Annotated in this window: 55 protein-coding genes and 4 pseudogenes (1 of these 59 cut by a window edge); 23 read left to right on the top strand and 36 right to left on the bottom strand. The window is 69.7% G+C overall.

What is annotated here, in order from left to right; all coding sequences use genetic code 11:
• Positions 1-1,389: the start of a tetratricopeptide repeat protein gene (locus ACFU53_RS10020; protein WP_383988493.1), read on the bottom strand. 1,575 nt of this gene lie to the left of the window's left edge; only the first 1,389 of its 2,964 coding nucleotides appear in the window; its start codon is at positions 1,387-1,389; its stop codon lies beyond the left edge, outside the window.
• On the bottom strand, positions 1,386-1,859 hold the full coding sequence (locus ACFU53_RS10015; protein ID WP_383988490.1) for a hypothetical protein: 474 nt from the start codon (positions 1,857-1,859) through the stop codon (positions 1,386-1,388). The genes ACFU53_RS10020 and ACFU53_RS10015 overlap by 4 nt, the downstream gene beginning before the upstream one ends.
• Before the next feature lie 251 nt (positions 1,860-2,110).
• On the opposite strand from ACFU53_RS10015, the gene ACFU53_RS10010 reads away from it, so the two are divergent.
• Positions 2,111-2,563 carry a hypothetical protein gene (locus ACFU53_RS10010; RefSeq protein ID WP_383988487.1) on the top strand — a complete coding sequence of 151 codons (453 nt, stop codon included), beginning with the start codon at positions 2,111-2,113 and terminating at the stop codon, positions 2,561-2,563.
• 200 nt (positions 2,564-2,763) lie between these two features.
• Here the strand turns inward: ACFU53_RS10010 and ACFU53_RS10005 are convergent.
• Positions 2,764-3,300 (bottom strand): annotated as a pseudogene (locus ACFU53_RS10005) (GNAT family N-acetyltransferase); the annotation flags it as partial.
• Between ACFU53_RS10005 and ACFU53_RS10000 the strand changes: the two are divergent.
• Positions 3,298-4,077, top strand: a pseudogene (locus ACFU53_RS10000) (tyrosine-type recombinase/integrase); the annotation flags it as partial. The pseudogenes ACFU53_RS10005 and ACFU53_RS10000 sit on opposite strands and share 3 nt — an antisense overlap.
• Before the next feature lie 78 nt (positions 4,078-4,155).
• On the opposite strand, the gene ACFU53_RS09995 reads toward ACFU53_RS10000, so the two are convergent.
• Positions 4,156-4,917: a phosphoglyceromutase gene (locus tag ACFU53_RS09995; protein ID WP_383988484.1), complete on the bottom strand. Its 762-nt coding sequence runs from the start codon at positions 4,915-4,917 to the stop codon at positions 4,156-4,158.
• 196 nt (positions 4,918-5,113) lie between these two features.
• On the opposite strand from ACFU53_RS09995, the gene ACFU53_RS09990 reads away from it, so the two are divergent.
• Complete coding sequence (locus ACFU53_RS09990; RefSeq protein WP_383988481.1) at positions 5,114-6,442, top strand: MDR family MFS transporter; 1,329 nt, start codon at positions 5,114-5,116, stop codon at positions 6,440-6,442.
• A gap of 30 nt (positions 6,443-6,472) precedes the next feature.
• On the opposite strand, the gene ACFU53_RS09985 is transcribed toward ACFU53_RS09990, so the two are convergent.
• The gene (locus ACFU53_RS09985; RefSeq protein ID WP_383988478.1) at positions 6,473-6,931 is read right to left on the bottom strand and encodes a DUF2000 family protein; all 459 of its coding nucleotides are present in this window, start codon (positions 6,929-6,931) and stop codon (positions 6,473-6,475) included.
• Positions 6,932-6,980: 49 nt separating this feature from the next.
• Between ACFU53_RS09985 and ACFU53_RS09980 the strand changes: the two genes are divergently transcribed.
• On the top strand, positions 6,981-7,889 hold the full coding sequence (locus ACFU53_RS09980; protein WP_383988475.1) for an AraC family transcriptional regulator: 909 nt from the start codon (positions 6,981-6,983) through the stop codon (positions 7,887-7,889).
• On the opposite strand, the gene ACFU53_RS09975 is transcribed toward ACFU53_RS09980, so the two are convergent.
• Positions 7,828-8,349 (bottom strand): YbjN domain-containing protein, encoded by a 522-nt coding sequence (locus ACFU53_RS09975; RefSeq protein WP_383988472.1) that lies wholly within the window; start codon positions 8,347-8,349, stop codon positions 7,828-7,830. The genes ACFU53_RS09980 and ACFU53_RS09975 overlap by 62 nt on opposite strands.
• Before the next feature lie 73 nt (positions 8,350-8,422).
• Complete coding sequence (mshA, locus tag ACFU53_RS09970) at positions 8,423-9,763, bottom strand: D-inositol-3-phosphate glycosyltransferase (RefSeq protein ID WP_383988469.1); 1,341 nt, start codon at positions 9,761-9,763, stop codon at positions 8,423-8,425.
• Between the two features lie 221 nt (positions 9,764-9,984).
• On the opposite strand from mshA, the gene ACFU53_RS09965 reads away from it, so the two are divergent.
• The 3 genes from ACFU53_RS09965 to ACFU53_RS09955 all read left to right on the top strand — a co-directional run bounded on the left by ACFU53_RS09965 (position 9,985) and on the right by ACFU53_RS09955 (position 14,365).
• On the top strand, positions 9,985-10,782 hold the full coding sequence (locus tag ACFU53_RS09965; RefSeq protein WP_383988466.1) for a class I SAM-dependent methyltransferase: 798 nt from the start codon (positions 9,985-9,987) through the stop codon (positions 10,780-10,782).
• 257 nt (positions 10,783-11,039) lie between these two features.
• Positions 11,040-12,203 carry an NlpC/P60 family protein gene (locus ACFU53_RS09960; protein WP_383988463.1) on the top strand — a complete coding sequence of 388 codons (1,164 nt, stop codon included), beginning with the start codon at positions 11,040-11,042 and terminating at the stop codon, positions 12,201-12,203.
• Positions 12,204-12,925: 722 nt separating this feature from the next.
• On the top strand, positions 12,926-14,365 hold the full coding sequence (locus ACFU53_RS09955; protein ID WP_383988460.1) for a SpoIIE family protein phosphatase: 1,440 nt from the start codon (positions 12,926-12,928) through the stop codon (positions 14,363-14,365).
• 69 nt (positions 14,366-14,434) lie between these two features.
• Here the strand turns inward: ACFU53_RS09955 and ACFU53_RS09950 are convergent, their stop codons facing one another.
• The 3 genes from ACFU53_RS09950 to ACFU53_RS09940 form a co-directional block, all read right to left on the bottom strand.
• Entirely contained in the window at positions 14,435-14,776 is a 342-nt protein-coding gene (locus ACFU53_RS09950; protein WP_383988457.1) for a DUF2516 family protein, read from the bottom strand.
• Between the two features lie 217 nt (positions 14,777-14,993).
• Positions 14,994-15,605 carry a hypothetical protein gene (locus tag ACFU53_RS09945; RefSeq protein WP_383988454.1) on the bottom strand — a complete coding sequence of 204 codons (612 nt, stop codon included), beginning with the start codon at positions 15,603-15,605 and terminating at the stop codon, positions 14,994-14,996.
• Positions 15,606-15,735: 130 nt separating this feature from the next.
• On the bottom strand, positions 15,736-16,191 hold the full coding sequence (locus ACFU53_RS09940) for a helix-turn-helix domain-containing protein (protein WP_383988451.1): 456 nt from the start codon (positions 16,189-16,191) through the stop codon (positions 15,736-15,738).
• Between the two features lie 264 nt (positions 16,192-16,455).
• On the opposite strand from ACFU53_RS09940, the gene ACFU53_RS09935 reads away from it, so the two are divergent.
• Genes ACFU53_RS09935 through ACFU53_RS09915 form a run of 5 tightly spaced genes read left to right on the top strand, consistent with a single transcriptional unit; the run spans position 16,456 to position 22,097 of the window.
• Complete coding sequence (locus ACFU53_RS09935; RefSeq protein ID WP_383988448.1) at positions 16,456-17,238, top strand: TnsA-like heteromeric transposase endonuclease subunit; 783 nt, start codon at positions 16,456-16,458, stop codon at positions 17,236-17,238.
• The gene (locus tag ACFU53_RS09930; protein ID WP_383988445.1) at positions 17,204-19,279 is read left to right on the top strand and encodes a Mu transposase C-terminal domain-containing protein; all 2,076 of its coding nucleotides are present in this window, start codon (positions 17,204-17,206) and stop codon (positions 19,277-19,279) included. The genes ACFU53_RS09935 and ACFU53_RS09930 overlap by 35 nt, the downstream gene beginning before the upstream one ends.
• Positions 19,270-20,325: a TniB family NTP-binding protein gene (locus ACFU53_RS09925; protein WP_383988442.1), complete on the top strand. Its 1,056-nt coding sequence runs from the start codon at positions 19,270-19,272 to the stop codon at positions 20,323-20,325. The genes ACFU53_RS09930 and ACFU53_RS09925 overlap by 10 nt, the downstream gene beginning before the upstream one ends.
• 2 nt (positions 20,326-20,327) lie before the next feature.
• Positions 20,328-21,206, top strand: a complete 879-nt coding sequence (locus ACFU53_RS09920; RefSeq protein WP_383988439.1) for a hypothetical protein — start codon at positions 20,328-20,330, stop codon at positions 21,204-21,206.
• Between the two features lie 36 nt (positions 21,207-21,242).
• Positions 21,243-22,097: an alpha/beta fold hydrolase gene (locus tag ACFU53_RS09915; protein WP_383988436.1), complete on the top strand. Its 855-nt coding sequence runs from the start codon at positions 21,243-21,245 to the stop codon at positions 22,095-22,097.
• 127 nt (positions 22,098-22,224) lie between these two features.
• Here ACFU53_RS09915 and ACFU53_RS09910 read toward each other — a convergent pair whose 3' ends face one another.
• Positions 22,225-22,605: a hypothetical protein gene (locus tag ACFU53_RS09910; RefSeq protein ID WP_383988433.1), complete on the bottom strand. Its 381-nt coding sequence runs from the start codon at positions 22,603-22,605 to the stop codon at positions 22,225-22,227.
• A gap of 46 nt (positions 22,606-22,651) precedes the next feature.
• Complete coding sequence (locus ACFU53_RS09905; RefSeq protein ID WP_371661552.1) at positions 22,652-23,029, bottom strand: winged helix-turn-helix transcriptional regulator; 378 nt, start codon at positions 23,027-23,029, stop codon at positions 22,652-22,654.
• 279 nt (positions 23,030-23,308) lie between these two features.
• Between ACFU53_RS09905 and ACFU53_RS09900 the strand changes: the two genes are divergently transcribed.
• Positions 23,309-24,214, top strand: coding sequence for an NADP-dependent oxidoreductase (locus ACFU53_RS09900; RefSeq protein WP_383988430.1), 906 nt, complete (start codon positions 23,309-23,311; stop codon positions 24,212-24,214).
• Between the two features lie 36 nt (positions 24,215-24,250).
• A pseudogene (locus ACFU53_RS09895) lies at positions 24,251-24,400 on the top strand (phosphotransferase); the annotation flags it as partial.
• A gap of 90 nt (positions 24,401-24,490) precedes the next feature.
• Here the strand turns inward: ACFU53_RS09895 and ACFU53_RS09890 are convergent.
• The gene (locus tag ACFU53_RS09890) at positions 24,491-25,495 is read right to left on the bottom strand and encodes an ArsR/SmtB family transcription factor (RefSeq protein ID WP_383988428.1); all 1,005 of its coding nucleotides are present in this window, start codon (positions 25,493-25,495) and stop codon (positions 24,491-24,493) included.
• Positions 25,496-25,562: 67 nt separating this feature from the next.
• On the opposite strand from ACFU53_RS09890, the gene ACFU53_RS09885 reads away from it, so the two are divergent.
• The 3 genes from ACFU53_RS09885 (at position 25,563) to ACFU53_RS09875 (ending at position 29,285) form a co-directional block, all read left to right on the top strand.
• A complete protein-coding gene (locus ACFU53_RS09885) occupies positions 25,563-26,786 on the top strand; it encodes an MFS transporter (protein WP_383988425.1) in 1,224 nt (407 codons plus the stop codon).
• 577 nt (positions 26,787-27,363) lie between these two features.
• The gene (locus ACFU53_RS09880; RefSeq protein WP_383988422.1) at positions 27,364-27,963 is read left to right on the top strand and encodes a DinB family protein; all 600 of its coding nucleotides are present in this window, start codon (positions 27,364-27,366) and stop codon (positions 27,961-27,963) included.
• Between the two features lie 458 nt (positions 27,964-28,421).
• A complete protein-coding gene (locus tag ACFU53_RS09875; protein ID WP_383988419.1) occupies positions 28,422-29,285 on the top strand; it encodes a nitroreductase/quinone reductase family protein in 864 nt (287 codons plus the stop codon).
• A 267-nt stretch (positions 29,286-29,552) separates the two neighbouring features.
• Here the strand turns inward: ACFU53_RS09875 and ACFU53_RS09870 are convergent, their stop codons facing one another.
• From ACFU53_RS09870 to ACFU53_RS09850, 5 genes are all read right to left on the bottom strand, one after another.
• The gene (locus tag ACFU53_RS09870; RefSeq protein WP_383988416.1) at positions 29,553-31,682 is read right to left on the bottom strand and encodes a HelD family protein; all 2,130 of its coding nucleotides are present in this window, start codon (positions 31,680-31,682) and stop codon (positions 29,553-29,555) included.
• A gap of 83 nt (positions 31,683-31,765) precedes the next feature.
• Positions 31,766-32,383, bottom strand: coding sequence for a TetR family transcriptional regulator (locus ACFU53_RS09865; protein ID WP_383988414.1), 618 nt, complete (start codon positions 32,381-32,383; stop codon positions 31,766-31,768).
• A 196-nt stretch (positions 32,384-32,579) separates the two neighbouring features.
• The gene (locus tag ACFU53_RS09860; protein WP_383988411.1) at positions 32,580-33,308 is read right to left on the bottom strand and encodes an HAD family hydrolase; all 729 of its coding nucleotides are present in this window, start codon (positions 33,306-33,308) and stop codon (positions 32,580-32,582) included.
• A complete protein-coding gene (locus tag ACFU53_RS09855) occupies positions 33,301-34,488 on the bottom strand; it encodes a phosphotransferase family protein (RefSeq protein WP_383988408.1) in 1,188 nt (395 codons plus the stop codon). The genes ACFU53_RS09860 and ACFU53_RS09855 overlap by 8 nt, the downstream gene beginning before the upstream one ends.
• Before the next feature lie 63 nt (positions 34,489-34,551).
• The gene (locus ACFU53_RS09850) at positions 34,552-35,418 is read right to left on the bottom strand and encodes a GntR family transcriptional regulator (RefSeq protein WP_383988404.1); all 867 of its coding nucleotides are present in this window, start codon (positions 35,416-35,418) and stop codon (positions 34,552-34,554) included.
• A 169-nt stretch (positions 35,419-35,587) separates the two neighbouring features.
• Here ACFU53_RS09850 and ACFU53_RS09845 point away from each other — a divergent pair, with 169 nt between their 5' ends.
• Positions 35,588-35,770 carry a hypothetical protein gene (locus ACFU53_RS09845; RefSeq protein ID WP_383988401.1) on the top strand — a complete coding sequence of 61 codons (183 nt, stop codon included), beginning with the start codon at positions 35,588-35,590 and terminating at the stop codon, positions 35,768-35,770.
• 31 nt (positions 35,771-35,801) lie between these two features.
• Here ACFU53_RS09845 and ACFU53_RS09840 read toward each other — a convergent pair whose 3' ends face one another.
• From ACFU53_RS09840 to ACFU53_RS09820, 5 genes and pseudogenes are all read right to left on the bottom strand, one after another.
• Positions 35,802-36,665, bottom strand: coding sequence for a winged helix-turn-helix domain-containing protein (locus tag ACFU53_RS09840; protein WP_383988398.1), 864 nt, complete (start codon positions 36,663-36,665; stop codon positions 35,802-35,804).
• Positions 36,666-36,745: 80 nt separating this feature from the next.
• Positions 36,746-37,453, bottom strand: a complete 708-nt coding sequence (locus tag ACFU53_RS09835; protein ID WP_383988395.1) for an HAD family hydrolase — start codon at positions 37,451-37,453, stop codon at positions 36,746-36,748.
• A 29-nt stretch (positions 37,454-37,482) separates the two neighbouring features.
• Positions 37,483-37,633 (bottom strand): annotated as a pseudogene (locus ACFU53_RS09830) (GntR family transcriptional regulator); the annotation flags it as partial.
• A gap of 141 nt (positions 37,634-37,774) precedes the next feature.
• Entirely contained in the window at positions 37,775-38,536 is a 762-nt protein-coding gene (locus ACFU53_RS09825; RefSeq protein WP_383988392.1) for an HAD family hydrolase, read from the bottom strand.
• A complete protein-coding gene (locus ACFU53_RS09820; protein WP_383988389.1) occupies positions 38,536-39,399 on the bottom strand; it encodes a GntR family transcriptional regulator in 864 nt (287 codons plus the stop codon). Before ACFU53_RS09820 ends, ACFU53_RS09825 begins: the two co-directional genes overlap by 1 nt.
• Before the next feature lie 192 nt (positions 39,400-39,591).
• Here ACFU53_RS09820 and ACFU53_RS09815 point away from each other — a divergent pair, with 192 nt between their 5' ends.
• Positions 39,592-39,783: a hypothetical protein gene (locus ACFU53_RS09815; protein ID WP_383988386.1), complete on the top strand. Its 192-nt coding sequence runs from the start codon at positions 39,592-39,594 to the stop codon at positions 39,781-39,783.
• A 38-nt stretch (positions 39,784-39,821) separates the two neighbouring features.
• On the opposite strand, the gene ACFU53_RS09810 is transcribed toward ACFU53_RS09815, so the two are convergent.
• The 3 genes from ACFU53_RS09810 to ACFU53_RS09800 form a co-directional block, all read right to left on the bottom strand.
• Positions 39,822-40,739: a winged helix-turn-helix domain-containing protein gene (locus ACFU53_RS09810; RefSeq protein WP_383988383.1), complete on the bottom strand. Its 918-nt coding sequence runs from the start codon at positions 40,737-40,739 to the stop codon at positions 39,822-39,824.
• A 308-nt stretch (positions 40,740-41,047) separates the two neighbouring features.
• Complete coding sequence (locus ACFU53_RS09805; RefSeq protein WP_383988380.1) at positions 41,048-42,337, bottom strand: GNAT family N-acetyltransferase; 1,290 nt, start codon at positions 42,335-42,337, stop codon at positions 41,048-41,050.
• Positions 42,338-42,524: 187 nt separating this feature from the next.
• A complete protein-coding gene (locus tag ACFU53_RS09800) occupies positions 42,525-43,160 on the bottom strand; it encodes an AmfC protein (RefSeq protein WP_383988377.1) in 636 nt (211 codons plus the stop codon).
• A gap of 215 nt (positions 43,161-43,375) precedes the next feature.
• Between ACFU53_RS09800 and dtd the strand changes: the two genes are divergently transcribed.
• A complete protein-coding gene (gene dtd, locus ACFU53_RS09795; protein WP_383988374.1) occupies positions 43,376-43,801 on the top strand; it encodes a D-aminoacyl-tRNA deacylase in 426 nt (141 codons plus the stop codon).
• A 139-nt stretch (positions 43,802-43,940) separates the two neighbouring features.
• On the opposite strand, the gene ACFU53_RS09790 is transcribed toward dtd, so the two are convergent.
• From ACFU53_RS09790 to ACFU53_RS09780, 3 genes are all read right to left on the bottom strand, one after another.
• Complete coding sequence (locus ACFU53_RS09790; protein WP_383988371.1) at positions 43,941-44,906, bottom strand: YgfZ/GcvT domain-containing protein; 966 nt, start codon at positions 44,904-44,906, stop codon at positions 43,941-43,943.
• 10 nt (positions 44,907-44,916) lie between these two features.
• Positions 44,917-45,384: a Fur family transcriptional regulator gene (locus tag ACFU53_RS09785; RefSeq protein ID WP_383988368.1), complete on the bottom strand. Its 468-nt coding sequence runs from the start codon at positions 45,382-45,384 to the stop codon at positions 44,917-44,919.
• Positions 45,385-45,494: 110 nt separating this feature from the next.
• Positions 45,495-46,070, bottom strand: coding sequence for an FABP family protein (locus ACFU53_RS09780; RefSeq protein ID WP_383988365.1), 576 nt, complete (start codon positions 46,068-46,070; stop codon positions 45,495-45,497).
• A gap of 274 nt (positions 46,071-46,344) precedes the next feature.
• Between ACFU53_RS09780 and ACFU53_RS09775 the strand changes: the two genes are divergently transcribed.
• Entirely contained in the window at positions 46,345-46,707 is a 363-nt protein-coding gene (locus ACFU53_RS09775) for a DsrE family protein (protein WP_383988362.1), read from the top strand.
• A gap of 19 nt (positions 46,708-46,726) precedes the next feature.
• Here ACFU53_RS09775 and ACFU53_RS09770 read toward each other — a convergent pair whose 3' ends face one another.
• The 7 genes from ACFU53_RS09770 to ACFU53_RS09740 all read right to left on the bottom strand — a co-directional run bounded on the left by ACFU53_RS09770 (position 46,727) and on the right by ACFU53_RS09740 (position 52,373).
• The gene (locus tag ACFU53_RS09770; RefSeq protein WP_383988359.1) at positions 46,727-46,993 is read right to left on the bottom strand and encodes a DUF3099 domain-containing protein; all 267 of its coding nucleotides are present in this window, start codon (positions 46,991-46,993) and stop codon (positions 46,727-46,729) included.
• Between the two features lie 196 nt (positions 46,994-47,189).
• On the bottom strand, positions 47,190-47,477 hold the full coding sequence (locus tag ACFU53_RS09765) for a DUF1416 domain-containing protein (RefSeq protein WP_019755963.1): 288 nt from the start codon (positions 47,475-47,477) through the stop codon (positions 47,190-47,192).
• 74 nt (positions 47,478-47,551) lie between these two features.
• The gene (locus ACFU53_RS09760; protein WP_383988355.1) at positions 47,552-48,391 is read right to left on the bottom strand and encodes a sulfurtransferase; all 840 of its coding nucleotides are present in this window, start codon (positions 48,389-48,391) and stop codon (positions 47,552-47,554) included.
• Positions 48,392-48,817: 426 nt separating this feature from the next.
• Positions 48,818-49,552, bottom strand: coding sequence for a DUF2993 domain-containing protein (locus ACFU53_RS09755; protein ID WP_383988352.1), 735 nt, complete (start codon positions 49,550-49,552; stop codon positions 48,818-48,820).
• Positions 49,553-49,891: 339 nt separating this feature from the next.
• On the bottom strand, positions 49,892-51,085 hold the full coding sequence (locus ACFU53_RS09750) for a hypothetical protein (protein ID WP_383988349.1): 1,194 nt from the start codon (positions 51,083-51,085) through the stop codon (positions 49,892-49,894).
• A 10-nt stretch (positions 51,086-51,095) separates the two neighbouring features.
• Entirely contained in the window at positions 51,096-51,350 is a 255-nt protein-coding gene (locus ACFU53_RS09745; protein WP_383988346.1) for a MoaD/ThiS family protein, read from the bottom strand.
• Positions 51,351-51,491: 141 nt separating this feature from the next.
• Complete coding sequence (locus ACFU53_RS09740) at positions 51,492-52,373, bottom strand: alpha/beta hydrolase (RefSeq protein WP_383988344.1); 882 nt, start codon at positions 52,371-52,373, stop codon at positions 51,492-51,494.
• Positions 52,374-52,586: 213 nt separating this feature from the next.
• On the opposite strand from ACFU53_RS09740, the gene ACFU53_RS09735 reads away from it, so the two are divergent.
• Both ACFU53_RS09735 and ACFU53_RS09730 read left to right on the top strand, forming a co-directional pair.
• Positions 52,587-53,366: a winged-helix domain-containing protein gene (locus ACFU53_RS09735; RefSeq protein ID WP_383988341.1), complete on the top strand. Its 780-nt coding sequence runs from the start codon at positions 52,587-52,589 to the stop codon at positions 53,364-53,366.
• A 106-nt stretch (positions 53,367-53,472) separates the two neighbouring features.
• On the top strand, positions 53,473-54,495 hold the full coding sequence (locus ACFU53_RS09730; protein WP_383988338.1) for a LacI family DNA-binding transcriptional regulator: 1,023 nt from the start codon (positions 53,473-53,475) through the stop codon (positions 54,493-54,495).
• Positions 54,496-54,596 lie beyond the last annotated feature (101 nt).

The following is a 54,596-nucleotide window of genomic DNA, read 5'->3' as shown; positions in this document are numbered from 1 at the left end:
GTGGGCATCGCGGCCCTGCCGGTCCAGGTATTGGGCGGCGGCGTGATAGGCGTAGGCGGTCGTGCGGGAGGCACGGTTGTTCGATGGCGTGGATTCGGCCAGAGCGATGACATGGGGGAGCAGTCGTTCCCACTGCACGGTGTGCTCCGTTGCAGGAACATCCTCATTGGGGAGAGCCACCCATACGGCTTTTTCGGCTTCTTGCCGACCGGGGGGATAGGCGTCGGGCTCCAAGGTGGTTCGAGTACGCAGGACGGTCTGCACCAGACGGTGAACGTTAATGCCCTGCCGGTCGGCGGTGAAGGCGATCATGTTGTAGGCGTGCAGGATGCCCAGTGAGTCGTCCACGGCGACGGGATCAGGGGCGAGCGAGGCCAGGAGGGCGCGGGGGATGTCGTCCGGGGCTGTCCACGCCATGGTGTCCAGCAGGGTGACGGCCAGCGGTTCGCGTCTTGCGATCACGGTGAGGGTCTGGTCCCAGATACGGGCGATGGTGCGCTCGGAGTTGATCCCGTCGGCCCCCTTGGCCAGCATTAAGCCCAGGGTGTGGCGGTAGGCGTCGATGTCGCTGCCGGTCTGGTACAGGTAGGCGCCGGCTTGTTCCAGGGCCAGCGGCAGATACCCCAGGTCTCCTGCCAGCGCTTCAACATAGCGGCGCTGGGTGGGAGTGGGCGGCTGCCCGTCGAAGATGATGGCGCACAGCAGGTCGGCGGCTGCGTCAGGCGCGAGCAGGCCCAGAGGCATGGTCGGGGCGATGGCGTGCCAACCGGTGGCCCGGCGGCTGGTGGCGAGATGGTGACCGTCGGGGAGAGTCCCGAAGTAGTGCCGCAGGACGTCGGGGTCTTCGACGTTGTCGAAGATGAGCAGCCAGCCCGTGTGCCACTGCAGCCACAGCATCGCCCACGCCGCCCGCTGCTCCACGTCCGCCGAGGCCGCCCAGTCCTGGCACAGCCTCACGGTTAGGGAGGCGAGGTCCGCGACGATTTGTTCCGCCGAGGTGGCATTGATCCACCACACCAGCGTGTACGAGTTGCGGTACCGGTGAGCGTAGTGCAGCGCCAGCGTGCTCTTGCCGATACCGCCCAGCCCGTGGATCGCCCGCGCGCCCGAGGCGGCCTGGGTGACCGCGGCCTCGCCTTCGCGGGCGAGCACTTGCCGGAGTCGCTTGACGTCTGCGTCCCTGCCGACGAACAGCCCAGACGCAGATCCGGACAGATTCGTCAGACCCGGTGGCGCGCACACTTCCTGCGCCCGTTGCGCCGCTTGCGCCGACACCATGATCACGCGGGCGTGGTCCCCGGTGATGGCCACGCCGATGCTGTCGGCTGCCACCGACCGTCCGCCCGCGGCATGCGGGCCGCCGTGCCCGGACATGGGCTCGCTGTTCACCACCGCAGCCTGACGTTGTCACCGGTGACGGCCGTGCCGATGGTCTGCGCCGCGATGGCACGCTCACCGGACGCCGTCACGTTCACCGACCCGGCACCGGCGGTCGACAGCATCCCCGTCAGCTCGTCCCGCAACTCCGCGTCCTCCCGCAGGGCACGCTTGATCTGCTGGCACAGTGTCGCCTCCGCGTCGCCGCCTTCCGGATCATCAGCGGCGTCCCGCACCGCGGCCTCCAGTTCCACCCGGCGCTGCTCGCCGCGACGGTGCCACACCTCCTGCAGGATCCGTCGCCCCGGATTCGCCCTCGCGTCTACAGCGGCATCCTCGGCCCGGGTAAGCACACCCACCCCGTACGCGCTCACCGCCGTCGACAGATTTGGCCCCGCCAGCTCCACCAACTGCACGATCTCGGAACCCACATGATCCCCCGAGGCCTGCTCGACTCCGAACAACTCAGCGTAGGAAGTCATCAGCCATCATGTAACCCAAAACGTCCAAAATACCCGTGGCCGTTCCAGAACAGGCCGCAATCGCACAGGAAGACCCGCTGCGACGAGGGCGGCACACCAGCTCACACCCGCCCACAAGGCCCCGGAGTCCTGGCCCGGACACCAGGGAACAAGTAACCCGACGGTAGGTTTGGTTCGCGCTGGCCACAGCCTGCGTCGCGGCGCCGGGCAAGGACCGCCCGCCCGTCACCGAGAGACGAGGGATAACGCTGATGGTCGCCTTTCACGGAAGGCCGTCGCACGTGGTGGGCGCCGCATTGGTTCTCGCGCTGGCCACGGCCTGCGGCCCGGCGGACGACGAGGACCTCCCGCCCGTCACCAGGGACCAGGTCATCGGCCACTGGAAGGGGGACTGCGCGGGGACGGGGGCCACGCTCGACCTCGCCGCGGACGGCACCGTCAGTGCCACGAAGTTCCTTGTCCACACCGACGGCATAGAAAATGAGCCACGGCGGGTCGACGGCACTGGCGAGTGGTACCTCTTCGAGGGCGTCGAGGGTGTCACCCCGCAGACCCTCGAGCTGAAGCTGGGCAACCGCATCCAGTCACTGGATTACGTCCCCGACGGGAGCGAGCTACGCCTGCGGCTCATCGTCGACCCTGACGCCGGGCTCGACTGCAACTTCGAGAAGACGGGCCGGCGCCCGGCTCAGCCGACGTCGTAGAACTCCGGGGCCAGGCAGACCCGCTGTGACACCCGCGTCACATCACCTCTCACCTGCCCGTCACGCCCGCCTACCGGTCAGCGCCACACTTCGGGCAGACCAGCGAAAGCGCGCGACGGAGCTCAGCGGCTAGAGCGGCCGTCGCGCGCGAGCGGAGCGCGCTGCCAAGAGTCACGCGGCCGTAGGCCGCCCCTTCTTTCTCATTCCACAGCGGGCGTTTCGTCCACGAAGACGTGGCCGGCTGGGTGTGCGGCTCTTTGAGCGAGCCATCCCGAGACACGCGGCCCGCCGTTCACCGCGACCCCTTCCCGGACGGTGCGCACGTGCTCAAAGCCCTGACGCCGGTACACGTGCTCAAAGCCCTGACGCCGGTTATAGCGCTGTAGTGCCTCGTTCGTCGTCCAGGCATCAAGCCTCAGCCACTTCACGGAGGACCGCAACGCCTTGTCTCCCGCCCAGTCGAGCAGTCGGCCGCCGAGGTTCCGACCGGCATACGTCCGGGCAACCGTCAGCTTGTTGATGAACAGAGACGGCTCGCTCAGTTCCTGCTCAGACCACAATCCCTCTTCCGCATCCGGCGTCAGGGTGATGGTCGCTGAGGTCACCTCTCCGTCCCGCACCATGAACACGGTGCCAGATTCGATCGTCGCCAAGAGACGGTCGGCCGGATAAGGACGGCTCCACTGGTCAGACCCCAACTCGCTGAGCCATCCGGCCGCTTCCTGCCGAAAGGCAACGTGCGTGCCGTGCTCTCGGCCGCCGTAGAGGACGGGTGCCTACGCCGGGACCCCTGCCACTCGCACACGGTGACCCCGCCGGCCATCGGTGCACGCCGCGTCGTCCCCTGGGAGCCTGAGCGCGTCTTCGCCATGCGCGCCGCCATGGTCGACCGCTTCCGACCGATGGTCGACGTGGGCGCCGGATGCGGCCTGCGGCAAGGGGAAATCCTCGGGCTGTCCGTCAATGACATCGACTTCGACAGCGGCACCGTGCACATGGTGCAGCAACTCAAGCTGAGCCTGAGCAAGGCAGTGTTCGCGCCCCCGAAGGGCGGCAAGCTCCGAGACGTGCCGCTGCCCGATCCCGTGGCAGAGGCGCTACAGGAGCACATCGAGCGGTTCCCGCCTGTGGAGATCAAGCTCCCCTGGATGCGGGCGAACGGCCAGCCGGTGACGCGGCGGCTCATCTTCACGGGCCCCAACGGTGGGCACGTCTGGCGTACGTCGCTGAACGAAGACCACTGGAAGCCCGCTCTCGCCAAGGCGGGTGTCATCCCGAAGGCCAAGAGCCGCGAGCACGCCGCCGCCCGCGAGCACGGCATGCACGCGCTACGGCACTTCTACGCGTCCGTGCTCCTGGACGCCGGGGAGAGCATCAAGGCCCTCGCGGAGTACCTCGGTCACTCGGACCCAGGGCTGACGCTGAAGGTGTACGCGCACCTCATGCCGAGCAGCCGGGAGCGGGCCCGGAAGGCTCTCGGGCAGGCTCTCCGGCCGCAAGATCACACGGGCTGAGGTTCCAGAGAGGTTCCACGGCATGAAAATGCCCCTGAGTCGCGCCGTATGCGCAGCTCAGGGGCATGATCACCAAACCTACTTCTTCTTGCCCTGGTTCTTGACCGCCTCGATCGCGGCTGCGGCGGCGTCGGGGTCGAGGTAGGTGCCGCCGGGGTTCAGCGGCTTGAAGTTGGCGTCCAGTTCGTACGACAGCGGGATGCCCGTCGGGATGTTGAGGCCCGCGATGTCGGCGTCCGAGACGTCGTCGAGGTGCTTGACGAGGGCGCGGAGGGAGTTGCCGTGGGCGGCGACGAGGACCGTGCGGCCGGCGAGGAGGTCGGGGACGATGCCGTCGTACCAGTAGGGGAGCATGCGGGTGACGACGTCCTTGAGGCACTCCGTGCGGGGGCGGAGCTCCGGGGGGATGGTCGCGTAGCGCGCGTCCGAGGACTGGGAGAACTCCGAGTCGTCCGCGAGCGGGGGCGGCGGGGTGTCGTACGAGCGGCGCCACAGCATGAACTGCTCCTCGCCGAACTCGGCGAGGGTCTGGGCCTTGTCCTTGCCCTGGAGGGCGCCGTAGTGGCGCTCGTTCAGGCGCCAGCTGCGGTGGACCGGGATCCAGTGGCGGTCGGCGGAGTCGAGGGCCAGCTGCGCGGTGCGGATGGCGCGCCTCTGGAGGGAGGTGTGGAGCACGTCCGGGAGCAGGCCGGCGTCCTTCAGCAGCTCACCGCCGCGCGTCGCCTCCTTCTCTCCCTTCGGCGTGAGGTTGACGTCCACCCAGCCGGTGAACAGGTTCTTCTCGTTCCACTCGCTCTCGCCGTGGCGGAGGAGGATCAGCTTGTACGGTGCGTCGGCCATGGCTCCGAGCGTAATCGACGGCCGGGAATCGTCGCCCACCTGGCCGATAGGCGGACAGCCGGGCAGCTTCCCACACTGTGCGTCACACCGTTCGTCTTCGACGGTTGACTGGGGTTGCTAATTGGGTGGCCCGGTCCCCTGGCGCGTTCGTAAGTTGTGTTACCGCGTTAGCCACTTACGTCCGTGGGGGATCTCCATGCCACTCGTCGCTGCCAGACGTGCCGTCCGGGAGTCCGTCTCGGGGCTGCCCCGGGAGTTCTGGTGGCTGTGGACCAGCACGCTCGTGAACCGACTGGGCGCGTTCGTCGCCACGTTCATGGCGCTGTATCTGACGCTGGACCGCGGGTACTCCGCCTCGTACGCCGGGCTCGTCGCCTCGCTGCACGGCCTCGGCGGGGTCATTTCGTCGCTCGGCGGCGGAGTCATGGCCGACCGGCTCGGGCGGCGGCCCACGCTGCTCATCGCGCAGGCGTCCACGGCCGTGTCGGTCGCGCTCCTCGGCTTCGTACAGGATCCCGTCTCGATCGCCGCCGTCGCCTTCCTCGTCGGCGCGACCAGCAACGCGTCCCGCCCGGCCGTGCAGGCGATGATGGCGGACATCGTCCGGCCCGAGGACCGCGTTCGCGCGTTCTCCCTCAACTATTGGGCCATCAACCTCGGTTTCGCCATCTCCTCCATGGCCGCCGGGTTCATCGCCGAGGTCAGTTATCGCGCCGGCTTCCTGATCGAAGGAGGGATGACGCTGGCCTGCGCCGTCCTCGTCTTCCTGAAGCTGCCGGAGTCGCGGCCGGAGCGTACGGCGGTGGAGAAGGCCGGAGCGGAGGAAGTCGGGCTGGGGACCGTGGTCCGCGACGGGCGGTTCATGGGCGTCGTAGGGCTTTCCTTTCTTGTTGCGCTGATCTTCCAGCAGGGGTCGGTGGGACTGCCGGTCGCGATGGGGGAGGCCGGCTTCACGCCTGCCGACTACGGCCTCGCCATCGCCGTCAACGGGGTGCTGATCGTGGCCCTGCAGATCCCGGTCACCCGTTTCATCGAGCACCGGGACCCGGGACGGCTCCTCGTCATCTCGTCCGTGCTCGCCGGGTACGGCTTCGGCCTCACCGCCTTCGCCGGGTCGATCGGGGTCTTCGCCCTCACCGTCTGCGTCTGGACCCTCGCCGAGATCGTCAACGCGCCCACCCAGACCGGCGTCGTCGTCCGCCTCTCGCCCGTGCAGGGGCGCGGCCGCTACCAGGGCATGTACACGATGTCGTGGTCCGTGGCCGCGCTCGTCGCCCCGCTGATGTCCGGCGTCGTCATCGACCGCTGGGGCGCCGAGTGGCTGTGGGGGCTGTGCGCGGTGATCGGGACCGTGGCGGGGGTGGGGTACTGGGCGTTGATGCGGTGGATGCCGGAGCCGGAGGGGGCGGCTGCCGCCGGGCAGGAACCGGAGCGGGCGGCTGCCGCCAAGCCGGCGGAGAAGGCGGTCCCGGAGGCCGAGGCGCGTACGGTCCCGGAGGCCGAGGCCCGTACCAGCTCGGTCTGAGCACACGCTCGCGGATGCTTCCGCCCGCCCTCACGGGTGCATCCGCGCCCCCTTCACCACCTTGTCCACCCCGTTGCGCGGCCCGTACACCGCCAGTCCCACCAGGTCCAACTCCCCCGTCCCCACGGCTCGTACGGCCGCGCGGTTGTCGCGGTCGTTGCCCGTGGAGAAGAGGTCGGACGTGAAGACGGCGCGGGGAAGGGCCCGGGCCAGCGCCCGCGCATGGGCCGCCTTCAGCACCTCCTTCGTGCCCTCGAAGACGAGGACCGGCTGGCGGAACATCGGGAGGTAGGCCGTACCGTCGGCGTCCTCGTACAGGTCGCCGATCACCTCCGGAATGGTCGGGCCGAGGCCGCTGACCAGGAAGGACGTGACGTTGAGGCGCTGCCAGGTCTCCAGGTCGTCGCGGAGGAGGACGGCGATCTTGGTGTCGAAGCGGACAGGGGAGAGCACGTCCACAGGGGTTTCGCCAGAGGTCTCGCTGTTCATGGGATGAGACTGCCGACCGGCGTACGACCCCGTCTTGTACGTTCTTTGCATGCGCCCCCAGCGGCAGCGGTCTCCCCAACCACAGCCGTCCCCCCAACGGCAGCCGTCCCCTCAGCGGCAGCCGTCCCCCCGGCGCGAAGTCTCCGCCTGGCGGCCGCACGTGCCCGGCATCGTCGAGGTGTTCCACGCGCACTACACGGAGTACGCGTACCCGATGCACGTGCACGACGTCTGGACGCTGCTGATCGTCGACGACGGGGCCGTGCGGTACGAGTTGGACCGGCATGAGCACGGGACGCCGAACGACACGGTCTCGTTGTTGCCGCCGTATGTGCCGCACAACGGGGCGCCGGTCACTGAAGAGGGTTTCCGCAAGCGGGTGTTGTACCTGGACCTGGATTCGAGCGCGCTGGACGAGAGTCTCATCGGGGCGGCGGTGGACGAGCCGGACGTCCGGGATCCGCTGCTCCGGCTGCGGGTGGGGCAGTTGCACGCGGCGCTCGCGCGGCCCGGGGACGAGTTGGAGGCGGAGAGCCGGCTGGCTCTCGTCGGGGAGCGGTTGCGAGGGCATCTGCGCAAGCCGGCGGCGGCTTCACCCTTCCAGGCACCCGGCGGTCGTACCGTCGCCCATCGGCTGCGTGAGCTGCTCGACGAGCGGGTCGCGGACGGGGTGACGCTGGCGGAGGCCGCGGGGACGGTGCATGCCCACCCCGCGCATCTCGTACGGGCGTTCGGGGCGGCCTTCGGGATCGCGCCGCATCAGTATCTGATGTCGCGGCGGGTGGAGCGGGCCAGGCGGCTGCTGCTGGACGGGATTCGGCCCAGTGAGGCCGCGGCGGTGGCCGGGTTCTACGACCAGGCGCATCTGACGCGGCACTTCAGGCGGTGGGTGGGTGTCACCCCTGGCCGCTATCGGACGGGCCGGACGGGCGGGCCGCCTCGCGCGTCAGGTGGCTGAACGCGTCCAGATTGCGGGTCGACTCCCCCCGGGACACGCGCCAGGCGTACTCCTTGCGGATCGCGGAGGCGAAGCCCAGTTCGAGGAGGGTGTTGAAGGCTCCGTCGGCCGCTTCCAGGACCTGGCCGAGGAGGCCGTCGATGCCGTCGGGGGTGACCGCGGAGAGGGGCAGCCGGGCCGCGACGTAGACGTCGCCGAGCGGGTCGACGGCGTAACTCACGCCGTACAGCTTGAGGTTGCGCTCCAGGAGCCAGCGGTGGACGCCCGCCTCGTTCTCGTCGGGGTGGCGGATCACGAAGGCGTTGAGGGAGAGGGAGTGCCGGCCGACGATCAGGGAGACGGTCGTCGAGAGTTTGCGGGTGCCGGGGAGCTTCACGACGAAGTTGCCCGGTGCCGGGCTCTCCCACTCCAGCTCGGCCTCGTTGAGGACCTGCTCGATGATCGACGCTTCGTCAGCCATGGGGCGAGCGTACCCGCCGGTACGAGCGGGGCGACGGGTCACCCATGCCGGGTCCGTCCGGGCTTCCGACGGCTCACCCGTAGTGGCCCCGCACCCGGTGGCGTCGGTGATCCTGCATGGCGGCCGTGTACACGTCCGCGGTGGCGGCGGCCGAGGTGTCCCAGCCGAAGGACTCGGCGTGGCGGGCGGCGGCGGCGCCCATGCGGGCGGGCAGGTCGGGAGTGTCGGCGAAATCGCGCAGCACGCGCGCGTAGGCGACGGGATCGTGGCCCTGGACCAGGAAACCGGTCTGCCCGTCCCGCACGGCGACCGGGAGGCCGCCGACCGAGGCCGCCAGCACCGGCGTACCGGCCGCCTGCGCCTCTATGGCGACGAGCCCGAAGGACTCGCTGTACGACGGCATGACCAGCACGGACGCCGCGCGGAACCAGTCCGCGAGCTGCTCCTGCCCGACGGGCGGCCGGAACCGTACGACATCGGCGATCCCGAGCCGCGCGGCCAGCTTCTGCAGGCCCTCCGGCTTGGCGAGGCCGCTGCCGCTCGGCCCGCCGACCACCGGCACGACCATCGTCGACCGCAGCTCGGGGCGCTCGTCGAGGAGGACGGCGACGGCGCGGAGCAGGACGTCGGGGGCCTTGAGGGGCTGGATGCGGCCGGCGAAGAGGGGGATCAGGGCGTCCTGGGGCAGGCCGAGGCGGGCCCTCGCCGCCGCGCGGCCGTCTGCCGGACGGAAGCGGTCGAGGTTCACGCCCGGGTGGACGACGGCGACCTTGGCGGGGTCGGCCTCGTAGTGACGTACGAGTTCGTCGGCCTCCTCGGCCGTGTTGGCGATGAGACGGTCGGCGGCGCGGACGATCTGGGTCTCGCCGATGACGCGGGCGGCGGGCTCGGGGGTGTCGTCGGCGGCGAGCGCCGCGTTCTTGACCTTGGCCATCGTGTGCATGGCGTGCACCAGGGGGACGCCCCAACGTTCGGCGGCGAGCCAGCCGACGTGGCCGGAGAGCCAGTAGTGCGAGTGGACCAGGTCGTAGTAGCCGGGGCGGTGGCCCGCCCACGCCTGCATCACACCGTGCGTGAAGGCGCACAGCTGGGCCGGGAGTTCCTCCTTCGCCAGCCCCTCGTACGGGCCCGCGTCGACGTGCCGGACCAGAACCCCCGGGGCCAGCTCGACCGTCGGGGGCAGGGCGCCGGTCGTGGCCCGGGTGAAGATCTCCACCTCGATGTTCTGCGCGGCCAGCCGCTGCGCCAGCTCCACGATGTAGACGTTCATCCCGCCCGCGTCACCCGTACCGGGCTGATGCAGCGGCGACGTGTGCACCGACAGCATCGCGACCCGACGCGGCTTCCGGTGCAGCCTCAGCCGCGCCGCGCCCGCCGGGGAGCGTCGCCCGAGCCTGCTGACGTAGTGGCTCACGTGGCGTTCCTCCTAGCTCCGGGCATGCCGTTAGGAGGGCATGGGGTCCCTCTAGGCAGGAGGAACACCGGAGGATGCAGTTCCATTTCCCCTTTGCAGAATTATTACCTAATCTCGCTCAACCGTTCGATCGCTTTGCGGTGGGCCGACGCGCCGGACTTTCAGGGGTGCGGGGAACTGCGCGATCAACCACATACGACCTGTAGGAATACGCTCACTACATGGCAAGACCAGTCGGCACCGTGACACGCGGCACCACCAACCCCAACCGCCTACGCCGCATGGACCGCTGGATCGCCGCCACCCACGGCGCCGAACTCCGCCGCGCCGCCACCCCCCTCGCCGTCGACCTCGGCTACGGCGCCACCCCCTGGACCGCTGTCGAGCTGCTGCGACGCCTTCGCACGACAGCGCCCGGCACCCAGGTGGTCGGCATCGAGATCGACCCCGCCAGGGTCGCGGCGGCGCAACCGTACGAGTGCGAGGGCCTGACCTTCCGGCACGGCGGTTTCGAGGTGCCGGTACCGGGCCGCCCGACCCTCATCCGGGCGGCGAACGTACTGCGCCAGTACGACGAGGAGGAGGTCGCCACCGTCTGGGAGCGCCTGTGCGCCCGACTCGAACGGGCCACGCCCTCTTCCTCCGGAGGCCTGCTCGTCGAGGGCACCTGCGACGAGATCGGCCGTCGGCACGTCTGGGTCGCGCTCGGTCCTGAGGGCCCCCGCACGCTCACCTTCGCCACCCGGCTCGGCTCCCTGGACCGCCCCTCCGACCTCGCCGAACGCCTCCCCAAGGCACTCATCCACCGCAACGTCCCCGGCGAACCGGTGCACGCCTTCCTCCGCGACTTCGACCGCGCCTGGGCCGCCGCGGCCCCGTACGCCTCGTACGGCGCCCGCCAGCGCTGGATCCGCACGGTCCGCACCCTGAGCGCGGACTGGCCGGTACGGGACGGGTCGCCGCGCTGGCGGCAGGGCGAAGTCACGGTGGCGTGGGAGGCGTTGGCGCCGAGGGGGTGAGCACTCGCTCCAGCCCGACTGGTGACACAGGGCAACATTCGCGTGACGCACGGGAACGATCCCCTCGGGCCGTTCGTCACACAGACGGGAGCGATGTCACGCAGGTGAGAGCAAGGGGGAAACAAGAGGGAACGGGGAGAAGTGAGTTGTTGCCCGCCTCTGTCGTATTGCGCGACGCCGTGACACGATCACCCGGGCACCGGCAAGTTACTGACGGTTAACCACTTCTGTTTCTATTGGGGTTGGGGGCAAGGGGTATGGGAGCCGGCAAGCGGAGTCTGACCATGGTGGCCGTGTCCGTGGTCTGCGCGATGACCGTGCTGGGCGCACCGGTCACCGCGTACGCGAGCCAGACGAAACCGACCGAGCCGTCCCCGAGCCCGACACCATCCCCTTCGAACACTGCGGGTGCTTCAGGCAGTTCAGGCGCTTCGGGTGGTTCAGGTAGCTCCAGCAGCCCGGACACGGACCCGACCCCCGTGACGAACGAGGAGCTGGAGGCCGTACGCCAAAAGCTGGAGGGCCTCTACCACGATGCGGCGGTCGCCACGGACGCGTACAACGCGGCCGAGGAGAAGGCCGACAGGCAGTCCGACGAAATCGTCGATCTGGCCCACGAGGTCGTCAAGGGCCACGCGAAGCTGGACAAGTTGCAGGATCTCATCGGCGCCGCGGCCCGCGCCCAGTACCGCGGCGGCGGCCTCCCGCCCGAGGTGCAGCTGTGGCTGAGCGAGAACCCCCAGGACTTCCTGGAGGGCGCGGACCGCCTGCGCCAGGGCCAGCTGGCGACCAAGGGCCTGCTCGCCGAAATGAACCAGACCCAGCAGGACTTGGAGCAGTACTCCAAGGACGCCTCCGCCCGCTGGGAGAAGCTCGAGGCCAACCGCAAGGCCAAGGAAAAGGCCAAGCAGAAGATCAAGAAGCAGATCGCCGCCGCCCAGGAGCTGGAAGCGCAGCTGGAGGACGGCGAGCGGGAGCGGCTGGCGCAGTTGGAGGAGGCGGCCGCGCAGGAGTCACAGGCCGCGTGGCTGGACTCCGGCATCCTCGACGAGATCAACGGCAAGGCGTCCCCGCAGGGCAAGAAGGCCGTGAAGTTCGCGACGGACCAGATAGGCAAGTGGTACGAATGGGGCGCCGAGGGCCCCAACACCTACGACTGCTCCGGCCTCACCAGCCAGGCCTGGGCCGCCGCCGGCCTGACGATCCCCCGCACCTCCCAGGAGCAGTGGCGCCAGCTCGAGCACATCGACATCCAGGACATGCGCCCCGGAGACCTCATCATCTACAACTCCGACGCCAGCCACGTGGCCATGTACCTCGGAGACGGCTCCATAGTCCACGCCCCCCGCCCGAACCGTAAGGTGACGATCGCGGGCGCGGGGACGATGCAGATTCTGGGGGTCGTACGACCGGACGCGTGAGCCGGACGCGTGAGCCGGACGCGAGCCGGAGTCGTTTGCCGGAGGGGAGCCGGGGACGCGAGCCGGGGGCGTGAGCCGAGGACGCGAGCCGCTCGCACGAGCAAGACACGTGAGCCGAGGACGTGAGCCGGGGGCTGAGGGTCGCCACCAAGCTGCGCGAGCCTCACCAACTGCGCGAGCCTCACCAGGACTGCGGGTGCCTTACCAAAACTGCGGGGTCCAGGGGGCGCAGCGCCCCTGGCGGGGTCCGGGGCGGAGCCCGGCGGACCCGGGCGCGAGTGGGCAGGGTCGAAGGGGCGGCAGCCCCTGGGGATGGGAAGGGTAAGGGCGGCGGGGGCGAAATCCACCTGGGCCAGCCGAACGAGGACCGCAACCCACCCCCAGGCCCGGCTTCACCCCGGCCTCACCCCAGCCTCCGGCCCGGCACCCGGCACCCGGCACCCGGCACCCGGCACCCGGCAGAACCCGCGTGACCCACCCCACGTGACTCTGACCACCTTCCCCATCGGGCTCAACCTCAGCCGCGTGACATTCGTCATCTCAGGAGAAAGCCCTGCCATGTCCAAGTGCGGTACAGGATGCGGCATATGACGTCGGCCGATTGCCGCCCGGCGCCCCGCCCACCATTCCGTTGCGGCGGCGCCTGACGCTAAGGTCCCCGTCGGTGGGTCGAGGTCCCTCGCCCCGTCGTGCCCTCGGGGGGAGGGAAGGAACCCAAGACGATGCCCGTACCCGTACCGCGGCAGAGAGCGATCCCGGCCGTGGAGAGTGGTCAGGCGCACGCCGTGTCCGCGCCCAGCGGCCCGTCCGGAGAGGGGGCGGCCCTGAACGCCTCGGCCCTGGCCCCTGCAGACAACCGCACAAACCCGGCCGGCCAGACGGGCCCCACCGGCCCCGGCACCATGAGCCCGGCAGGCCTCACCGGACCGGCCGCCCAGCCGGGCCCCACCAACCTGACGGTGCTCCTCATCGAGGACGACCCGGCGGGTTCCCTCAACGTGCCCGAGTTGCTCGACTCCACGGGCAAGCCGATCCGCGTCCGCACCGCCCGCAACCTCACCGAGGCCCAGCGGCTGCTGACCGACGACGTCAACTGCATCCTCCTGGACCTGGCCCTTCCGGCCCCCGCCCGCCCCACCGACGCGGACACCGAAGCGGCCGACCGGCCCGACGACGAACTCTCCGTCCTCAAACACGTCCTGGAACTGGCTCCCCGCCACGCCGTACTGGCCCTCACCGACTCGGGAGACACAGAACGCGGCACGGAGGCGGTACGGGTCGGCGCACAGGACTACCTCTTCCGGGACGAACTGGACGGCCGCCTCCTGAGCCGCGCGATCCGCTACGCGGTGGAGCGGAAGCGTTCGGACACGGCCGAGCGCCGGCTCACGGAGTCCAAGCTGCGCGCCCAGGAGAACGCCCGCCTGGAGCGCGGCCTGCTGCCGACGCCCCTCCTGGAGGGCTCGTCCCTGAGGTTCGCCGCCCGCTACCGCCCGGGCCGTTCCCGCGCTCTGCTCGGCGGCGACTTCTACGACACCGTCCGCACCCCAGACGGCACCGTGCATGTCATGATCGGCGATGTCTGCGGGCACGGCCCCGACGAGGCGGCGCTCGGTGTGGAGCTGCGGATCGCCTGGCGGGCCCTGACGTTCGCGGGGCTGTGCGGCGACGAACTGCTGTCCACGCTCCAGCGCGTCCTGGAGCACGAGCGCGAGAGCGACGAGATCTTCGCGACGCTCTGCACGGTCGACATCGCTCCCGACGGCCGCCGCGCGGGACTCTGCCTCGCCGGTCACCCGTCACCGCTGATCGCCCGCCACGGCCGCGGCGGCCGGATCACCCCGCCGGCCGAGCTGCTGCCGTACGACAACGGCGGCCCGGCCCTCGGGCTGCTCCCGAACGCCCGCTGGCCGCGCACCCAGATCGAACTGGGCGCCGCCTGGAGTCTGATGCTCTACACCGACGGCCTGATAGAGGGCCGGATCGGCCAGGGCAAGGAACGGCTGGGCCAGGACGGCATGGTGGAGATGGTCCGCCGCCAGCTCGCCGAGGGCCTGCGCGGCGAGGACCTGCTGCGCGCCGCCGTGAACGAGGTCCGCGACCTCAACGGCGGCGAACTGACCGACGACGTGGCCGTCCTCCTGCTGGACCGAGAAGGCTGACACCTCACCGAGGGGACTGACCGGGGAGCCGGGCCCCGGCTCACTCCACCCGTTCGGCCTCGGTCGAGGTCACCGACCGCCGTTGTACGGCCCGTACGGACCGTCGCTGCTGGAGCCGCGGCGGCCGCCACCCCCACCGCCGGAGACCTGCTTGACCGCGGGCCGCACATCCACGATGTACACGATGCTGGCGATGGCGCCGATGATCGGCAGGAACGACAGGAAATGGAACAGATAGCTCACGACGAGGGCGATCCCGAGGATGACCAGCCAGAACACCTTGGACTGCTTGTCCGCCGCGCGGAACGCGTCCTCACGCCGGAACGCCGCGTCGAACAGCCCGAACGCGGCGAGAGCCATCAGGACGATCTTCAGAAGTCCCAGGAACCCCGCGAAGCCCGTCATCAGCATGCCGCCCACACCGCCCGTTCCGTTCGCTCTTCCGACTGCCGGCCGGTGTCCCGCACCGATACCGACTCCTACGCGGCCACCGTACCCGTAGAACGGGCCGGCCACCCCAAAGGTGCCCGGCCCGTCTCCGTACCACGAGGTACCACACGGGTACCTCTCGCTCTGTCGCCGACTTCTCCGTCGGCTATGTCGCCCACTCGGCAGCGCGCCCTGCCGCTTACTTGGCGGGCGGGGTGGTCTTCTTCGCGGCCGTCGGCTTCCGCACCGGAGCCTTCTTCGGCTCGGTCTTCTTGGCGGCGGGGGCGGGGGCGGGCGCGGCCTGGGTCGGGACCGGCTTCGCGGCCGCCGGCTCGTCCTTGACGTCGACCGGCTGGGACTTCGGCTCGACGGCGATCGCGAGCTCCTCGATCTCCTCCGCGGCCTCGCCACGCCAGGTCTTCACGGCCTGCTCACCGTGCTCGGCGACCTTCTCGTAGGTCTCCCGGGCCTTCACCGCGTACTCGGCGGCGACGCCGACGCTGCGCAGCGCGAGGTCCTGAGCGGTCTCACCGAGCTTCTTCAGGTCGGTGTCGAGGGTGCCGATGAGCTCGGTGACCTTGGTCTGAAGGTTCTCCTGGGTCTCCTTGACCCGGGCGGTCGCCTTCTCCTGGACGGCCTTCGGGTCGGCCTGGCGTACGGCGTCGATCCTGGCCGGCGCCTCGGCGCGCAGCTGTTCGACGATGCCGGGGACCTTCTTGGCCTGCTGGAGGGCGAGGTCGGCGGTGCCGGCGGCGAAGTAGAACGGCGTCGGGTCGGTGACGGCCTTGCGGATGTCGTCGGTGATGGCCATGGTGATGGTCCTCCGGGTTGCTTTCAGCTGAGGGTTTGTGTCGTTCCGGTCCGCGTGCGAAGGCTCCGTCGAATCGCCCGAGCCGGCCGCGTCATCGAGATCGTGCAGGTCGTCGAAGCCGTCGAAGTCATCAACTCGCCGTCTGCCGCGGACCGGCATCGCCGTCGTCGGCCGTACGAGGGCCGGGGGCCGAGGGTTCCTCGGCTTCCGTCGCCACGCCGACGCCGAAGTCGATCTCGAACCCGTTCTCCTTGCGGAAGGACTCGTAGATCTGGAGCAGCACCTGCTTCTGCCGCTCGTTCAGCGTGGGATCGGCGAGGATGACGGCGCGCGTCTCCACCTCGTCGCGATCCCGCTCGGCGTCGAGAATGCCGGCTCGCACATACAGCGTCTCGGCGGAGATACGCAGCGCCTTGGCGACCTGCTGCAGCACCTCCGCGCTCGGCTTGCGCAGCCCGCGCTCGATCTGGCTCAGATACGGATTGGACACCCCGGCGGCGTCGGCGAGCTGCCTGAGCGACAGCTGCGCGTTTCGCCGCTGTTCACGCAGGTACTCACCGAGATTGCCGACGTTGAGCGTTGCCATGCCTCCACCATGCCCCACCCCCGCTAACTTTTGCAAGCACCCGCTTGCAAAAGTGCGCTAGACCACTTGTGACTGAGATGTGACTCGCAGCGATAACTGTCCTGTCTCTGCGATATGTAGGCAGTCCCGCTCTTCTGTAGGCATGTGCGGTTGGGTCCCGGTCATGTGTAGGCAAGTTCCGGAGGTTTCCGGTCTTGTGTAGGTACGGCGGTCACGGCGCTTCTACGGTCGTAATGGCTGGTCGGCGTCGTACCGGAGGCCCGGGTGGATGTGCGCGAGGTGTCGGCGGAGGACGTTGAGCTGGAGTACGTCAGCGCGACTGGGGTCCGCGAGCGGGGGTCTTTGGGACGTCTGTGGCCGGTGCGGTTCGAGTCGGTACGGCCCGAGCGCCGGTTCCCGGCTTTCCGAGGCCAGGGCAACTGGTGCGGCTGGTACTGGTCGGCGACCTGCGGCGGGCATGTGGGCTATGAGTCGTGGCTGGAGCGCGACCGCCTGATGCTGCTCGACTTCGATCCGCTGGTGACGGGCATGGCTTCGCAGCCGTTCCGGCTGTCATGGGCCGGTGCGGGTGGGAAGCGGGTCCGGCATACGCCGGACTTCTTCGTCCGCCGCGCCGACGGCACGGGCCTGGTGGTGGACGTGCGTCCGGACGAGCGGATCGAGCCGGATGACGCGACGAAGTTCGCCGTGACGGCGGTGGCTTGCCGGGCGGTGGGCTGGGACTTCCAACGGGTGGGGATGCCGGAGGCGGTGCAGATGGCGAACGTGCGGTGGCTGGCCGGCTACCGGCATCCGCGAGTGCACCGCTCGGAGGTCGCTGCCCGTCTGGTGGAGGTGTTCGCCGACGGCGGCGATCTGCTGGCCGGGGCCCGGCGGGTGGGGGATCAGATCGCGGTGCTGCCGGTGCTGTTCCACCTGCTCTGGCGCCGGGTTCTGGCCGTGGATCTGGAGGCCGGCCTGTTGTCGGCTCACTCGCGTGTCCGGCTCGGCATGGCGGGGGAAGGGGGCGGGGATGCCGTCGCGTCCGCGGCTGCTGCGAGCGGGTGATGTGGTCCGGTTCGACGGACGTGTGCACACGGTGGCCGCGCTGGAGGGGACCGCTGTCCGGCTGGTCGACGAGGCACAGTCGGCGAGCGTGGTGATGCTGGCCCATCTGTTGTCCTCCACCGGCTTCGAGGTGGTCACCCCCGCCTCGGTGCGGGCGGTGGTCCCGGCCGCCGGGGTGCTGGAGGGGCTTCCGGCGCAGGCAGTCGAGCGGGCCGAGTGGTGGCAGCGGCACCTGGTGGAGATGCTCACGGGCCGTCCGCTGGACGATCCGCAGGGCCCGGTGCGGGCCGAATACGACCCTTCGGTGAAATCGCTGCGGCAGCGGGAGCTGACCAAGGCTGCCGAACTGGCTGCGGCCGGGCATGCCACGTCTCTGGCGCTGATCCAGAGGATGAGGCGCCGCTTCGAGAACGAAGGAGTGCTGGGCCTGGTCGACCCGCGGCTGCGGGCCGCCCCGGACGGCACGGGCCGCGCCGACCGGCGGGTGGTCGAGGCCCTGCGCAGGGTCGTGGACGAGCAGACGGGCAGGTCCACGGTCTCCGCGCAGGTGCTGCGACGTCGGATGGAACGCGAGTTGGAGGCTGAGCACGGGCCCGGGGTGGTGCCGTTGCCGTCGCGCACGGCGTTCTACCGGCTGCTGAAGGCGGTCAGCTCTGGGCGGCACACCCTGGGCTCGGCCCGCACCCGCCGCTCGTTGGCCAAGCAGCCGGACGGCATGTTCGGCCAGCTGACCGCGGCCCGGCCGGGCGAGGTGATGGAGATCGACTCGACTCCGCTGGATGTGCTGGTCGTTCACGACGACGGCACGGTGGACACCGTCGAGCTGACGGGAATCGTGGACATCGCGACCCGCACGCTGGCCGCGGCGGTGCTGCGGCCGTCGACGAAGGCGGTGGACGCCGCACTGCTGCTGGCCCGGGCGATGACACCGGAGCCGATGCGGCCGGGCTGGGCAGACGCGCTGCGGATGTCCCGCTCGGTGCTGCCGCACGCATCGCTCATGGCGCTGGACGAACGGCTGGCCCACGCCGCGGCGATTCCGGTGATCACGCCGGAGACGATCGTCTGCGACCGGGGCAAGGCCTACATCTCCGACACTTTCCGCTCGGCCTGCCAGGCACTGGGCATCTCCTTCCAGCCCGCCCACCCCGACACCCCGACCGACAAGCCGCATATCGAGACGACGCTGGGCTCGGTGGCCACGATGTTCGTCCAGCACCTTCCCGGCTACAAGGGACGCAGCACCGAACATCGCGGCACCGATCCGGCCGCAGAAGCGGTCTGGACGATCCACCGGCTCCAGGATTTGTTGCAGGAGTGGATCGTGCATTGGCAGAACCGTCCGCACGACGGTCTGCGGGACCCACTGATGCCCGGCAAGGCGCTGAGTCCGAACGAGAAGTACGCCGCTCTGGTCGCGGCGGCCGGGCACGTCCCGGTCGCGCTCAGCCCGGACGAGTACGTCGAGCTGCTGCCCCGCTGCCGGCGGAGGATCAACTCCTACGGCATCCGTCTGGGCCACCGCACCTACGACAGTGCGGAGTTGAACCCCTTCCGCCGTCAGCCGTCCGGTGCCGGCCAGGACGAGCGGGGTTGGGAGGTCCACTACGACCCCTATGACATCTCCCGCGTCTGGGTACGCAACCACCGCGAAGGCGGCTGGATCACCGCCGTCTGGCGGCACCTTCGCACCGCCCCGACGCCGATGGGCGAACTGGCCTGGGACCACGCCCGCCGCATCCTTGCCCAGCGAGGCACCGACCCGGCGCACGAGGACGAGATCGCCGAGGCCGCCGTCGCTCTGCTGGACCGCGCCGCCGACGGCCCGGAGGAGAAACCCGCGAAGGCGTCTCGCGCATCGCGCCGGGGCCGCAAGGTTGCCGCCCGGACCCGGGCCACCGCCGAACCTTCCTGGCCCCGGCCCGACGAGCCGGCCGAAGAGCCCGCCGCCGAGCCTGTGGAGACGGACGAGGACGAACTCGCCGACGTGATCCCGCTGGAGATCTTCGACGCACGAAAGGAGGCCGAACGGTGGTGGTGAACACGCCGGAGCCGGAAGGCGAGGACGGGCTGGAGCCCGTCGAGGACCGCACGGACCCGTCCACGCGCCTGGAGGGCTGGCGCCGGTTCGTCGAAGAGGACCCGGCCGTCTTCCACCTGCTGCCAGAGCAGCAGTGGCAGGCGCTGAGCCCGCCGACGCGGGACGCCTACGACGAGGCCCGCATCGCTTACCACTCCGAACTGCAGGTCGTGCGCACGTCCACGGTCAAGGAGATCGCCCACCAAGGGCGACTGCTGACCCTGCTCAACCAGCGTGAGCACGGCGCCCGCCGCGGGCTCATCGTCTCCGGGGAGTGGACCACCGGGAAGACCACCGCGCTCAAGCAACTCGGCCGCCTGCACGAACTGCGCGTCCGACAGCGCTACCCGGGAAGCCAGCGCATCCCGGTCGTCTACATCACCGCCCCGCCCAAGGGGTCCCCGCGCAAACTCGCCCTGGAGTTCGCTCGTTTCCTCGGCCTGCCCGTGATCGGCCCGAGGCACAACACCATCGACGTGACCAGCGCCGTCTGCCAGGTGCTCATCGAGGCCCGCACGGACCTGGTCCTGGTCGACGAGATCCACCTGCTCAACCACGCCACCATCGCCGGGGAAGACCTCTCCGACCACCTGAAGTACTTCACCGAGCACCTGCCCGCGACGTTCGTCTATGCCGGCATCAACGTCGAACAATCGGGGCTGTTCACCGGGATCCGCGGCAAGCAGCTTGCCGGCCGCTGCGTCCTCATCCGCACCGGCCCTTTCCCTCTCAACGCCGAGTGGCGGTCCCTGATCGCCTCGATGGAGAACACCCTCCGTCTCCACCGGCATGAGCCGAACACCCTGGTGAAGATGGCGAAACACCTGCACCAGCGCACCGGCGGCATGATCGGAAGCCTCTCCCACCTGATCCGGGCGGCGGCGATCTCCGCGATCCTGGACGGAACCGAGCGCATCACCCGGACGACGATCAAGAACATCCGCATCGACCACAGCAGCGAGTCCTCCACCCGCGGACGCACCGCCTCTCTGCCCCGCACTGGCTGACCATGACGTTCCACCCGGCACTCATCCGCCCTCTGCCCATCACGCTGCCGCCCTTCCCCGGCGAGTGCGAATCGTCCTACTGGAACCGCCTGGCCCTGGCGAACCACGTCCCCCTGGCCCGCCTGCGCTCTCCCTCACGCTGGCTGGACTCCCGCCTCACCAGCCTCGACACTCTCTGCGTCCTCAGCGGCCAGCCTCGGAAAACCCTGGCCGGAGCGATCCCCGACCTCCGCACGGACGACGCCTCACCCACGACGGAAAACCACGTCCCGGCCCCCGACCACACGCTTCGCTGGGCCTGCCGCCGTTGCGTCGTCACCCGCACCGGTTCGACGCTGCCCGCCCAGGTCTGGGCCTCCATCCACAACGAAGTCTGCATCCGCCACAACCTCTGGATCGGCAAGAACGTCCTCGCCCCCGAACAGCAGCTTGACCTGTCCCGAACCCCTGACGTCATTCGCGCTCAACGCCACTACTGGCGACTCCGACAGCGATACGGCCCGACCCTCATCGACGCGTGCTACGTCGCCACTGGCAAGCTCTGGAGCGGTCTGGCCCACCGCCACTACCAGCTCACCCACCGCGCCGAACTCCTCCACGACCTGGTCGTGGTCAAGGCACCCACCGTCGAACCGGACAAAAAGGCCCCATGGCTGGAAGCCGCTGGATACCCCGAACACATCACGCTGATCAGCCTGTTCGCATCAGACCATTGGAGGCGATCAATCCTCAGCGACGACCTCCTCGTCGTCATCCGGGCCATCGCCGAATTCCACCGCCGCTTTCCGCTGCAGGCGCCCCTGCGAGGCACCAGCCGCACCTGGCTCAGCACCACCATCGAGGCCACAGCCAGACAGATCGAAGCCCTCCTGAACCCTTGATCTTGCTCCGAAGATCGTTCTGTTGGAGGCTGAGGCATGCAGAATCTGCCGACATTCGTTTTCGTTCATGGGGCCTTCGCGAATTCGTTCTCGTTCGCGCCGCTACAGGCCGAGCTCGCCTTACTCGGGCACCGCTCGGTCGCGGTCGACCTTCCGGGGCACGGATTCGAGGCGACCTTCCCCGCGACCTACCAGGCTCCCCAGGATCTCGACGCCCTCGCCGCAGAACCGGGAAGCATCAAGGGAATCACGCTCGCCGACAACGCCGCCCGCGTGACCGAAGCCCTCGAACGGGCCAAGCGGAACGGGCCCACCATCCTCGTCGCCCACAGCAGGGGCGGCATCACGACCACCGCCGTCGCCAACGCCCGGCCCGAGCTGATCGACCGGATCGCTTACGTCTCCGCCTGGTGCCCCATCGATCTGGACGTGAGCGACTACTACGCCCAGCCGGAGATGGCGGACGTCGACGCGGGAGCCTTCGCTGCCACACTCGTCGGGAACCCGGCCGAACTCGGTCTGCTCCGGACCAACTTCCGCACCGCCGACCCGGCAGCGCTCGCCGCGTTCAAGCGAGCGTTCGCCGCCGACCTCACCAATGACGAGTTCCGGACCTTCCTGAACACCTTCCAGCCCGATGAGAACCTAGATGTCGGTACGTCTACCGACCGGGCACAGGCCACGACCTGGGGCCGGATTCCCAAGACCTATGTACGCCTGGCCAACGATGCCAGCCTTCCGCTCGCCGTGCAGGACCGCATGATTCGCGAAGCCGACGCGCTCACACCCGACAACCCCTTCGACGTCCGGACACTCGAGGGGAGCCACCTGCGCTGGCTCGTCCACCCGAAGCCCGCCGCCGAGCTGCTCGCAAACCTCGCAGCCCGCTGACACACCCCCCGAGGCAGCTGCCTACGGTTGAGTGGGACGAGCGGGCTCCTCCCGTCCCGCTCAACCGTAGGCACCGCAGGTCAGAGGCCCACCATGCCCACAGTTATCTGGGACAGGACAATAACTGTCACTTCGCATTGTCGAGGGCGACCGGCAGCTCCGGGGCCGGGGCGTCCGGAGCAGCGGCCGTGTACTCGGACAGGAGGTCGGCGACGGCGGTTCGGATGGCGCCGCGGCTGACGTCGTGGTCGCGGGCGAGGGCGGCGATGGCGTGGCCTTCCAGATGCGCGGTGCGCACGGCGTCCACCTTCCCCGCCACTACGGCCGGGCGGCGGCCGCCCTTGTTGCGCTTGGCCTCGGCCGCCCTCAGCCCGTCGTAAGTCAGCTCGCGCTGGAGGTCACGCTGGAGCTCCCCGGCGGCGGCGAGGGTCTGCACCATGAACTTCACGGTGGACAGCAGCTCCCCGGTGCCGCGGACACCGCTGTTGGCGATTCCCCGAGTCAACACAGAGGTGCGGCTCGTCCGGTGCGGCACGCGTCAACGCAGGTTCGAGTCAGCCGATGGAGGAGATGCCGCCCTCGCGGGCGTCGAGTAGCTCGTCCCAGTGCTCGGCCGCCCATTGGCACGCGGCGGCCAGCGGCTCCAGCGTGCTGCGGCCTAGCGGTGTCAGCGCGTACTCCACCCGCAGTTTCGGGTCGGCGTGCACGGTGCGTGACACGAACCCGTTCCGCTCCAAGCCGCGGAGCGACTGGGTGAGCGCCTTCGGGGTGACGCGACTCAGTGGTACGCGGAGTTCGGAGTATCTGCGCGGGCCGTCGTCCAGGCAGCGGAGGACCATGGATGCCCATTTGTCACCGAAGCGGAAAGGCAGCAGCGAGGACGGGCACAGCTCGTCGAACAAGTCGGGTGGCAGCGGTGGCCGTTGCGTCATTGAGGGTCTCCCGTCGCAGGTCTTGGTATCCAGCTGGTTACCGACCTTCTGGATATCTTCCGGAGCGTCGACTCAACGGGAGGTATTCCGACGATGGGCAGGATCGTGGTTGTCGGGGCGGGTGGTTGCCCGACCGCTCGACAACCTCACCGATCCGCACCCGTCCTCCTCTGGCCGGAAGGCAGTCGGCTTGCCGCACCTCAAGTCAACGTCAGATTTGCAGTAACGGGCGTCGAATGAACACCATCATTTCGACCTATAAAGGTAAGGCAGGACATTATGCGTGCAGCCCACTTCCATGAATACGGCGGAGCGGAGAGCCTGGTGATCGAGCAGGCCCCCGACCCCCACCCCGGACTTGGTGAGATCCGTGTCCGCGTCGCGGCGGCCAGTGTCAATCCCATCGACTGGAAGCTGCGCGCCGGCACCCTGCACCAGCTGATTCCCCTGGAGCTACCCGCCATCCCCGGGCGCGACGCCGCCGGCGTGGTCGACGAAATCGGTGACGGAGTGCAGGGGGTGAGCATCGGCGACCGCGTCTTCGGGCTGGGCGGTGTCACCGGCGCAACCGCAGAGCTGGTCATCCTCTCAGCCTGGGCCCACGCCCCCGACACGTGGAACGATGAGCAGGCCGCGGGCGCCGGCCTCGCATCCGTGACCGCGATGCGTGGCCTGAACGCGCTCGGCTCCCTGGCGGGGCGCACCCTTCTCGTCGAGGGCGCCGCCGGAGGCGTGGGCGGCGCGGCAGTCGAGATCGCTGTGGCACAAGGTGCCATCGTGATCGGGACAGCCAGCGAACGCAACCACGAGTTCCTCACCTCTCTCGGCGCCGTTCCCACCACCTACGGCCCCGGCCTCGCGCAGCGCCTCTCCGCTCTCGCTCCGCACGGCGTCGACATCGCGCTCGACACCGCGGCCTCCGGATCCCTGGACGACCTCGTCGCGATCACGGGCGACCCGACACGCGTCGCGACGGTCGCCGACCACGCAGGCGGGCAGCGCCTGGGCACGCATGTGGTCAACGCGGAGAACGACTCCCCCCTCCTGTCCGCGGCCGCGGAACTGGGCCGGCAAGGCCGCTACACACCCCGTATCGAACAGACCTACCCCCTGGAGCGGATCGCCGACGCCCACGCGCACGCCGAGCGCGGACGCACACGCGGAAAGATCGTGATCTGCATCTGAAGCGGGGGCACGGCGCAGATGCGCCAGTCCGCCAAGCGATGGGTGCACGGTGACCTGCACCCCGCGAACGTCGTCGTCGCGGACGGCACACTGGCAGGCGTCGTCGACTTCGGCGCACTCTTCGCTGGCGACCCGGCCTGGGATCTTGCGGCCGCCTGGCTGCTGCTCCCCCGTTCGTCCCACTCAACCGTAAGCACCGCAGGTCAGAGCACCACCATGCCCACGGTTACCTGGGAGGAGACTGAGCGTGCCGACTGAGCACGCCAACTGAGCGCTCTAGTGGATCCCCGGTTCCGGCTCCCGGTCACGGCTACCGGCCCCCGACGCCTCCACGAGCACCTCCCCGGCCGCCGTCCGCGTGTACAGCACCGACCGCCCGGCCCGCCGCCGCTCCACCAGCCCCGCGTCCAGCAGCACCCGCAGATGCCGGCCCACCGATCCCAGCCCCTGCCCGGTCACGGCGACCAGCTGAGTCGTGCTCATGGGAGTCCCGAGCAGCGCCAGTAATCCGGCCCGCGCGGTCCCCATGAGCGCGCCGAGCCCGGCCGGGACGGGCCGCCGGTCGTGGTCCTCGGCGAGCACCCCGAGACACGGGTAGACGACGGCGTACCGCTCCCGTCCCTCCCACGACACCCACCCGGTCCTCGGCGTCACCGGCATGAACAGCAGCTCGGCCCCGGCGGCGATCTCCCGCGGCGGATACGCGTTCAGGTTGACCTGGAACCGGCTCTCCCCGAGCCACCGCGTCCCCGGCCGCAGCGAGTCCAGCACGGCCGCCCAGCCGCCCCGGCTCACCCGCGCGGTCCGCGCGACCACGTCGGCCTCCAGGACGCGCCGCCGACGCGCCCAGTACGGCCGTACGGTCTCCTCCCAGACGTACGTCAGGAGCGCGGTCGCCCGCTCGGGCAGGTCGTCCCGCTCCAGGGCGGCGGGGAGGCAGCCCCGGAGGGACACACGGAGGTTGGCGCGCGCCTCCTCGGCCCCGGCCGCCCGCACCCGGGCCACGGTCTTCTCGAAGCTCTCCCCGACGCACGAGGTGGGGCAGAAGAAGTCGGCGATCCAGGACGTGCCGAGTGCCGCCCGCACGAGCGGCGCGGCCACCGGGTCGGCCGCGAGGCGCGCGCGGTAGCCGGGCAGGTGCGCGCGCAGCCAGGCATCCTCGCCCGGATGGGCACCGGTCCCCGCGTGCAGCAGTTTCAGGCTCGCGAAGGTCTCGGCGAACGGCGAGAGCTCGAACCGGCTGCGGGCGAGGGTGTCGGTGTCGATCTGCCATAAGCCCATGCGTACGACCTTTCGTGTGACGGCGAAACAATAAACACGGCCCCGGACCGCTCCGAGACTTCGACGCATGCGCAGCTACCGCTCCCTGTTCCGCACCCCTGAGTTCACCCCGTACCTGCTCTCCTTCGCCGCTTTCGCCGCGGCCCAGACGATCGGCGGCCTGGCCCTCGGCACGCTGGTCTTCCGGGCCACCGGCTCCCCGTTCCTGTCGGCGGTGAGCATGTTCGGCCCGCAGCTGGCGCAGTTGCTGGGGGGCGCGTTCCTGCTCTCCGGCGCCGACCGTCTGCCCCCGCGCGCGGCCCTGACCGGCCTCGCCCTCGCCTTCGCGGCCGGCACGGCGGTGCTGGCGCTGCCCGGCCTGCCGGTCTGGGCGGTCTTCGCCGTCCTGCTCCTGCAGGGCCTGGTCGCGTCGCTGGGCGGAGGAGTGCGCGGGGGACTGCTGAACGAGATCCTGTCCAAGGACGGCTATGTCCTGGGCCGTTCGGTCTCCAACATGCTCTGGGCCCTGACGCAGGTGGTCGGTTTCGCGACAGGCGGCGCGCTGCTGACGCTCCTGTCCCCACGGACCTGTCTGCTCCTCGCGGCGGCGCTGTTCGTCATGTCGGCCCTCGTCACCTGCCTGGGCCTCACGGCCCGACCACCGCGCTCCTCCGGCCGCCCGTCCGTCTCGGCGACCTGGCGCACCAACGCCCTTCTGTGGTCCTCGCGCCCCCGCCGCCTGACGTACCTGGGCCTGTGGGTCCCCAACGGCCTGGTGGTCGGCGGCGATTCGCTCTACGTCTCCTACGCCCCCGGAGCCGCCGGCACGCTGTACGCGTGCGGGGCGCTGGGCATGTTCGCGGGCGACATGGCGGTGGGCCGCCTGGTACCGCCCGCGTTGCGCCCCCGTCTCGCGACCCCGCTGCGCCTGCTGCTGGCGGTCCCCTACCTGTTCTTCGTCCTACGGCCGGGAGTGGCGCTGTCGGCCGTGGCCGTCACCGTCGCCTCCGTCGGCTTCGCCGCGAGCCTGGTCCTCCAGGAACGCCTGATGTCCCTCACCCCCGACGACCTCGCGGGCCAGGCCCTCGGCCTGCACGCCACCGGCATGGCCGCCATGCAGGGCGTCGGCGCCGTCCTCGCGGGCACCCTGGCCCAACTGACCTCCCCGGCCACGGCGATGACGCTGATGGCGGCCGGATCGGTCACCGTCACCCTGACCCTCGCGACGCTGGGCAGGCACGAGGAACGACAGCCGGCCGTCCCCGGTACGCGTCCGGGCGCCCGGCCGGAACCCGCCGCCACGGACCAGTGACGTGAGGCCGAGATCCTTGGGCAGCATGCGGCGAAACCAGCTCGGTGGCGATGGAGGACAGGGTCATGGAGGACAGGGTCTTGGTCCTGCGCCAGTACCGACTGACGTGACGGAGGTTCTCCGGGCGGACCCCATGGGCGGCTTCGCGGGGGCTTCGGCTCCAGTGGTCGTCGGGCGACAGGAGCGGCGACTTGCGTTCGGCCTGGGCGCGGATCTCGACGTGCGATGCGTGAGCGGTGACGCGGAACGCCTCCTCGTACGAGGCCAGGGCCGCGCTCATCGCCCCACCGGCGAGGCCCCGGCGGGGAAGACGCGCCGCCAGCCACACGAAGAGGCCCAGGACCGCGGCGAAGCCGCCCACCGAGATCAGGAACGGTGAGAACGCATCCATGGCCATGCGCCTACTGACCGGACCACATCTGCGGGGTTCGGCCGGCGCGGCGGCAGCAGAGGGGCGACAGCAGCAGAAGGCAGCAGAAGGCAGAAGGGCGGGGGGAAGCGGAAGGCAGCGGAGGCGGACAGGCGGGAGAAGCGGAAAGGCGGTGGACAAAGATCGTGTGAGCGGCAGACTTGCCTCATGACCGCCGCCGCTTCGGACGCCAAGGCCGACCTCCGCTTCTATCTGCAGTCCGCCCGCGATGCCCTGCTGTGGAAGCTCGAAGGGCTGTCGGAGTACGACGCCCGCCGACCGCTGACGCCGACCGGCACCAACCTCCTGGGGCTGATGAAGCACGCGGCCAGTGTCGAACTGGGCTATCTCGGCGACACCTTCGGACGGCCGTCGGGCGAGCCGCTGCCCTGGCTCGCCAGTGACGCCGAGCCCAACGCGGACATGTGGGCCACCGCCGACGAGTCCCGCGAGAACATCGTGGGCCTCTACCGCCGGGCCTGGGCACACGCGGACGCGACCATCGACGCGGTGGCGCTGGACACGGTCGGACGGGTGCCGTGGTGGCCCGACGGCAAGGACGAGGTGACGTTGCACCACGCCGTCGTCCGCGTGATCGCCGACACCCACCGGCACGCCGGGCACGCCGACATCCTCCGGGAACTCATCGACGGCGCGGTCGGCATGAACGAGGGCAACACGAGCATCCCGTCGAGCGACCCGGCGTGGTGGGAGGACTATCGCGCGCGGCTGGAACGCGCGGCCAAGGAAGCCGACCGAAAGGCGTGACCCGGCCGGCTGAAAGGCGTGACCCGGCCGACCGAGAAGGCGTGCTTTTCCTGGCCGCAGTCCCGCCGACCAAATGCGCCGGAATTTCGGCCGAATACGCATTGCCCGGCCCCGCCCCCTCCCGTTACCGTTGACCGCATGACTGCCGGGTCGGCCTCGCGCCGTGAGTGGATTGGTTGCCCGGCCTCCGAGTGAGGTCGGGGTGGGCCAGGGGCCCGCCTGCTGAAGTTCCGCGCGCCGAACACCGTTCCCTTCCTTCCGTGTTCCTCCGGTGTCCCTTCGGTGTTCCTTTCGCGCGCGTCGAACTCTCCCGTCGCACCGCAACGCGACGCACTTCAACGCACATTCCGTCGACGCCCATTCCGTCGGCAACGTGCTGACGCGCGCGCTGCGGAAATCACCCCTGCCCGAATTCCGCGACAACCCTTGTCGCCATCGCCATCCATGGAAAGCAGAGAATGCCCAACCCCTTCAACCAGCAAGTCATCGACGAGTTCCGTGCCCATCACGGCGAGGTCGGCGGTTATTTCGAGGGCGCCCGTCTGATCCTCCTGACCACCACCGGCGCCCGTACCGGCAACCGGCACACCACTCCTCTCGGCTACCTCCCGGACGGCGACGGCACGATCCTGGTCATCGCGTCCGCCGGAGGATCGCCCAAGCACCCCGACTGGTACCGGAACATCACGGCCGACCCCCGTGTCACCGTGGAGAGCGGGGCGTTCACCTACGAGGCCGAAGCCGTCGTACTGGTCGGTGATGAGCGGGACAGGGCGTTCGCGCGGGCGGTCGAGGGCGAGCCGGGATGGGCCGAGTACCAGGCGAAGACGGACCGTACGATCCCGGTCGTCGCCCTGCGCGAGGTCCCCGTGGCCGGCCCGCCGAACGTCAACGCCGGTTCCATGGGCGAGGCCCTCAAGGTCGTCCATGACGCCTTCCGCCGCGAACTCGCCCTGATCAAGAAGGAGTTGACCGCGAGCGGCGGCAGGGCCGACCTCGGTGCCCAACTCCGCGTCAACTGCCTCGCCTTCTGCCAGGGCCTGCACAACCACCACACCGGCGAGGACGTCGGTCTGTTCCCCTTCCTCGGCGAACGCCACCCCGAGCTGGCCCCGGCCCTCACCCGCCTCCACGAGGAGCACGAGCGCATCGCCGCCCTTGTCGAGGACCTGCGCCGGGTGGTGACGGCCGAGAACGCCGACCCCGTCGCCGTACTCCCCGAGGTGGAGCGCCTCATCGCCGAACTCGAAGCCCATCTCACGTACGAGGAGGAGCAGTTGATCCCGGTGCTGGATGCCGTGACGGTGCCGACGAATTCCTGAGCGATGGGTGGGTGGGTGGAGGGGCGCGGAAGCAGGCGCGCGAGCCCTCCTGAACAACCGGTGAGCGGCGCGCGAGCCCCCTGGGGGGAGGGAGATCGGGCTCGTGTTCGGCCGCTCACCGGCGCCCGCTCACCGTAGCCACGGGCTCGATCACCAAGGTGCCGGTACGGTCATGACTCCGCCGCCTTCCGGTAACGCGGCCTGCCGCCACACCCGTCGCACGCGTCAGCACGGCGGCCCAAGCCCGCACCCTTCTTCCTTCATCCTTCACCACGGCAACGCCCGCGCGTGCACCACGTCCAGTCGCGACACCGCCCGCGTGAGCACGACATACAGCCGGTGCAGCCCCCGCCCCTCGGCCGCCGCGATCGCGGCCGGCTCGACGACCACGACCTGGTCGTACTCAAGCCCCTTCGCCACGCCCGCACCCAACACCGCGACCCGCGAACGGAGTTCGTCCGGCCCGCCCGTCACGACACCGGCCTCGCCGAGCGCCTCCCGCAGCCGTACGACCTCCGCGTCGGCCGCGATGACCCCGATGGACCCCTCCCGGGCGAGCGCGTCCCGCACGGCGGCGACGGTCTCGGCGACGACACCCCCGCCCCCTGCCGCCTCCCCGTCGACCCTCCTGATCCGCAACTCCCCGTCCCTCCGCAGGGACCGAGCGGCCGGCACCTCCACCCCCAGACGCCCCAGCAACCCGTTCGCCAGTCCTACGACGGCCTGCGGCACCCGGAATCCGGTGGTGAGAGGGACGACGTGGGCGTCCGGCTTGCCCAGGTCGGCGAGGAGTCCGGGCCAGTCGCGGGCGGCCCAGGGGGTCGTCCCCTGCGCCAGGTCGCCCAGGACGGTCACCGAGCCGTAGGCCGCGCGGCGGGCGATCGCGCGGCACTCCATCGGGGAGAGGTCCTGGGCCTCGTCGACGACGACATGGCCGTAACCGTCGGGGTGCGCGAGGAGCCCCGCGACCTCGTCGAGGAGGACGAGATCGGCGGCCGACCAGCGGGCCGACCGCCAGGTACGCGGGGGCTTCGCCCAGGAGACGGCCTTCCGCTCGTCCGTATCGAGCAGCCCCTCAGCCGCGACGGCAAGCGCGTCCGGGTCCCCGAGCAGCCGCGCCAGCACCTCCTCCGGCCGGGCCTTCGGCCATACGGCGTCGAGGTACGCGCCGACGGGCCGCGACCGCGAGATCCGGTACAGCCACGCGTTCGGGCGCGGCCCGGCCCGCCGCTCCGCCTGCTCCTGCAGCAGCCGCACGACCCGCGCCCGGACGCGCTCCCGCCCGATGTCGTAGGGCAGCTCCTCCGCCCGTACGTCCGCCACGATCCGGCGCAGCTCGTCACCGGACACCCGCCAGCGATACGACCCCTCCGACAGGACAAGGGAGTTGAACCGCTCCCCGGGTCCGCCGCCGCCCGCGACGCCGGAGTACAGGGCCCGGCGGAGCACCCCCGCCATCCGGGGGTCGTGCTTCACGACCGCCGCCCGCTCGTCGTCCTCCGCCGTGACCGGGTGCCGGGCGATCTCGTCCGTGACCGTCGACTGGCGTACACCCGTCTCGCCCAGCGCCGGCAGGACCTCCGCGATGTACGAGAGGAAGGTGCGGTTCGGGCCGAGGATCAACAGTCCGCCGCGGCGGATGCGCTGGGGGTAGGTATAGAGGAGGTACGCGGCGCGGTGCAGCCCGACGGCCGTCTTGCCGGTGCCCGGGGCGCCCTGCACACAGACGGAGGTGGTGAGATCCGCCCGCACCAGGTCGTCCTGCTCCGGCTGGATGGTGGCGGCGATGTCCCGCATGGGGCCGAGACGGGGGCGCTCGATCTCGGCGGCGAGAAGGCGTCCTGGGCTGCCCGAGAAGGCGGGTTCCGGGTCGTCCGAGGCTCTACGACGGTCCAGGTGCTCGTCCTCGAGGCCCGTGAGGTCGGCCGATTCGCCTCGGCTCCCCGGCGCCCACCCGAAGCGACGCCGGACGGCGACACCGCGGGGATCACGGGAACTCGCCTGGTAGAAGGCCCGGGACACCGGCGCCCGCCAGTCCACGACGAGGGGCGGAACGGCCGGATGCTCACTGATCCGCAGCCGCCCGACGTGATAGCTCTGCCCGGCGTGATAGCTCTGCCCGGCCTGATCGACATTCGCGTGATCGTCGAAGTCGAGCCGCCCGAAGAACAACGGCCCCTCCGGCAGCTCACGCATCTCCTTGGCATGGCTGCGCAGGCGGTACCCGAGCACCTCCGCGTCGGCCCCCGACGCGGAGACGTCCTCACCGACGACGACCTGCTCCCCCGCCCCCTCGACCATGGCGGCGAGGGCTGCGCGGCAGGTGTCGTGGTACGCGCGTTCGTGGACGAGAGCGTCCCGGAGAGCAGGGTCGGCGGCGGGTTCGAGAGGCGTCATTCCGCCGAGCGTACCGAAAAAAACGCAACCCGGTTAAATTTCTTACCGAGCCTCACGGATCGAGAACGAACGTCGCCTCCTCCTCAGACGTCTCCGAGCGGAAGCGCTTCCTCCAGCCGCTCGAACACCCGCTCAGCAGCGGCAACGGCGTCCCGCTCGACCTCCTCCACCGGCTCGCCCCGCTCCACCCGCCGCCAGTTCTCCTCCGCGAGCACCCGCCGTACGGCCACGATCTGGGCGGCGGCGACCCGCGCGTCGAGCCCGCCCCCGAGCACCTCGGCGAGCGCGTCCTCGGCCCGCTCCAGGTGGCCGTACGCCCGCGCGACCAGCGACGGAGTGCCGTAGAGCAGCCGATGGAACGCGAGCACCTGCGGATGGTCGTTCAGCCCGGTCACCGGATCCCGCCGAGCCAGCCCCGCCAGGAAATGCGCCCGCACCGCCCCCACCACCGACTCCTCCTCGGCCCGTCCCGCGACCACCCGCGCCGTCTCGTCCTCGTGATCGGCGATCCGGTGCAGCACGAGGTCCTCCTTCGCCGGGAAGTACCGGAAGAGCGTCGGCTTCGAGATCTCGGCAGCCGCGGCCACCTCGGCCACGGACACCGCGTCGAACCCCTTCTCGAGAAACAGCCGGATCGCGACATCCGACACCGTCTCGTACATCCGCCGCTTCTTGCGCTCCCGCAGGCCGCTCTCACTCATGGGGCGAGCGTACGCAGACCGGGTCCCGGTCTCGGGCTCCCGTACCCCGGGGCCAGGCCGACCGTACGGCTGGCCCGGCCGGCCGCCGGAGGTCGTCGACGTGCTTGGCGCCCCGTAGCGCCCGGCTGTGTCTCAGCCTTCCGCGGCTCTGCCCGTCCCTGCCGGTTCCATCTCGAGGCGGATCAGTGAAGAACGCTCATCCATGTCGTTCTCTCCCGCCTCTGTGAAGCAACGGAACGTACGACCCGAGCACCGTCTTCGCCCCCGCCTCGCGCAACCGCGCCCGCTTCTCGGCGTTGCGGCCGTACCCGATGAAGCGAACCCCTGCCCGTGCCGCGGCTTCCACGTCTGTCGGGGTGTCCCCGATCATGACCGCGTCGTGCTCCGGAAGGATCAGACTGCGCAGGGCCCGGCAGAGGACATCGGGATCCGGCTTCATCAGATCGGGGTCGTCGGTCCGGCCGTGGAAGGACTCGAAGTATCCGTCCAGACGTCTGGCCCGAAGGTACTGCACGGCCGCGTCCGCCGCGTTGTTGGTGACGACGGCGAGACGAAGGCGCCGTCCCGCGAGGTGCCGGATGAATGCCCTCGCACCCGGTGTGGGCCACGCCCTCCGGGTGGCGGCCAGTTCACCCGCTGTCACCCGTTCCTCGAGCCGCTCGACCAGGTCCTTCAGATCCCTGTCGCGGCCTGCCCGGTGCATGGTCCGCAGGACCACGTGCGGGTCCTTGTCCGTGCGTGCCCGCTCCGTCAGTAGGTCCCCTTGCCCGAAGTCGACCACCAGTTCCCGGAGTTCGTCGGCCACGTCGAGCGAGGACCCGTGGGGGAACAGTCGGCAGATCGGCCCGTCGAAGTCGAACAGAACGCAGCGCGCCCTGGCAAGCATGGCCCTCGCAGCGCCGAAGTCACCGAGCGCGTCAGCCATGCCGCTCCAGAGTCTCGACCTGCCCGGCCGCGTCCGGGGTCTCCGTCGCCCTCACGGTTGCCGCCCCGCCCACCATCGCCGCACGGTCCCGCTTGTGCCACCACCGCAGGGCCTCTCCGGCCGTGATCCGGTCCAGCGGCGGGCGGTCCATCAGGTCGAGCGGCTCCCTGGCGCGCGACATCGCCCGGCACACACGGTCGGTGGCCCGTGCGAACTCCCGCTCCGTGGGACGGTCCGGCAGGTCTACGGCCGCGCGCATCACATCGGGGTAGACCGACTGGGCGTATTCGAAGTCCAGGTAGTGCGGAAGATCGCGATCCATTTCCGCGGTCGCCTCCGAGTGGCCGGCACGGCACATCGCATCGGCCCACAGGCGGACCATCAAATCGTGCTCCGCCTTTTCGTATTCCATGCGGACCAGATGGGTCGCCAGATCGTGCAGGGGATCGCCGTACATGGCCAGTTCCCAGTCGATGACGAACAGCCGTTCGCCACCCGGCACCCAGGACACCACCACGTTGGCCCGGTGGACGTCGGTGTGCAGCAAGGAGAAGGGTCGTTCGGTCAAGGACGGCACAGACGAGAGGAACCGCTGCATGGCGTCGTACGGAATGCCGACCGCTTCGAACAGGTTCCCGAAGCGCAGACGGTTGACCTGGTGCACCCGCTCCTCGGTGAACCGGGCCAACCAGCGCAGAAAACCCAGGCTGTCGCCGTTCTCAGGCCAGTTGGTCGGCAGCTTCGGCAGGGCGCTCAGCGGTACGTCGGGGAGGCACGCGAAGAAGTCGGCCAGCGCACCGAGCCGGTCCACGCCGATCCGGCCCTGTCGTGCCACGTCGCACAGCGCCTGCCCCGGTACGTAGGCGTGCACCGACCACTTGCCGAAGTCCACGAGGCAGTCGGGGACCTCACTCAACCGGCTCCGCACCGCGCTCAGCACCTTCGACTCGCGCCGCCAGATCCGTGGTACCACCTCGATCGCATCGAAGGGCTTGCGGAACTTGGCGAGAACGTGGCCGGATTCCACCCCCAGCAGGAAGGCCAGCGGTTGCCCCAGAGGTCCGATGCGATTGTCGTTGTGGTGGCCCGCGACCTCTTCGCTCTTGAGGCTAAGGCGCCGCAGTTCAGCGAAGGGCCGAACCAGTGCCTGGTGCGCTCTGTGGGGCGGGTGGTGCGACATGGGCGCACAGAATAGTGGCTCCCACGAAACGGCTCACCGCGTATCACGATATGGACCGCACCGTCAGCTTGTAGCACTGTTCTCACTCAGAAGAGTCCATCGCGACTCGAACCAGTCCGTCATGCTCATGAAGAAGGAGCCGTCGTGGGAGTCCTCGTCCTCGTCCCATGGGTGGTAGGAGAGGGGCGACCCCAGACCCAACACGTCCACTGACGGAACCATCGTCCCATCGTCGAGCAAAATGTCCCACTCTATAACCTTGTACGGGCCATAGAGCATCTCCGAACCATTGAGCACGTACAGCTTGAAGTCCGGGGTCAGGGGAGTTTTGCGGATCTGCAGGTCGACCTCGACCCGGCCGGACAACTGCTGCCGCAAGGAACGCATCTCCGCTTGCCGTTGGCGGGTCATGGCCCGCCAACGCTCCCAGATCCTGTGGTCTCCCGGGTCCTTGGCCCGGGGATAGGCGAGCGGATGATCCTCCTGCGGCAGCAGCATGCGGACAGTGACACGCTCCGGCGCGATCTCCCCCGCCATGATGCGCTCGGCCTGCACCCGGACATGGCCGACCAGCGTCTCGGAGGTGAGCGAGTAGACGTCCAGGGAAACCTCGGGCTGCTCGAACGCCTTGCTGATCAGCGGGCCGAGCATGACCGACCCCACGCGCCCTGGCTGCGGCGACACCTGCGGGGCGTTGGGCACCCTCAGCACCGTCATGCCGCTGCCCTGGACGGACTTGATCCAGCCCTCGTCGGTGAACTTCCCCAGAACTCTTTGCAACGTGTAGCGGGAGACGTCGAAGGTGACGGCCAGTTCCCGCTGAGGCGGAAGGACGTCGCCCGGCCGACGCGTCGCCAACAGATGGCGCAGGGCCTCCTCCACTCGCTGGAACGCCCTGCCGCCGGATGTCGCACTGTCTGAGGTGACCACAGGGTGAACCTACCGCCCCCAGTCCACCGGCACACCACATCTAGCCAAATCGACGGCAAGTTGGACTACCGGTTAATCGATCAACAAGGCAGGGAAAATCCATTCCAAGTCAACCAGTCCAATTGGCCGACAAGTCGGCCAGCCAACCGGAGGACGGGGTGGAAGGCACATGCTCTGGATGGAGTTTCTGCTGGCAGCGCTGGGGGTCGGTCTGCAGCTGCTGGTGCACTGGCAGTTCGGCCCGCTTGGGTTCGTGGGCGTCTGCCTGCTGGGAATTGGTCTGCGAACGCGCAACATGACATGCATATTGGTTGCAGGGCTGCTGCTGGCCCTGCTGTTGAACCCAAGTTGAGGCCGACCAGGCGGTCGTCGTGGACTGCCGCTCAGGAGCCCGCCTCATCGGGTCCGAGGGTCCCCCACAGGGCGTCGAACCACCTCTTGGTGTCCTCGACGAACCACTCGTCCCGACCTCCGTCACGGACGTGGAAGGAGAAGAGCCGGGACGCCGTTCCCCAGGCGTCCCGCAACTCGCGGTCGACACCGTCGATCTTTTCCTTCTGTTTCCCGATGATGTAGTGCGCGAAGAGCGCCTCAGTGCCGTTGAGCAGGTAGACCTTGTGGAACGGTGTGCCGTCTCCCACCCGGAACTCGATGGACGCCTCGATCTGGTGGTTGGCGCGCAGGATGCGGAAGTGCCCCTCCAACACCGTGATCTGCCGCTCGTGCTGTTCCACTGAGCGGTTGTGTACGGCCCTGTCCGCTTCCTTGTCCTGGCCCCAGCCCCCGTCGGGCGCGGGATAGTGCCGGCGCAGGTTCTTCGGCGGAAGCACGATGCGGGCCGTGACCGACTCCGGTCGCACGGCTCCCATCTGAATCAGGCGCATCGGAGCGTGCATCGAACTCATCAGAGTCTCGGCCGTCAGGCAGGAGGCGTCGATGGTCACGTGCGGCACCGAGAACGCCTTCTCCAGCCGCGGCGCCAGCTCGACGAGCGCGGGACGTGCCTCACCGGGCGGAGACTTGGGGATCGCGACCCGGGGAGGACTGCCCTGGCCGACGTCGGTGAGCAGGCCGTCCTCCTTGAGCTTCTGCAGGGCCTGCCGCACGGTCCCCCGCTCCGCGTGAAACTCCTCGGCGAGCCTGGCCTGGGTCGGCAACCGGGTGCCCGCGCCGAGTTCGCCGGTCCGGATGCGCTGCCGCAGCGTCTCGGCTATCTCCTCGTGCGAGAGCCTCTTGCCGTTGTTCACCGCGTAGTTCTCCTGACCTCAACCTCGCGCCAAGTCAGTACAACTTTACGGCGGTTGGCAACCAACTTTTCCCGACGCCATCAGCGCAGGTGCTTCACCACTTCCAGTACCGGCCCCAAAGAGCTCACTATGTGATGAGGTGTGACGCCGGCCGCCTTCATCTCGTCGAGCTTCTCTTCGCGACGCGCGAAGCCCAGGAACGCGACGCCGGCCCGCTCGGCCGCCTCGAAATCCGTTGAGGCGTCGCCGATCATCAGGGTGAGCGCCGGATCGGCGCCCATCGCGCTCAGGGCCTGGCGCAGGGTGTGGGGATGCGGCTTCATCAGATCGAGGTTCTGCGTGCGACCGTATATGTAGAGGAAGCAGTCGGTGAGGCCGCGAATGCCGATGTAACTCGCGGCGGCGAGCGCCGAGTTGTTGGTCGTTATCGCGAAGCGTGCCCGACGCGACCAGGTTCTGATGAGCGGGTCGGCGTACTCGGTGGGGAACGCCTTCGGGGCGGCCGTGAGTTCCTGCTGAGTGAGCCACTCTTCCAGGTCCGCGATCAGGTCGCTGCGGGGATGCCGTACGCCGAGGGCGCACAGGACTCCGTGCGGGTCCGGGCTGTGGCGTTCCTGCTCGGTCAGCATCCCGACCAGCCCACGTCTCTCGATCTGCTCCATCAGATCCGCCGCCACTTGGTGCGACGGATGCCCCGCGAACAGTCGGCAGATCGGGCCATCCAGGTCCCAGAGCACGAAGCGAACGGGAGTGATCAGTTCTCGAAGGAACTCTGTCTCTGCTGTCACCGGTTCAGTCTGCGTCGTATCAGAAGTCACTAGGAGAGTGTCAGGTCCGTTGTGATTGTTTCCCAGAGGGCGTTGAACCACTGTTGGGACTGCTGTACGAAGGCGGCGTCGCGGGGGACGGTCTCCGCCTCGAGGGGAGTAGAGGAGGGACTGGGTACCGAGGCCGTCGTACATCCCCAGGTTCCGCTCTCCATCTCCGGGACCGGGAACGCCAGGTTGATCCGGGTCTCGGCTGTCAGGCAGGCCGCGTCGACGCGCACGCCGGTACAGACGGGCATCGAGTGACTGCCGAGCTCGACCTCCCGTGCTCGTTCACCTCCGTCAGGCCTGATGCGGAAGTTGTGCTCGCAGGACGTCCAGGACGGGCTTCAAGGAGTTCACGGTGTGCGGAAGGGGGACGCCCGCCTGCAGGAGCGCCTTGAGCTTGCTTTCGTTGCGCGCGTAGCCCAGGAAGGGGACGCCGGCTTCACGGGCCGCCTCGGAATCGGTCGGGGCGTCGCCGAACATCAGGGCTCGGGAGGGGTCGGCGTCCATCGCGTCGAGGGCCCGGCGCAGCACGTGGGGGTGCGGCTTCATCAGGTCGAGGTCGCGCGTGCGGCCGTAGATGTGGGGGAAGCACTCGGTGAGGCCGCGGGTCTCGATGTAACGGGCCGCCGCGAGCGCCGAGTTGTTGGTCGCGATGGCGAATCTGGCCCGCCGCGACCAGGTCCGGATGAGCGGGTCGGCCCAGGTGGTGGGATACGCCTTCGGCACGGCGGTCAGCTCCTGCCGGGTGAGCCACTTCTCCAGGTCGGTGATCAGGTCGGTGATCATGTCGCTGCTCGGGTGGCGCCGCCCCAGGCCCAGGAGTACGACCTGAGGGTCGGCCGTACTCCGTTCCCTCTCCGTCAGCAGGCCGCCCAGCCCGCGTCTGTCGATCAACTCCGTCAGTTCTCGCGCCACTTGGTGCGCGGGATGCCCGGAAAACAGTCGACAGATCGGCCCGTCCAGGTCCCAGAGCACGAAGCGGACGGGAGCGATCAGTTCTCGAAGGGACTCTGTCTCTGCTGTCGCCGGTTCAGTCTGCGCCGTATCAGAAGTCACTAGGAAAGTGTCAGGTCCGTCGTGATGGTTTCCCAGAGCGCGTCGAACCACAGTTGCGACTGCTCCACGAACGCGGCGTCGCGAGGCCCGGTGTCCTTCGCGAAGGAGAAGAGAAGGGACTGGGTGCCGAAGGCGTCGTACATCTCCAGGGGGCCGCTTTCCATCTGCTCCTCGCGCTTCATGAGCATGTAGTAGGCGATCAGGGCCTCCTGGCCGTTGAGGAGGTACAGCTTGACGGGCGGGGTGAAGGGGAGGGCGCGGAAGGTCACGCGGACGTCGAGATGGTGGGAGGTGCGCAGGGCCTGGAGGTTGTGGCGGAGGACGCGGATCTGGGCGTTGCGCTGGTCGAGCCACCGCTTGTGGACCGGGTCCTCCTCGTCGTCCTCGCCCCGGCCCTCCACCGGGACCGGGAACGCCAGGTTGATCTTCCGGGAGGGGAGGAGGATGCGGACGTCGATGGACTCGGGACGGATCGTTCCCTCATGGATGAGGCGGACCGGTTCGCCGAGGGCCAGCATCAGGGTCTCGGCGGTGAGGCAGGCCGCGTCGACGCGGACGTGCGGCGCGGAGAAGGCCTCGGCCAGGCGGGGGCCGAGGCCCACCATCGTCGGCTGTGGCTCGTCCCTGGCGGCATGGGTGGCCTCGGCGACCCTGGGCGGGCTCCCCTTGCTCACGTTGCTCAGCAGCCCGTCCTCCTGCAGGGCGCGCAGGGCCTGGCGGACCGTGCCGCGCTCCACGCCGAACTCCTCCGCCAGTTCGGCCTGGGTGGGCAGGCGCTCGCCGGGCCTGAGGTCGCCGCTGCGGATGCGGTCCCGCAGGGTGTCGGCGATCTCCTGGGACGAGAGCTTTCTGCTGCCGTTCACTGCAACGTTCTCCTGGGTCACGACCAAACGCTACAACTCGCACCCATCTTTGGGGAGTTCACGGGAAGGTGGTTATGAACATAGGCCAAGTGGGAACCATTTAAACAAAGTTGGTTACCAACTTGGTCGAGTTGGTCGAAGTCTCGCCCTATCCCGGCCCCCGTCGCCCAGCCCCTCGGAGGAGGTACCACCATGCCTGCTGTCATCGCCCTCATCTCCGCCCTCGCCGTCGTCGCCTTCCAGCGATTCGTCGAGTGGCGCTTCGGCACGATGGGAATCGTCGGCCTGCTGTTCCTCACGATCGGGCTGAAGGCGAACAACCACACGTGCAGCTCCATAGGCGCGGTCATCCTCGCGCTGATGTTCGCCGGCCCCGCGCTGTGACGGCCCCGCGCTGTGACGGCCCCGCGCTGTGACGGCCGTCAGCTGGTGAGCAGCAGGTCCGAGCTGATGGTCCCCCAGAGCGCGTCGAACCAGAGGCGGGACTGCTCGACGAAGGTCGTGTCCCGCGGGGCGGCGGCCGCGCTCCGCTCGAACGCGAACAGCGTGGACTGGGTGCCCTCGGCGTCGTACATCTCCAGCTGCTCACTGTCCACTTCGGCCTCCTTCCGCTGGACCGTGTAGTACGCGAACAGCGCCTCCCGGCCGTTGAGGAGGTACAGCTTCACGGGCGGGGTGAAGGGCAGCGCGCGGAAGGAGACATGGACGTCGATGCCGTGTGTGGACCGTAACGCCAGCAGGTTGTGCTTCAGGACCTGCCCCTGGGCGTTGCGCTGGGCGAGCCAGCGGCGCTGCAGTCGGCCGTCGACCGAGGCGTCGACCGGAGCCGGGAAGGCGAGCGGGATGTCACGGCTGGGCAGCATCACCCGGACGTCGACCCTGGCCGGTTTTATACGCCCCGCGTGAATCTCGCGCAACGACTCACCCACGGCGAGCGTGAGGGACACGGACGTCAGACAGAGGGCGTCGATCTCGACGTGCGGGGCCGCGAAGGCGGCGGATATGCGGGGGGCAAGCTCCACCATCGTGGGCCGCGGCGCCGCTCCGGGCCCGCCGACGGCCGCCGTTCCCAGGCGTGGGGCGACAGTCGCCGGGCTGCCCTTGGAAACGTTGGTGAGCAGGTGCTCCGACTGCAGAATGCGCAAGGCCTGTCGTACGGCACCGCGCTCCACGCCGAACTCGTCGGCCAGCTTCGCCTGCGTGGGCATGCGCTGTCCCGGTCGCAGCTCGCCGGACCTGATCCGGCCGCGCAACACGTCGGCCACCTCGTGATGTGACCTCTGGGGCCGCTGTGACGACTTCCGCCCATCGACGGCCGTGCGTTCCCGCTCCACGAACAAACACTACAACTTCTCGCCATCTTTGGGCAGTTCATGGGAAGGTGGTTATGAGACGACTCCAAGTGGAGATAAGTACGGTGGAGTTGGTCGCCAACTTTCACAACATGGTCAAACTTTCAGATGGTTGGCGACGCCGAGAGTGACAACGAGCGCGACACCGAGACCGACCGATCGACCTCCCCTCCGGAGGGGAGCCGGGAGTTCGACCGGTCCGCACAGTCACAACTGAATGGTTCAGCCACAACTGAATGCGCAGCCACAACCACAACTGAACAGCTACGGATTCCGCACACACACCAGGAAAGGTCTCAGAAGACGTCCGGGCACCACGGTCGCCTGGACGTCCGCAGCAGGGCGTCGGCTACGGAGGCGGCGCCCTTCCGCTGTTCCCGCACCCGGCCGAGCGCGGTGAGCCGTACGGCCGACTCGTCGCCCAGCCACAGCGTCGCCAGGTCCGCGGCCTCCAGGACGAGGTCACCGTCCTCGCTCGTCGGCACACAACTCGCCCCGTCCGGGCCCGCGTCCAGCCGATAGCGCCCGTCCGCGAAACCGTCCCTGTCGACGACCTCCAGCACCAGCGTCCCGGGCCCCGCGTACGTACGTGCCTCCAGCGCCCGTACGACGTCCAGGATCCGCACCCACAGCCAGTCCGCCTGGGTGGTGACGCTCGCGGCGCGCGGGTCGGGGAAGAAGTGCGGGAGAAGGTCGTCGGGGGCCCGCCAGCCGGACTTGACCTTGGTGATCCAGTCGATCGAGCAGAGGTAGTGCCACAGGGCGCGCTCGGCGGCCGGTGTCGTCGCGATCAGCCAGTTGACGTCGGCCGTGTTCTGCGGCTGCTTCATCTGCCAGGTGTCGTCCGCCTCGTACGAGACGAGGCCCTCGATCTCGCCGGCCGCCGAGCGGTACACCGCGTAGAACGGTTCGTCCCAGCTGGAGTGGGTCCGCAGGTCGCCGGTGTTGACCCGCCACCAGCGCTCGTCGCGGCTCACCGCGCCGGGCTGGGCGTGGCGGAGGCGGTCGTGGAGGGCGGGGCCGAGGGCCCGTACGGCCGCGCCGTCGACGAGGTCGACACGGCCGCCGTCCGCCGGGCCGGACCAGCGGGGGTCCAGGCCGGTGCGGGGTACGTCGACGGTCCACTCGGTGGTCCAGGTGGCGGGGCCGAAGCCGTAGCGGCCGTAGATGGGGTACTCGGCGGCGATCAGGGTGGCGACGACGTCGCCGCGTTCCTTCGCCGCGGTGAGGTCGGCGGCCATCATCCGGGTGAGGAGGCCTCGGCGGCGGTGGGTGGGGCTGACCGTGACGTTCGAGATGGCGTCGGCGGGGACGGTGCGGCCGCCGACGACGGTCAGCTCCTGCGGGAAGGAGCGGAAGGTCGCCACGACCTGGGTGGCGTCGGCGGGGGTGAGGGGGGCGTGAGAGCGGGACGCGTCGAAAGCCGCGAGGGTGCGCGGTGGGTCTATGTGGGCCGAGCGGTCCTTGAGCTCCTGGTCGGAGAGGGATTCCGGGGCGCGGAGGAACCCGGTGTTCAGGGCGTTCAGCCAGGCCGGGATCTCGTCCTCGGTGACGGGGCGTACGGCTAGGTCGTGGGAGGAGCTCATGGGGCCACGCTAGGGGGACGCTCGGCGGCGTGTCTCGGGGTTTTCCTCGCCCCCGCCGCCCCTGCCCGTCCCTCGTTCCCCGGCCGCGGGTCCGTCATGGCTTGTCGCGCAGTTCCCCGCGCCCCTGGAGGACGGCGGCCCTTCGGGCCTGTCTTCCAGGAGCGCGTCCTCGGACGGAGTTCGTCGGTCAGGTGAGCAGGTCGTCCACCTGGGCCTCGCCCTCACGGTAGCGGCGGGCGATCTCGGCGCTGCACTCGTCGGCGGTGCGCTGGAGGCGCTGGCGGCGGCTGGAGATCTGCTGCTCGTGGTGGACGAGGCGGGCGAGGCCGGCGGTGAGTTCGTCGTCGGTGCGGGCCTCCAGGTCGGAGAGCTCGACCTCGTCGAGCATCTCGGCGGCGAGCCGGCGGTACTCCTCCCCGTACGGCGTGCCCACGGTGACGTGCCGGGCCGACGAACGGTGCCGGGCCGGGGCGTCCGTGAGGATCGCCGAGAGCCGGTCGACCAGCGCCGAGGGCTCTCCTGGTGCTGTGGGGTCCTGCGCGCCGCCCCGGCGGGCCAGTTCGGCGCGCAGGATGTCGATACGGCCCTGGAGCAGCCGCCGCAGATAGCTGAGATCGGCCTCGTCCCGCTGGGCGTCCCGGCGCAGTGTGCGCAGTTCGGGCAGCCGCAGCCGGGCCAGGCCGTGCTCGGCCGGGTCCGGCGACGGCAGTGGTCCGCTGTCCGTGCGCTGGACCGGTGGCCGGCAAACGCCGGGGCCGGGCCCCGGGGTCGTACGGTCAAACGTCGCAGTCCCCGGGGGCTGCCCGGTACTCGATGTGCTCATGCGCTCAACCGTCCCCTCGACCGGTGTGTGTGAGCATGGTGCCACTCCCGGTGGCCGCTATGTGACAGAGTCCCCGCGATCCACCCCAGATGGACGGTAGTGGATCAATGAGAAAGACCGGGCAAAGCGCTCTTCAAACCCCCGTGATCACAAACCCGCCGCAAGGGGGACCCCCTCGCGCACGGCTGATGGACGTCGGCGGCATGATGGTCGGCATGCGTGCGGTGGTGCAGAGAGTCGACGGCGCGAGCGTCGTCGTGGACGGTGAGACGGTCGGGGCGATCGAGGGCGAGGGGCTGTGCGTTCTCGTGGGGGTCACCCACGACGACACCAAGGAGAAGGCGGCGCAGCTGGCCCGCAAGCTGTGGTCCGTGCGGATGCTGCACGACGAGAAGTCGTGCAGTGATGTGGACGCGCCGTTGCTGGTGATCAGCCAGTTCACGCTGTACGGGGACGCGCGGAAGGGGCGGCGGCCGACCTGGAACGCGGCGGCGCCCGGGGATGTCGCCGAGCCGCTGGTGGAGGAGGTCGTCGCGCAGTTGCGGTCGCTGGGGGCGACGGTGGCGACCGGGCGGTTCGGGGCGAAGATGCGCGTCGCTCTGACGAATGACGGGCCGTTCACGGTGCTGCTGGAGATGTAGGGCGCCCGGAGCTGTCGCGGGTCGGGGAGGGGGCGCGCCCCGGCGCTTACGGGGATTGCCCGCAGCCAGGACAGCTGGGCAGGCAGCGGTAGCGGCGCCGGCGGTGCAGGCCCCGGCCCCTGGCCTTCGCTCGCCGCTCCTACGGCTCGACCACGACCTCCTGGGCCGCCGCCGTCGTGTCCGCCAGGAGCCTCGCGTCCACCGGGATGTTGCGTTTGACCAGGGCCAGTGCCACGGGGCCCAGTTCGTGGTGGCGTACGGACGTCGTGATGAAGCCGATCTTGCGGCCGTCGGGGCCGTCGTCCGCGAGGCGGATCTCCGCGCCGCGCGGCGGGAGGTGGACCTCGCTGCCGTCGAGGTGGAGGAAGACGAGGCGGCGCGGGGGCTTGCCGAGGTTCTGGACGCGGGCGACGGTCTCCTGGCCCCGGTAGCAGCCCTTCTGCAGGTGCACCGCCGTACCGATCCAGCCCAGCTCGTGCGGGATCGTGCGGTGGTCGGTCTCGAAGCCGACGCGGGGGCGGTGGTGCTCGACGCGCAGCGCCTCGTACGCGAGGAGGCCCGCCGCGGGGCCCGTCTTCTCGGCGTACGACTCCAGGTCCGTACGCGGAAGGAACAGATCACGGCCGTACGGCGTCTCGCGGACGACCGCGCCGTCCGGGATCTCGGCGATCGAGCCGGCCGGGAGGTGGACGACCGCGAAGTCGCCCGTCCTGTCGGCCACTTCGACCCGGTAGAAGAACTTCATCGACTCCAGGTAGCCGAGCAGCGCCTCCTGGGTGCCGGGCTCGACGTGCGCCCAGACCGTGGCGCCGTCGTCGACCAGGTACAGCGCGTGCTCGATGTGGCCGTTGGCGGAGAGGATCAGCGCCTCGGTGGCCTCGCCGACGGGGAGTTCGCTGACGTGCTGGGTCAGCAGCAGGTGCAGCCAGCTGAGCCGGTCCTCGCCGGAGACGGCGACGACGCCCCGGTGGGACAGATCGACGAATCCGGTGCCGTCGGCGAGGGCGCGCTGTTCGCGGAACAGGTCGCCGTAGTGGGCGGCGACCTCTTCGTCCACCCCCTCGGCGGGGACGGCGCCGGGCAGGGACAGCAGAGGGCTCTTCATACGCCTAAGCCTACGACTCGGTAGTTGAAGTCTTGGCAGTCGACTTCTTGGTAGTCGAAGCCTTGCGGGAGCAGTCCTCGCAGCGGCCGAAGATCGCGAAGTGCTTCATGTCCGTGTCGAAGCCGAACGTCTCGCGCAGCTTGTCCGTGAAGTCCGCCGCCACGGACACATCCGCCTCGATCACGTTCGTGCAGTCCCGGCAGACGAGGTGAATGTGGTGGTGCCGGTCGGCCAGGTGGTACGTCGGCGCCCCGTGCCCCAGATGGGCATGGCTGACCAGCCCGAGCTCCTCCAGAAGCTCCAGGGTCCGGTAGACCGTGGAGATGTTGACCCCCGACGCCGTCTTCCTCACTTCCACGAGGATGTCGTCGGGGCTCGCGTGCTCAAGGGTGTCCACGGCTTCGAGCACGAGTTGCCGCTGCGGCGTCAGCCGGTAGCCGCGCTGCCTGAGGTCGCTCTTCCAGTCGGTGCTCACCACACCACGAGTCTAGGACTACTTCGCGAAGGCCTACTCGATGTGGGTCTACTTGCCTACTCGATGTGGACCTGCTCGAAGAAGACGTGGACCTACTTGAAGAAGACGTGGACCTACTTGAAGAAGGCGATGCCGTCGTCCGGCATGTCGTCCGGGAGGGCCTTGGCCCAGCGCTCGACGTCCTCGGGGGTGACGACCTTCTTCAGCTGCGCGGACATGTAGGGGCGCAGCTCGACGTCGGGCGTCGACTTCTCGCCGACCCACATCAGGTCGCTGTGCACATAGCCGTACAGCCGCTTGCCGCCGCTGTAGGGCCCCGAGGCCGCGGTACGCGCGACCGCGTCCGTGACCAGGTCGATCTGCGGCTTCTGCTTGGCCAGCTCGCCGTACCAGACCTCGACGACGCCGTCGTCACGGGTCATGACGATCTCGACCTTGCGGTCGGCGTCGATGCGCCAGAATCCGGACTCGGTCTCCAGCGGGCGGACCTTGTTGCCGTCCTTGTCCAGCACCCAGGTGTGGGAGTGGTACTCCAGGAAGTCCCGGCCGTCGTGGGTGAAGGTGACCTCCTGGCCGAAGTTGCACTTCTCGGCACCGGGGAAGTCGTGGACGCCCGCGCCCGCCCAGTCGCCGAGCAGAAAGGCGAGGGGGACGAGGTCCTTGTGCAGGTCGGACGGGATCTCGATCATGAGTGGCGGTTCCTGGATGTCCTCGACGTGGGTCAGCGCTGGCCCTGGTACAGCTTCTTCACGGTCAGACCGGCGAAGGCGAGAACGCCGACGGCGACCAGGACCAGCAGGATTTCGAAGAAGAGTTCCACGGGGTGCTCCTCGGATGAGCGGGGGTTCGGTACTGCACAAGGCCGGACCCCAGCTTACGCGGCCGGGGTCCGGGGTTCGCCGTGAGGTAGGCCCTTTGCCGCTCGGACGCGACGATGATCACGATGCGGACTACCATGCGGCCATGGCGAAGAAGCTCGTGATCAAGGTGACGGCCGGGGCGGACGCTCCCGAGCGCTGTTCGCAGGCGTTCACCGTGGCGGCTGTGGCGGTGGCCAGCGGGGTGGAGGTGTCCCTGTGGCTGACCGGCGAGTCCGCGTGGTTCGCGCTGCCGGGCCGGGCCGCCGAGTTCGAGCTGCCGCACGCCGCCCCGCTCCCCGACCTCATCGACTCGGTCCTCGCGGGCGGCCGACTCACCCTGTGCACGCAGTGCGCGGCCCGCCGGGACATCGCGGAGAAGGATGTCATCGAGGGCGTACGGATCGCGGGCGCGCAGGTGTTCGTGCAGGAGGCGCTGGCGGACGACACCCAGGCGCTCGTGTACTGACGCCGAGAGCCCTTTCCGGCTACGGGGACCTCGGCCGCTTCTTGCCGTCCAGTTCGTCCCACCACTCGTCGGACTTCGGGTCGCCGGAGGGGTCGTCCCACCAACGGTCGTCGGGGCCGCGCCGGTTGGCGACGACGGCGGCGAGCGGCGGGATGACCATGGCGACCACGCACATGCCGACCGCGACCGGAACCGACCAGAGGCGTACGACACCCCAGGCCAGGACGAAGAGCGCGAGACACGTGCCCATCATGGCGAAGTAGACATGGCGCCGGCGGGCGTACATGACTTCAGCGTACGTCCGCGCCCCGCGCTCCCGAGCAACCGCCCGAGCCACCGCACAAGGCTGGCCCACCACCGACGGACGGAGTCCGGCGCTCGGCGGGCCCGCCCATGGCGAAGGGCCGCACCCCAGGTGTTCCCACCACGGGGTGCGGCCCTCAGCCGTTCGACTACAACCGCCTCAGCCGTTCAAGGCTGTCTCAGACGGCGATCGCGACCTCCGCCAGGCCGCCCTTCTCGGCGACGACGGTACGGTCGGCGGTGCCGCCGGGGACGAGCGCGCGGACGGTCCAGGTGCCCTCGGCCGCGTAGAAGCGGAACTGGCCCGTCGCGGAGGTCGGGACCTCCGCCGTGAACTCGCCGGTCGAGTCCAGCAGACGGACGTAGCCCGTCACCGGCTCGCCGTCGCGGGTCACCTGACCCTGGATCGTGGTCTCACCGGGCTTGATCGTCGAGGCGTCCGGGCCGCCGGCCTTCGCTCCACACATGTCTTTCTCCAGAAAGGGTCTGACCGGAAGGAAGGCCGGTCGGGATGAACGGGGTGTTCGCTTACTACCGGTTCTTACTTGTTGGCGCCGAGCTCGATCGGGACGCCGACCAGGGAGCCGTACTCGGTCCAGGAGCCGTCGTAGTTCTTGACGTTCTCCACGCCGAGCAGCTCGTGCAGGACGAACCAGGTCAGCGCGGAGCGCTCACCGATACGGCAGTAGGCGATGGTGTCCTTCGCCAGGTCCACCTGCTCGTCGGCGTAGAGCTCCTTGAGGTCGTCGTCCGACTTGAAGGTGCCGTCGTCGTTGGCGTTCTTCGACCACGGGATGTTGCGGGCGGACGGGACGTGGCCCGGACGCTGCGACTGCTCCTGCGGCAGGTGGGCCGGGGCGAGCAGCTTGCCGGAGAACTCGTCGGGCGAGCGCACGTCGACCAGGTTCTGCGAGCCGATCGCGGCGACGACGTCGTCACGGAAGGCGCGGATCGCGGTGTTCTGCGGCTTGGCCTTGTACTCGGTCGTGGGGCGCACCGGCACCTCGTCGACCAGCTCGCGGGCGTCCAGCTCCCACTTCTTGCGGCCGCCGTCGAGAAGCTTGACGTTCTCGTGGCCGTACAGCTTGAAGTACCAGTAGGCGTACGACGCGAACCAGTTGTTGTTGCCGCCGTAGAGGACGACGAGGGTGTCGTTGCCGATGCCCTTCTCCGACAGGAGCTTCTCGAAGCCCTCCTGGTCGACGAAGTCACGGCGTACCGGGTCCTGGAGGTCCTTCGTCCAGTCGATCCGGATGGCGTTCTTGATGTGGTTCTTCTCGTACGCGGTCGTGTCCTCGTCGACCTCGACGATGGCGATGTTCGAGTCGTCGAGGTTGGCCTCGACCCAGTCGGCGTCGACCAGGACGTCGCTGCGGCTCATGCTCTTTCTCCTCCGGGGCAGTTGCGGCGGGGTGTGCGAGGGGCCGACGGCGGTCGGGCCGGGCGCGCACGGGTGTGCCCTGGCTGGGCAGGGCAACGGGGAATGCGGCAGTCGTGGGCTGCCGCTCAGAAGGGGCGACAGAGCATGGCGGCGACGCGGCACAGGTCTACTGCCCGCCGCTTCGTGAGATCCGCCTGTCGCTTCATGGTTGTCGATCGTAGGGACGGACAGGCGGGCGTGTCACCGGCATGTCGTATTCTGAGACGCGATCGTCCGGAATGTGGGATGAGCGAGCCGTCGGGGCCGCGGCGGCACGGCTGATGAGCCTGTGCGGCCGCCGTCACCTCTACGCTTCGGACGGCGCGTCTCGCTTCTTGGACGCCGCCGGTCCATCACGGCCGCACGGGTCGGACGCCGTCCGTCGTCCTACCCGGCCAGCTTGACGTTCGAACCCCGCACCGTGATCTCCACCCCGTCCGGCGCCGCCTCGACCTTGTCCAGCTTGATGCCGCCGGGGAGGTCGTCGATGGCCTGCTGGAAGTCGGTGATCGAACGGACCGCGTTCTCGGCGAGGTCGACGCCGCCCAGGGAGGGCAGGGAGTCGGCGTGCACCTCGACCGTGTCACCCTTCACGCTGACGCTGCTGAGGACGGAGACGGTCTGGGGGTCGAGGGCCGGGGGGTCGACCTCGACCGCGACCTTGATCTTGCCCTTGCCGCCGTCGGAGAGGCCGACGACCCGAGCCGTGAAGCCGAGGCCGACGTCGGTCTGCTCCGACTTGGCGGCCTTGAGGAGCTCGTCGTACGCGATGGTCGCGGTGCCGGTGGCGCTGGCGGCCGTGGCGGAGCTGTAGTCGCTGGAGAAGGCGACGCCGCGCATGTTCGCCGTCAGATCGGCGATGCGGATGCTCTCGTCGGCCTTGCCCGTGCTCGCCTCGTAGTTTTCGATGCCGACCTCGACGTCGTCCAGTTCGCCGCTCGCGACCTGGGTGAGGAACGGGAAGCCCTTGATGGACACGTCGGGGGTGCTCGCCAGGCCCTCGCTGGTCTTCAGCTGCTCGGCCGCCTCGTCCTCGGCGAAGCCGACGGCCACGCGGTCCGCGATCACGAAGAGGCCGCCCAGGATCACGGCGACGATGACAAGTATTCGCAGTGCGCGCATGTCTCGGTGTTCCCCACGTAGTCCACTCGGCGGTCGGTCAGGCGATTCGGTCAGGCGATCCGTCAGGCTTCAACGACCTGGGTGGCCGTTCTACGCGAGAGTAATCGCGCGGGCGTACGACAGGGATGGGTTTCCTCCGCCTTGTTGATCACCTGTGACAGGGCGGGTGAGCGCGCCTCCTGGGATTTCGCCCCCGCCGCCCCTACCCGTCCCATCACCAGGGGCGGCCGCCCCTCCGACCCCGCTCGGGTGTGTTGTTCGGCTGCGGGTGGGTGGGGCTTCTCGCGCAGTTCCCCGCGCCCCTTTTCAGGGGCGCGGCTGGGGCGAGGAAACCCCTGGTCAGCCCAGCGCGCGGCCCAGCAGGTACACCGCCGGGGCCGCCGCCGTCAGCGGCAGGGCGACGCCCGCGGTGAAGTGGACGAAGCGGGAGGGGTAGTCGTAGGCGGCGACGCGGTGGCCGATCAGGGCACAGAGGGCCGCGGCCGCACCGAGGAGGGCGCCGGACGTGCCGAGGTCCGTCGCACCGCCGACGGCGATGCCCGCGCCGGTCGCCGCCAGCAGGGAGACGACCACCGAGGCCGGGGTGGGGAGGGGCAGGGCGCGGGCCAGGACGGCCACCGCCACCGCGACCCCGCCCACCGTCACCGCGTCCGCCACGGCCGCGAGGTAGCCGGTCGCGATGATCGACAGTGCCGCCGAGGCCACCGTCGCCATCAGGCCGTACATCCGCTCGTCCGGGTCCGCGTGGCTGCGCAGCCCCAGCACGATGGCGAGCAGGACCCACACGCCGAGCGTGCCGAGGATCGCGGCGGGCGCGTGCTCCCGGCCGGCCACGAAGAGGGCCACGTCCGCCGCGAGGGCGCCCGCGAAGGCCAACACGATGCCCTGCCGGGCCGGCCACATGCCGTTCAGCCGGAACCAGCCCGCCGCGGTCACGGCCTGCAGGATCACCAGGGGTACGGCGAGGGCGTACTCCCCGACCGCCGCGGCGCCGGCCAGCAGCAGGGCCAGTACGGCCGTGATCAGTGCCGGCTGCATCCCGGGCTCGATGATCGGCGACCGCCCCTCGGCCCGCGCCCGCTGGGCGTCGGTGACCCGGGTGTTGCCGGTGAGGGTGGGCGGACCGTAGCCGTGCTCGGGTGCCGTGACAGGGTCCGTCCGGGGCTGCGCATGTGCCTGCGGCTGGGCCTGGGGCGCGTACTGGCCGTACTGCGCGTTCTGGCCGTACTGCGCGTCCTGGCCGTACTGCGCGTCCTGGCCGTACGGTCCGTTCTGGCCGTCCGTCCGCGGGGGCAGGTACGCCGTCTCCGACAGGTTGGCGGCGGGCGGGGTCTGAGGCTGGATCTGGGTCTCCCAGGTCTGGCCCTCCCACTGCTGGGTGTACTGCTGGGCCTGGGCGGCCTGGTTCTCGTCGTAGCCCTGCCACTGGGGTTGCGCCTGGGCCCCGTACTGCTGGGGCTCCTGGTAGGCGTCGTAGCCCTGGTGGCCCTGGTGTCCCTGGTGGCCCTCGTACCCGTACGGCTGGTTGCTCATGATGTGGGGGTCACCCTCCTGCGAACGGCGGGAGCACCTCGACCGTGCCGCCCTCGGCCAGACGTACCGTCTCATGTTCACGGGTGCCCACGGGGTTTCCGTCGACGAGGAACGAGCATCGCTGCAGGACACGGACGAGTTCGCCGGGGTGTCGCTCGCGGGCCGCCGTCAGGGCGTCCGCGAGGGTGGCCGCGTCGTAGGGCTCCTCGGCGAGGCCGGCTGCGGACTTGGCCGCGGCCCAGTAGCGGACGGTGCCCTTTGGCATCTGCGTTCCTCTGTATTAGTCGTGACGGGATCAGGCTACGGGGCGGTTGGCGTCGTGCGGAAACCGCGGGCCCGGTGGGGGCTGGTCGCGCCCACGCGGCGGAGCCGCACATCGGTACAGCCCCGCGCCCCTGAAGGGGCGCTACCCGCGGCCACCGCGGCCTCTGCTCACGAGCCACTCCCCGATCCGCTCCAGCAATTCCTCGCTCGCCGCGTTCTCCGCGTGCCCCATCCCTCTCTCCAGCCACAGTTCCCCGTTGTCCCCCGCCGCTGCCGCCAGCATCTCCGGGTGGTCGACCGGGAAATAGCCGTCTCTGTCGCCATGGACGATCAGGAGCGGGGTGGGGGCGATGAGGGGGACGGATTCGACCGGGGAGAGCGGGACGGGGTTCCAGTCGCGGTGGTGGATGCGGGTGCGGAAGCCGTAGCGGCCGACCAGGCGGCCCTCCGGGCGGGTGATGAGCCAGTGGACGCGGCGCATGGGGGCCGTGCCGCGGTAGTACCAGCGGGCGGGGGCGCTGACCGAGACGACCGCGTCGGGGCCGTCGGGGAGGGCCGCGTGGCGCAGGACGACCGAGCCCCCCATCGAGAAGCCGACCGTGGCGACGTGCTCATGGCCGAGCTCGCGGGCCCAGCGGACCGCCGTCGCGAGGTCGAGCACCTCGCGGTCGCCGACCGTGGAGTGGCCGCCGGATCTTCCGTGGCCGCGGAAGGAGAAGGTGACGACGGACCCGTACCGGGCGAGCGTCTCCGCCACCCTCCGAACATGTGGACGATCGACATCGCCCGTGAAGCCGTGGGCGACGACGACGGCCAGGTGGCCGGAGGATGGAGTTCCGGTGTCGCCCGAGCGGTTGTATACAACGGCCTCCGGGTCGTATACGACCTCGATATTCACCCCGTCGTCAGTGCGCAGAAACCTGCGCAAAGGGGTTCGGGGCGGCCTCGAAGTGGTTCGACCAGCCGTCTCAGAGTTCGGAATGTCGAAAGATCGCGTCACATGACCTGCCGGACCAGCACTCATGTGGGCTATTCTGCTGGACAGAGGACTCGGGCAATGTCGCCCCCGGGTCCTTTTGTGCTTTCGGAAGTGTTGTATACGAGCGGGAAACGCCAGGTGACCGCAGGTGTACGGGCCCCGGGATCGCAGAGCAGAACGCTGTGAAGCCCCGCAGTCGAAATCGCGGTGCCGCAGTGCCACACACGTCCTCGCAGGGACCGAGGAGGAACCAGACGTATGAGTTCTCTGCTGCTCCTGACCAATGCCCTCCAGCCTTCCACCGAGGTGCTTCCGGCCCTCGGCCTGCTGCTGCACAACGTGCGCGTGGCACCGGCGGAAGGCCCCGCTCTCGTCGACACCCCCGGTGCGGACGTCATCCTGATCGACGGACGCCGTGACCTCCCGCAGGTCCGCAGCCTGTGTCAGCTGCTCCGCTCCACCGGCCCCGGCTGCCCCCTCATCCTCGTCGTGACCGAGGGCGGTCTCGCCGCCGTCACCGCGGACTGGGGCATCGACGACGTACTCCTGGACACGGCGGGCCCCGCCGAGGTCGAGGCCCGGCTGCGGCTGGCCATGGGCCGGCAGCAGATCGTCAACGACGACTCCCCCATGGAGATCCGCAACGGCGATCTCTCGGTGGACGAGGCGACCTACAGCGCCAAGCTCAAGGGGCGCGTCCTCGACCTCACCTTCAAGGAGTTCGAGCTCCTCAAATACCTCGCCCAGCACCCGGGCCGCGTCTTCACCCGCGCCCAGCTGCTCCAGGAGGTCTGGGGCTACGACTACTTCGGCGGTACGCGTACGGTCGACGTCCACGTACGACGGCTGCGCGCCAAGCTCGGCGTCGAGCACGAGTCGCTGATCGGGACCGTTCGGAACGTCGGTTATCGATTCGTTACGCCCGAGAAGGCGGAGCGCGCCGGTGACGACGTGAAGGCCAAGGCCGACCCCTCAAAGGCGGCGGATGCGGACGAGACGGCGCCCCGGGACACCGTCGAGATCGCGGCCGAGGCGTAGTGACCGAGTCCATCGGGTCCCTGTGGGGCGGCATGCGTACAGCCACCGCACAGGGAGGCTCCCGTACGCCCTGCCCAGGGGCGTTTTATCCGCGTAGACTCCGCGCGTGGCCAAGGTGACTCGGGATGACGTGGCAAGACTGGCGGGTACATCGACCGCCGTCGTCAGCTACGTCATCAACAACGGACCCCGGCCGGTTGCCCCGGCCACGCGCGAGCGTGTCCTCGCCGCCATCAAGGAACTGTCGTACCGGCCCGACCGGGTCGCCCAGGCGATGGCGTCGCGGCGCACCGAGCTGATAGGCCTGATCGTCCCGGACGCGCGCCAGCCGTTCTTCGGCGAGATGGCGCACGCGGTCGAACAGGCGGCCGCCGAGCGCGGCAAGATGGTCCTCGTCGGGAACTCCGACTACGTCGCCGAGCGTGAGGTCCACTATCTGCGGGCGTTCCTCGGGATGCGGGTCTCCGGGCTGATCCTCGTCAGCCACGCCCTCAACGACAACGCCGCCGCCGAGATAGACGCGTGGGACGCGCGGGTCGTGCTGCTGCACGAGCGGCCCGAGGCGATCGACGACGTGGCCGTGGTGACCGACGACCTCGGCGGCGCGCAGCTCGCCGTCGAGCATCTCCTCTCGCACGGCTACGAGTACGTCGCCTGTATGGGCGGCATCGCCGAGACCCCGCTCGTCGGCGACCCCGTATCCGACCACGTCGAGGGCTGGCGCCGTGCGATGGACGAGGCCGGGATCCCGACCGAGGGACGGCTCTTCCAGGCGCCCTACAACCGGTACGACGCGTACCAGGTGGCGCTGAAGTTGTTGGCGGGGCCGGGGCGGCCGCCGGCGATCTTCTGTTCCACCGACGACCAGGCGATCGGTGTGCTGCGGGCCGCGCGTGAGCTGCGGATCGAGGTGCCGAGCGAGTTGGCTGTCGCCGGGTTCGACGACGTCAAGGAGGCGGCGCTGACTGATCCGCCGCTGACGACGATCGCGACGGATCGTACGGGGATGGCTCGGGCCGCGGTGGATCTCGTGCTCGATGACGGGATTCGGGTGGCCGGGTCTCGGGGGGAGCGGGTGAAGCTGTTTCCGTCGAAGTTGGTCACTCGGCGGTCGTGCGGGTGCGAGTAGCTCCGGTGCGAGTAGCTCCGGTGCGAGTAGCTCCGGTGCGAGTAGCTCCGGTGCGAGTAGCTCCGGTGCGAGTAGCTCCGGTGCGAGTAGCTCCGGTGCGC

This window comes from Streptomyces sp. NPDC057474 (assembly GCF_042802555.1).
Classification (GTDB): Bacteria; Actinomycetota; Actinomycetes; order Streptomycetales; family Streptomycetaceae; genus Streptomyces.
Note: the sequence above shows the minus strand (reverse complement) of the source record. Positions and strands in the feature narration are given on the sequence as shown.

What these genes read in the sequence shown, in the direction of transcription:
- ACFU53_RS09805 (WP_383988380.1), bottom strand. Translation starts at nt 42,337, where the DNA reads ATGAGCTCCTCCCACGACCTAGCCGTACGCCCCGTCACCGAGGACGAG.
- ACFU53_RS10010 (WP_383988487.1), top strand. Translation starts at nt 2,111, where the DNA reads ATGGTCGCCTTTCACGGAAGGCCGTCGCACGTGGTGGGCGCCGCATTG.
- ACFU53_RS09950 (WP_383988457.1), bottom strand. Translation starts at nt 14,776, where the DNA reads ATGCTGATGACGGGCTTCGCGGGGTTCCTGGGACTTCTGAAGATCGTC.
- ACFU53_RS10015 (WP_383988490.1), bottom strand. Translation starts at nt 1,859, where the DNA reads ATGACTTCCTACGCTGAGTTGTTCGGAGTCGAGCAGGCCTCGGGGGAT.
- ACFU53_RS09945 (WP_383988454.1), bottom strand. Translation starts at nt 15,605, where the DNA reads ATGGCCATCACCGACGACATCCGCAAGGCCGTCACCGACCCGACGCCG.
- ACFU53_RS09770 (WP_383988359.1), bottom strand. Translation starts at nt 46,993, where the DNA reads ATGTACGCCCGCCGGCGCCATGTCTACTTCGCCATGATGGGCACGTGT.
- ACFU53_RS09905 (WP_371661552.1), bottom strand. Translation starts at nt 23,029, where the DNA reads ATGACGCAACGGCCACCGCTGCCACCCGACTTGTTCGACGAGCTGTGC.
- ACFU53_RS09890 (WP_383988428.1), bottom strand. Translation starts at nt 25,495, where the DNA reads ATGGGCTTATGGCAGATCGACACCGACACCCTCGCCCGCAGCCGGTTC.
- ACFU53_RS09735 (WP_383988341.1), top strand. Translation starts at nt 52,587, where the DNA reads ATGAGTTCTCTGCTGCTCCTGACCAATGCCCTCCAGCCTTCCACCGAG.
- ACFU53_RS09880 (WP_383988422.1), top strand. Translation starts at nt 27,364, where the DNA reads ATGACCGCCGCCGCTTCGGACGCCAAGGCCGACCTCCGCTTCTATCTG.
- ACFU53_RS09760 (WP_383988355.1), bottom strand. Translation starts at nt 48,391, where the DNA reads ATGAGCCGCAGCGACGTCCTGGTCGACGCCGACTGGGTCGAGGCCAAC.
- ACFU53_RS09765 (WP_019755963.1), bottom strand. Translation starts at nt 47,477, where the DNA reads ATGTGTGGAGCGAAGGCCGGCGGCCCGGACGCCTCGACGATCAAGCCC.
- ACFU53_RS09870 (WP_383988416.1), bottom strand. Translation starts at nt 31,682, where the DNA reads ATGACGCCTCTCGAACCCGCCGCCGACCCTGCTCTCCGGGACGCTCTC.
- ACFU53_RS09745 (WP_383988346.1), bottom strand. Translation starts at nt 51,350, where the DNA reads ATGCCAAAGGGCACCGTCCGCTACTGGGCCGCGGCCAAGTCCGCAGCC.
- ACFU53_RS09845 (WP_383988401.1), top strand. Translation starts at nt 35,588, where the DNA reads ATGCTCTGGATGGAGTTTCTGCTGGCAGCGCTGGGGGTCGGTCTGCAG.
- ACFU53_RS09955 (WP_383988460.1), top strand. Translation starts at nt 12,926, where the DNA reads ATGCCCGTACCCGTACCGCGGCAGAGAGCGATCCCGGCCGTGGAGAGT.
- ACFU53_RS09780 (WP_383988365.1), bottom strand. Translation starts at nt 46,070, where the DNA reads ATGATCGAGATCCCGTCCGACCTGCACAAGGACCTCGTCCCCCTCGCC.
- ACFU53_RS09790 (WP_383988371.1), bottom strand. Translation starts at nt 44,906, where the DNA reads ATGAAGAGCCCTCTGCTGTCCCTGCCCGGCGCCGTCCCCGCCGAGGGG.
- ACFU53_RS09855 (WP_383988408.1), bottom strand. Translation starts at nt 34,488, where the DNA reads ATGTCGCACCACCCGCCCCACAGAGCGCACCAGGCACTGGTTCGGCCC.
- ACFU53_RS09750 (WP_383988349.1), bottom strand. Translation starts at nt 51,085, where the DNA reads ATGAGCAACCAGCCGTACGGGTACGAGGGCCACCAGGGACACCAGGGC.
- ACFU53_RS09975 (WP_383988472.1), bottom strand. Translation starts at nt 8,349, where the DNA reads ATGGCTGACGAAGCGTCGATCATCGAGCAGGTCCTCAACGAGGCCGAG.
- ACFU53_RS09990 (WP_383988481.1), top strand. Translation starts at nt 5,114, where the DNA reads ATGCCACTCGTCGCTGCCAGACGTGCCGTCCGGGAGTCCGTCTCGGGG.
- ACFU53_RS09960 (WP_383988463.1), top strand. Translation starts at nt 11,040, where the DNA reads ATGGGAGCCGGCAAGCGGAGTCTGACCATGGTGGCCGTGTCCGTGGTC.
- ACFU53_RS09940 (WP_383988451.1), bottom strand. Translation starts at nt 16,191, where the DNA reads ATGGCAACGCTCAACGTCGGCAATCTCGGTGAGTACCTGCGTGAACAG.
- ACFU53_RS09875 (WP_383988419.1), top strand. Translation starts at nt 28,422, where the DNA reads ATGCCCAACCCCTTCAACCAGCAAGTCATCGACGAGTTCCGTGCCCAT.
- dtd (WP_383988374.1), top strand. Translation starts at nt 43,376, where the DNA reads ATGCGTGCGGTGGTGCAGAGAGTCGACGGCGCGAGCGTCGTCGTGGAC.
- ACFU53_RS09900 (WP_383988430.1), top strand. Translation starts at nt 23,309, where the DNA reads ATGCGTGCAGCCCACTTCCATGAATACGGCGGAGCGGAGAGCCTGGTG.
- ACFU53_RS09800 (WP_383988377.1), bottom strand. Translation starts at nt 43,160, where the DNA reads ATGAGCACATCGAGTACCGGGCAGCCCCCGGGGACTGCGACGTTTGAC.
- ACFU53_RS09755 (WP_383988352.1), bottom strand. Translation starts at nt 49,552, where the DNA reads ATGCGCGCACTGCGAATACTTGTCATCGTCGCCGTGATCCTGGGCGGC.
- ACFU53_RS09985 (WP_383988478.1), bottom strand. Translation starts at nt 6,931, where the DNA reads ATGAACAGCGAGACCTCTGGCGAAACCCCTGTGGACGTGCTCTCCCCT.
- ACFU53_RS09915 (WP_383988436.1), top strand. Translation starts at nt 21,243, where the DNA reads ATGCAGAATCTGCCGACATTCGTTTTCGTTCATGGGGCCTTCGCGAAT.
- ACFU53_RS09740 (WP_383988344.1), bottom strand. Translation starts at nt 52,373, where the DNA reads ATGAGTGCTGGTCCGGCAGGTCATGTGACGCGATCTTTCGACATTCCG.
- ACFU53_RS09965 (WP_383988466.1), top strand. Translation starts at nt 9,985, where the DNA reads ATGGCAAGACCAGTCGGCACCGTGACACGCGGCACCACCAACCCCAAC.
- ACFU53_RS09920 (WP_383988439.1), top strand. Translation starts at nt 20,328, where the DNA reads ATGACGTTCCACCCGGCACTCATCCGCCCTCTGCCCATCACGCTGCCG.
- ACFU53_RS09995 (WP_383988484.1), bottom strand. Translation starts at nt 4,917, where the DNA reads ATGGCCGACGCACCGTACAAGCTGATCCTCCTCCGCCACGGCGAGAGC.
- ACFU53_RS09980 (WP_383988475.1), top strand. Translation starts at nt 6,981, where the DNA reads ATGCGCCCCCAGCGGCAGCGGTCTCCCCAACCACAGCCGTCCCCCCAA.
- ACFU53_RS09860 (WP_383988411.1), bottom strand. Translation starts at nt 33,308, where the DNA reads ATGGCTGACGCGCTCGGTGACTTCGGCGCTGCGAGGGCCATGCTTGCC.
- ACFU53_RS09815 (WP_383988386.1), top strand. Translation starts at nt 39,592, where the DNA reads ATGCCTGCTGTCATCGCCCTCATCTCCGCCCTCGCCGTCGTCGCCTTC.
- ACFU53_RS09775 (WP_383988362.1), top strand. Translation starts at nt 46,345, where the DNA reads ATGGCGAAGAAGCTCGTGATCAAGGTGACGGCCGGGGCGGACGCTCCC.
- ACFU53_RS09865 (WP_383988414.1), bottom strand. Translation starts at nt 32,383, where the DNA reads ATGAGTGAGAGCGGCCTGCGGGAGCGCAAGAAGCGGCGGATGTACGAG.
- ACFU53_RS09885 (WP_383988425.1), top strand. Translation starts at nt 25,563, where the DNA reads ATGCGCAGCTACCGCTCCCTGTTCCGCACCCCTGAGTTCACCCCGTAC.
- ACFU53_RS09930 (WP_383988445.1), top strand. Translation starts at nt 17,204, where the DNA reads ATGCCGTCGCGTCCGCGGCTGCTGCGAGCGGGTGATGTGGTCCGGTTC.